The 56327-nt window shown below is 70.4% G+C and carries 55 protein-coding genes and 1 pseudogene (1 of these 56 cut by a window edge); 31 read left to right on the forward strand and 25 right to left on the reverse strand.

Going from position 1 to position 56327, the window contains the following annotated elements; all coding sequences use genetic code 11:
* Positions 1-115: 115 nt before the first annotated feature.
* Complete coding sequence (locus AB0C01_RS13520; RefSeq protein ID WP_357571233.1) at positions 116-982, reverse strand: alpha/beta hydrolase; 867 nt, start codon at positions 980-982, stop codon at positions 116-118.
* Between the two features lie 483 nt (positions 983-1465).
* Positions 1466-2077, reverse strand: a complete 612-nt coding sequence (locus AB0C01_RS13525; RefSeq protein ID WP_357571234.1) for a TetR family transcriptional regulator — start codon at positions 2075-2077, stop codon at positions 1466-1468.
* 87 nt (positions 2078-2164) lie between these two features.
* On the opposite strand from AB0C01_RS13525, the gene AB0C01_RS13530 reads away from it, so the two are divergent.
* The gene (locus AB0C01_RS13530; RefSeq protein WP_357571235.1) at positions 2165-3427 is read left to right on the forward strand and encodes an NAD(P)/FAD-dependent oxidoreductase; all 1263 of its coding nucleotides are present in this window, start codon (positions 2165-2167) and stop codon (positions 3425-3427) included.
* 14 nt (positions 3428-3441) lie between these two features.
* Here AB0C01_RS13530 and AB0C01_RS13535 read toward each other — a convergent pair whose 3' ends face one another.
* The 4 genes from AB0C01_RS13535 to AB0C01_RS13550 are packed head-to-tail and all read right to left on the reverse strand — an operon-like array spanning position 3442 to position 6892.
* Positions 3442-4281: a metal ABC transporter permease gene (locus AB0C01_RS13535; protein ID WP_357571236.1), complete on the reverse strand. Its 840-nt coding sequence runs from the start codon at positions 4279-4281 to the stop codon at positions 3442-3444.
* Positions 4265-5155, reverse strand: a complete 891-nt coding sequence (locus AB0C01_RS13540; protein ID WP_357571237.1) for a metal ABC transporter permease — start codon at positions 5153-5155, stop codon at positions 4265-4267. Before AB0C01_RS13540 ends, AB0C01_RS13535 begins: the two co-directional genes overlap by 17 nt.
* A complete protein-coding gene (locus AB0C01_RS13545) occupies positions 5152-5922 on the reverse strand; it encodes a metal ABC transporter ATP-binding protein (RefSeq protein WP_357571238.1) in 771 nt (256 codons plus the stop codon). The genes AB0C01_RS13540 and AB0C01_RS13545 overlap by 4 nt, the downstream gene beginning before the upstream one ends.
* A 1-nt stretch (position 5923) precedes the next feature.
* Positions 5924-6892 carry a metal ABC transporter substrate-binding protein gene (locus AB0C01_RS13550; protein ID WP_357252088.1) on the reverse strand — a complete coding sequence of 323 codons (969 nt, stop codon included), beginning with the start codon at positions 6890-6892 and terminating at the stop codon, positions 5924-5926.
* Positions 6893-7117: 225 nt separating this feature from the next.
* Between AB0C01_RS13550 and AB0C01_RS13555 the strand changes: the two genes are divergently transcribed.
* Positions 7118-7504: a DUF302 domain-containing protein gene (locus AB0C01_RS13555; RefSeq protein ID WP_357252090.1), complete on the forward strand. Its 387-nt coding sequence runs from the start codon at positions 7118-7120 to the stop codon at positions 7502-7504.
* Between the two features lie 105 nt (positions 7505-7609).
* Here AB0C01_RS13555 and AB0C01_RS13560 read toward each other — a convergent pair whose 3' ends face one another.
* A complete protein-coding gene (locus AB0C01_RS13560; protein WP_357571239.1) occupies positions 7610-8425 on the reverse strand; it encodes a class I SAM-dependent methyltransferase in 816 nt (271 codons plus the stop codon).
* A 244-nt stretch (positions 8426-8669) separates the two neighbouring features.
* Between AB0C01_RS13560 and AB0C01_RS13565 the strand changes: the two genes are divergently transcribed.
* Positions 8670-9662: an NAD-dependent epimerase/dehydratase family protein gene (locus tag AB0C01_RS13565; RefSeq protein WP_357252096.1), complete on the forward strand. Its 993-nt coding sequence runs from the start codon at positions 8670-8672 to the stop codon at positions 9660-9662.
* Between the two features lie 52 nt (positions 9663-9714).
* On the opposite strand, the gene AB0C01_RS13570 is transcribed toward AB0C01_RS13565, so the two are convergent.
* The 3 genes from AB0C01_RS13570 to AB0C01_RS13580 form a co-directional block, all read right to left on the reverse strand.
* Entirely contained in the window at positions 9715-10536 is an 822-nt protein-coding gene (locus AB0C01_RS13570; protein WP_357571240.1) for an alpha/beta hydrolase, read from the reverse strand.
* A 19-nt stretch (positions 10537-10555) separates the two neighbouring features.
* Positions 10556-11125, reverse strand: a complete 570-nt coding sequence (locus tag AB0C01_RS13575; protein WP_357252101.1) for a DJ-1/PfpI family protein — start codon at positions 11123-11125, stop codon at positions 10556-10558.
* Positions 11126-11217: 92 nt separating this feature from the next.
* Complete coding sequence (locus AB0C01_RS13580; protein WP_357571241.1) at positions 11218-11961, reverse strand: GntR family transcriptional regulator; 744 nt, start codon at positions 11959-11961, stop codon at positions 11218-11220.
* Between the two features lie 412 nt (positions 11962-12373).
* Here AB0C01_RS13580 and AB0C01_RS13585 point away from each other — a divergent pair, with 412 nt between their 5' ends.
* From AB0C01_RS13585 to AB0C01_RS13620, 8 genes are all read left to right on the forward strand, one after another.
* Positions 12374-13780: an extracellular solute-binding protein gene (locus AB0C01_RS13585; RefSeq protein WP_357571242.1), complete on the forward strand. Its 1407-nt coding sequence runs from the start codon at positions 12374-12376 to the stop codon at positions 13778-13780.
* Positions 13777-14727, forward strand: coding sequence for a sugar ABC transporter permease (locus tag AB0C01_RS13590; protein WP_357252106.1), 951 nt, complete (start codon positions 13777-13779; stop codon positions 14725-14727). The genes AB0C01_RS13585 and AB0C01_RS13590 overlap by 4 nt, the downstream gene beginning before the upstream one ends.
* A complete protein-coding gene (locus tag AB0C01_RS13595; RefSeq protein WP_357252109.1) occupies positions 14727-15638 on the forward strand; it encodes a carbohydrate ABC transporter permease in 912 nt (303 codons plus the stop codon). The genes AB0C01_RS13590 and AB0C01_RS13595 overlap by 1 nt, the downstream gene beginning before the upstream one ends.
* A complete protein-coding gene (locus AB0C01_RS13600; RefSeq protein WP_357571243.1) occupies positions 15638-16705 on the forward strand; it encodes an ATP-binding cassette domain-containing protein in 1068 nt (355 codons plus the stop codon). The genes AB0C01_RS13595 and AB0C01_RS13600 overlap by 1 nt, the downstream gene beginning before the upstream one ends.
* Positions 16705-17781, forward strand: coding sequence for an ABC transporter ATP-binding protein (locus tag AB0C01_RS13605; RefSeq protein WP_357252114.1), 1077 nt, complete (start codon positions 16705-16707; stop codon positions 17779-17781). Before AB0C01_RS13600 ends, AB0C01_RS13605 begins: the two co-directional genes overlap by 1 nt.
* Positions 17782-17929: 148 nt before the next feature.
* A complete protein-coding gene (locus AB0C01_RS13610; RefSeq protein WP_357252116.1) occupies positions 17930-19390 on the forward strand; it encodes an NAD-dependent succinate-semialdehyde dehydrogenase in 1461 nt (486 codons plus the stop codon).
* Positions 19387-19527 carry a hypothetical protein gene (locus AB0C01_RS13615; protein ID WP_357252119.1) on the forward strand — a complete coding sequence of 47 codons (141 nt, stop codon included), beginning with the start codon at positions 19387-19389 and terminating at the stop codon, positions 19525-19527. Before AB0C01_RS13610 ends, AB0C01_RS13615 begins: the two co-directional genes overlap by 4 nt.
* On the forward strand, positions 19520-20737 hold the full coding sequence (locus AB0C01_RS13620; protein ID WP_357252122.1) for an iron-containing alcohol dehydrogenase: 1218 nt from the start codon (positions 19520-19522) through the stop codon (positions 20735-20737). Before AB0C01_RS13615 ends, AB0C01_RS13620 begins: the two co-directional genes overlap by 8 nt.
* Positions 20738-20809: 72 nt before the next feature.
* Here AB0C01_RS13620 and AB0C01_RS13625 read toward each other — a convergent pair whose 3' ends face one another.
* Positions 20810-21736 (reverse strand): alpha/beta hydrolase, encoded by a 927-nt coding sequence (locus tag AB0C01_RS13625; RefSeq protein ID WP_357252125.1) that lies wholly within the window; start codon positions 21734-21736, stop codon positions 20810-20812.
* 80 nt (positions 21737-21816) lie between these two features.
* Here AB0C01_RS13625 and AB0C01_RS13630 point away from each other — a divergent pair, with 80 nt between their 5' ends.
* Entirely contained in the window at positions 21817-22383 is a 567-nt protein-coding gene (locus AB0C01_RS13630) for a TetR/AcrR family transcriptional regulator (RefSeq protein ID WP_357252128.1), read from the forward strand.
* 75 nt (positions 22384-22458) lie between these two features.
* On the forward strand, positions 22459-23019 hold the full coding sequence (locus AB0C01_RS13635; RefSeq protein WP_357571244.1) for a hypothetical protein: 561 nt from the start codon (positions 22459-22461) through the stop codon (positions 23017-23019).
* 36 nt (positions 23020-23055) lie between these two features.
* Here the strand turns inward: AB0C01_RS13635 and AB0C01_RS13640 are convergent, their stop codons facing one another.
* Complete coding sequence (locus AB0C01_RS13640; RefSeq protein WP_357571245.1) at positions 23056-23583, reverse strand: MarR family transcriptional regulator; 528 nt, start codon at positions 23581-23583, stop codon at positions 23056-23058.
* Between the two features lie 72 nt (positions 23584-23655).
* On the opposite strand from AB0C01_RS13640, the gene AB0C01_RS13645 reads away from it, so the two are divergent.
* Together AB0C01_RS13645 and AB0C01_RS13650 are read left to right on the forward strand one after the other, a co-directional pair.
* Entirely contained in the window at positions 23656-24294 is a 639-nt protein-coding gene (locus tag AB0C01_RS13645) for an NAD(P)H-binding protein (protein ID WP_357571246.1), read from the forward strand.
* A gap of 269 nt (positions 24295-24563) precedes the next feature.
* Positions 24564-24863, forward strand: coding sequence for a hypothetical protein (locus tag AB0C01_RS13650; protein WP_357252139.1), 300 nt, complete (start codon positions 24564-24566; stop codon positions 24861-24863).
* Between the two features lie 34 nt (positions 24864-24897).
* Here AB0C01_RS13650 and AB0C01_RS13655 read toward each other — a convergent pair whose 3' ends face one another.
* From AB0C01_RS13655 to AB0C01_RS13665, 3 genes are read right to left on the reverse strand one after another with little or no spacing between them, the layout of a single operon-like run.
* Entirely contained in the window at positions 24898-25740 is an 843-nt protein-coding gene (locus AB0C01_RS13655; protein WP_357571247.1) for an ABC transporter ATP-binding protein, read from the reverse strand.
* Positions 25737-26825, reverse strand: a complete 1089-nt coding sequence (locus AB0C01_RS13660; protein ID WP_357571248.1) for an iron chelate uptake ABC transporter family permease subunit — start codon at positions 26823-26825, stop codon at positions 25737-25739. Before AB0C01_RS13660 ends, AB0C01_RS13655 begins: the two co-directional genes overlap by 4 nt.
* Positions 26822-27892: an iron ABC transporter permease gene (locus AB0C01_RS13665; protein ID WP_357571249.1), complete on the reverse strand. Its 1071-nt coding sequence runs from the start codon at positions 27890-27892 to the stop codon at positions 26822-26824. The genes AB0C01_RS13660 and AB0C01_RS13665 overlap by 4 nt, the downstream gene beginning before the upstream one ends.
* A gap of 103 nt (positions 27893-27995) precedes the next feature.
* Between AB0C01_RS13665 and AB0C01_RS13670 the strand changes: the two genes are divergently transcribed.
* Positions 27996-29042, forward strand: a complete 1047-nt coding sequence (locus tag AB0C01_RS13670; protein WP_357571250.1) for an iron-siderophore ABC transporter substrate-binding protein — start codon at positions 27996-27998, stop codon at positions 29040-29042.
* A gap of 131 nt (positions 29043-29173) precedes the next feature.
* Here AB0C01_RS13670 and AB0C01_RS13675 read toward each other — a convergent pair whose 3' ends face one another.
* A complete protein-coding gene (locus AB0C01_RS13675; RefSeq protein ID WP_357252152.1) occupies positions 29174-29776 on the reverse strand; it encodes a response regulator transcription factor in 603 nt (200 codons plus the stop codon).
* Positions 29773-30927 (reverse strand): histidine kinase, encoded by a 1155-nt coding sequence (locus AB0C01_RS13680; protein WP_357571251.1) that lies wholly within the window; start codon positions 30925-30927, stop codon positions 29773-29775. The genes AB0C01_RS13675 and AB0C01_RS13680 overlap by 4 nt, the downstream gene beginning before the upstream one ends.
* A gap of 107 nt (positions 30928-31034) precedes the next feature.
* Between AB0C01_RS13680 and AB0C01_RS13685 the strand changes: the two genes are divergently transcribed.
* The 3 genes from AB0C01_RS13685 to AB0C01_RS13695 are packed head-to-tail and all read left to right on the forward strand — an operon-like array spanning position 31035 to position 33339.
* Positions 31035-31916: an ABC transporter ATP-binding protein gene (locus AB0C01_RS13685; RefSeq protein WP_357252157.1), complete on the forward strand. Its 882-nt coding sequence runs from the start codon at positions 31035-31037 to the stop codon at positions 31914-31916.
* Positions 31917-31942: 26 nt separating this feature from the next.
* The gene (locus AB0C01_RS13690) at positions 31943-32662 is read left to right on the forward strand and encodes an ABC transporter permease (protein WP_357252159.1); all 720 of its coding nucleotides are present in this window, start codon (positions 31943-31945) and stop codon (positions 32660-32662) included.
* On the forward strand, positions 32659-33339 hold the full coding sequence (locus AB0C01_RS13695) for a GPP34 family phosphoprotein (RefSeq protein WP_357571252.1): 681 nt from the start codon (positions 32659-32661) through the stop codon (positions 33337-33339). Before AB0C01_RS13690 ends, AB0C01_RS13695 begins: the two co-directional genes overlap by 4 nt.
* Before the next feature lie 111 nt (positions 33340-33450).
* Here AB0C01_RS13695 and AB0C01_RS13700 read toward each other — a convergent pair whose 3' ends face one another.
* On the reverse strand, positions 33451-34740 hold the full coding sequence (locus AB0C01_RS13700; RefSeq protein ID WP_357571253.1) for a low temperature requirement protein A: 1290 nt from the start codon (positions 34738-34740) through the stop codon (positions 33451-33453).
* Between the two features lie 138 nt (positions 34741-34878).
* On the opposite strand from AB0C01_RS13700, the gene AB0C01_RS13705 reads away from it, so the two are divergent.
* The gene (locus tag AB0C01_RS13705) at positions 34879-37101 is read left to right on the forward strand and encodes a hypothetical protein (RefSeq protein WP_357571254.1); all 2223 of its coding nucleotides are present in this window, start codon (positions 34879-34881) and stop codon (positions 37099-37101) included.
* A 302-nt stretch (positions 37102-37403) separates the two neighbouring features.
* On the opposite strand, the gene AB0C01_RS13710 is transcribed toward AB0C01_RS13705, so the two are convergent.
* Positions 37404-37568: a hypothetical protein gene (locus AB0C01_RS13710; protein WP_357571255.1), complete on the reverse strand. Its 165-nt coding sequence runs from the start codon at positions 37566-37568 to the stop codon at positions 37404-37406.
* Positions 37569-37741: 173 nt separating this feature from the next.
* Here AB0C01_RS13710 and AB0C01_RS13715 point away from each other — a divergent pair, with 173 nt between their 5' ends.
* The 5 genes from AB0C01_RS13715 (at position 37742) to AB0C01_RS13735 (ending at position 44679) form a co-directional block, all read left to right on the forward strand.
* Positions 37742-37996, forward strand: a complete 255-nt coding sequence (locus tag AB0C01_RS13715) for a three-helix bundle dimerization domain-containing protein (RefSeq protein ID WP_357252531.1) — start codon at positions 37742-37744, stop codon at positions 37994-37996.
* Positions 37997-38211: 215 nt separating this feature from the next.
* Positions 38212-42120 carry a Pls/PosA family non-ribosomal peptide synthetase gene (locus AB0C01_RS13720; protein ID WP_357571256.1) on the forward strand — a complete coding sequence of 1303 codons (3909 nt, stop codon included), beginning with the start codon at positions 38212-38214 and terminating at the stop codon, positions 42118-42120.
* Positions 42117-43454, forward strand: a complete 1338-nt coding sequence (locus tag AB0C01_RS13725; RefSeq protein ID WP_357252534.1) for a M1 family metallopeptidase — start codon at positions 42117-42119, stop codon at positions 43452-43454. Before AB0C01_RS13720 ends, AB0C01_RS13725 begins: the two co-directional genes overlap by 4 nt.
* A 227-nt stretch (positions 43455-43681) precedes the next feature.
* On the forward strand, positions 43682-44362 hold the full coding sequence (locus AB0C01_RS13730; RefSeq protein ID WP_357252201.1) for an AraC family ligand binding domain-containing protein: 681 nt from the start codon (positions 43682-43684) through the stop codon (positions 44360-44362).
* Positions 44363-44424: 62 nt separating this feature from the next.
* Positions 44425-44679, forward strand: a complete 255-nt coding sequence (locus tag AB0C01_RS13735) for a hypothetical protein (protein ID WP_357252537.1) — start codon at positions 44425-44427, stop codon at positions 44677-44679.
* Positions 44680-44687: 8 nt separating this feature from the next.
* Here AB0C01_RS13735 and AB0C01_RS13740 read toward each other — a convergent pair whose 3' ends face one another.
* The 4 genes and pseudogenes from AB0C01_RS13740 to AB0C01_RS13755 all read right to left on the reverse strand — a co-directional run bounded on the left by AB0C01_RS13740 (position 44688) and on the right by AB0C01_RS13755 (position 46361).
* Positions 44688-44831, reverse strand: coding sequence for a hypothetical protein (locus tag AB0C01_RS13740; RefSeq protein ID WP_357252204.1), 144 nt, complete (start codon positions 44829-44831; stop codon positions 44688-44690).
* Positions 44832-44846: 15 nt separating this feature from the next.
* The gene (locus AB0C01_RS13745; protein WP_357571257.1) at positions 44847-45062 is read right to left on the reverse strand and encodes a hypothetical protein; all 216 of its coding nucleotides are present in this window, start codon (positions 45060-45062) and stop codon (positions 44847-44849) included.
* A gap of 122 nt (positions 45063-45184) precedes the next feature.
* Positions 45185-45735: pseudogene (locus AB0C01_RS13750) on the reverse strand (sigma-70 family RNA polymerase sigma factor); the annotation flags it as partial.
* 209 nt (positions 45736-45944) lie between these two features.
* Positions 45945-46361, reverse strand: a complete 417-nt coding sequence (locus AB0C01_RS13755) for a transcriptional repressor (protein ID WP_357252209.1) — start codon at positions 46359-46361, stop codon at positions 45945-45947.
* Between the two features lie 434 nt (positions 46362-46795).
* On the opposite strand from AB0C01_RS13755, the gene AB0C01_RS13760 reads away from it, so the two are divergent.
* A complete protein-coding gene (locus tag AB0C01_RS13760) occupies positions 46796-50107 on the forward strand; it encodes a S8 family serine peptidase (protein WP_357571258.1) in 3312 nt (1103 codons plus the stop codon).
* A gap of 123 nt (positions 50108-50230) precedes the next feature.
* Positions 50231-51112, forward strand: coding sequence for a hypothetical protein (locus AB0C01_RS13765; RefSeq protein ID WP_357571259.1), 882 nt, complete (start codon positions 50231-50233; stop codon positions 51110-51112).
* A gap of 25 nt (positions 51113-51137) precedes the next feature.
* On the opposite strand, the gene AB0C01_RS13770 is transcribed toward AB0C01_RS13765, so the two are convergent.
* Together AB0C01_RS13770 and AB0C01_RS13775 are read right to left on the reverse strand one after the other, a co-directional pair.
* Positions 51138-51779, reverse strand: a complete 642-nt coding sequence (locus AB0C01_RS13770; RefSeq protein ID WP_357252217.1) for an SIMPL domain-containing protein — start codon at positions 51777-51779, stop codon at positions 51138-51140.
* 82 nt (positions 51780-51861) lie between these two features.
* Positions 51862-52092, reverse strand: coding sequence for a hypothetical protein (locus tag AB0C01_RS13775; RefSeq protein WP_357571260.1), 231 nt, complete (start codon positions 52090-52092; stop codon positions 51862-51864).
* A 168-nt stretch (positions 52093-52260) separates the two neighbouring features.
* On the opposite strand from AB0C01_RS13775, the gene AB0C01_RS13780 reads away from it, so the two are divergent.
* The 4 genes from AB0C01_RS13780 to AB0C01_RS13795 all read left to right on the forward strand — a co-directional run.
* Positions 52261-53487, forward strand: coding sequence for a sensor domain-containing protein (locus AB0C01_RS13780; protein ID WP_357571261.1), 1227 nt, complete (start codon positions 52261-52263; stop codon positions 53485-53487).
* Positions 53475-54131: a response regulator transcription factor gene (locus AB0C01_RS13785; RefSeq protein WP_357252226.1), complete on the forward strand. Its 657-nt coding sequence runs from the start codon at positions 53475-53477 to the stop codon at positions 54129-54131. The genes AB0C01_RS13780 and AB0C01_RS13785 overlap by 13 nt, the downstream gene beginning before the upstream one ends.
* A gap of 111 nt (positions 54132-54242) precedes the next feature.
* Positions 54243-55004: an ABC transporter ATP-binding protein gene (locus AB0C01_RS13790; RefSeq protein ID WP_357252229.1), complete on the forward strand. Its 762-nt coding sequence runs from the start codon at positions 54243-54245 to the stop codon at positions 55002-55004.
* A protein-coding gene (locus tag AB0C01_RS13795) for an FtsX-like permease family protein (protein ID WP_357571262.1) crosses the window boundary here: on the forward strand, positions 55001-56327 show its 5' portion. 1145 nt of this gene lie beyond the right edge of the window; 1327 of the gene's 2472 nt are visible here — the first part of the coding sequence; its start codon is at positions 55001-55003; its stop codon lies beyond the right edge, outside the window. The genes AB0C01_RS13790 and AB0C01_RS13795 overlap by 4 nt, the downstream gene beginning before the upstream one ends.

The following is a 56327-nucleotide window of genomic DNA, read 5'->3' on the forward strand; positions in this document are numbered from 1 at the left end:
TCCCCCCGGCCCCGGGGGACCCCCCGCGGGTGGGGGGCGCCCCCCCCCCCCGGCGGGGGGGGGGGGCCCCCCCCCCCCCCCCCACCACTGTTGCTGCCGATGGCAGGAGGTTCGGTCAGGCGGTCGTCCGGGCCGCCTCCAGGATGACCTCGGTAACCTCACCGGGATGCGAGATCAGGCCCAGGTGACCGGCGTCGATCCGGGTGATGTCGGCCCCCGCCCGCTTCATCATCGCCTCCTGGCTGGCCGGCGGGATGACCCGGTCCTCGGTGCCGATCACTGCCCATACCGGGATCGTCTTCCACGCCGGCTCGGTGGCCGGCACCGCCAGGGCGTTCGTGGCCAACGCGGCCTGGGTCACGGCGAGCACCTCCGCCTGGCGGCGGGGCAGACCGTTGGCGAAGCCGGGGATGAACACCTTCGGCAGGACGTACGCGTCGGCCGCACCTTCCGGGGCACCCGGGAACGGCACGAGCTTGAAGACGCTCGTGGGGTCGGTCAGGGCCGGCTCCAGCACCGAGCCGGAGCCGGCCGTGAGCTCCTCGACGGTCTCGCCCTTCTCCGGAGCGAAAGCGTCGACGAACACGAGCGCCTTGACGTTTTTGTTGCCGGTCGCAGCATCGCTTGTGACGAAACCGCCGTAGGAGTGGGCCGCGATGACGACGGGACCCTCGATGGTGGACAGGAAGTCCTTCAGGTAGCCGCTGTCGATCGTCGGCCCCCGGTTGGGTTGCGGCGCGACCTGCACCTCGAAGCCGCGTGCCTGGAGTCTGCGGACCTCCCCGCTCCAGCTCGAGCCGTCGGCCCAGGCGCCGTGCACCAGGACGATCGTCGGTCTGCCGTCACTCCCCCGGTCGGGGGTTGGTGGCACACCGCCGTCCGCGAACACGTGTGGGGCGGATGAGCCGAGCACCGTCACCAGCGTTGCGGCGACGAGCGTTGCGGCGATGGTCTTCGGCCGACGTAGTGAGATACCGAGCATGTCTCGTCTCCCTCGTTGGTAAGTGACTTACGAACGTGGGCAGGCTGCGATACCGCCAAGACGTGCTTCACCGCCCGATCCTCACCGTACTAACCTTCAGCGGATATCTCGGACAGAAGACGAAAGATGCTCAAATTTCAGTATGGTGAGGGACACACGGAGCCGCCACCGCCATACCCCTGGGCAGTGCTCAGGCGATGATCTCGGCCATCCGTCCGGGCTGCTCCAGCATGATGAAGTGGCCGGGTCGGGAACGCCCGTGCTGCCGGCGAACCGCCCTTCATGATCGTCGCGGTGCCGAACCGATTCTCGGCGGCACCCAGGAGCGGGCCGATCACCGGGAAGGCGGCGCCGCCGAGGATGACGTTGGCCGTGCGTCGTCCACGGCGTACACCGTCGGCGAAGCCTCGGCTGTCGAGTCGCCGACCGCGGCGGTCTGCCCGCTCGGACACTGACACGGGGCGCCCGGCAACGCTCTCGCCCCTAGACCGGTTCGGCGAGGCGGGCGATGACGCGACGTAGCTGCTCGGCGTAGGCGTGGAGGAATTCCGGTGAGTCGGCGGCGAGGCCGGTCATCCGACGGGCGACCTGGGGCAGCACCGTCGGCGCCAGTGTCGCCGCGAAGAGCAGCACCTGGACGTACGCGGGGTCCAGATCGTCGGCGAGCTCACCGGCCTGCTGCCGGCGACGCATGTCGTCGACCATCGCGGCGAAGTAGTCGTCGGTCACCGGGTCGGCATCCGACTCGGCCCGGGTGAGCCCCTCCCAGGCGAGCAGCCGCGCCCACGACCGCTGCGGGTCACCGGGGGCGAGGAACCCGCTCACGATCTCAGCCAACGGCAGGTCCGGTCGGGCGGCGCCGTTGGTCGTCTCCCAGGTGCGCTGAAGGGCCCGGTAGAGACCGTCCTTGCCGTCGAAGTAGTACGAGATCAACTGCTGGTTGACCCCGGCGCGGGCGGCGATCGCGCCAGTCCGGGCACCGGCGAAACCATGTTCGCTGAACTCGATGAACGCCGCGTCGAGGATGCGCTCACGGGTGCGCTCGGGATCGCGTTTGCGCTGTTCACCACTCGGGGACCGGCGAGGCTTGCCCATGAAGATCACCGTAACACGGTCATCCGGGCAACTATCTCAATCAACTGTTTGATTGACAGTGACATGCAGTTGGGTGATAGTCGTTGCATGGTCACACCCAGCGTCATGATCATCGGTGCCGGTATCGGCGGCCTGTGCCTGGCCCAGGGCCTACGCCGCGCCGGAGTGTCGGTGACCGTCCACGAACGCACCAAGGCCCGCACCGACTGGCTTCAGGGCTACCGCATCCACATCAACCCGAACGGCAGCCGAGCGCTGCACGCGTGCCTACCGCCCGCCACCTGGCAGGCTTTCCTCGACACCGTCTCGATCGACACCGGCGGCTTCGGTTTCACCACCGAGCGGCTCGACGATCTACTCCGCTTCACCCCCGAGGAGATCACGCCGGCCGGCGCTCCCGAAGGACGGCACTACGGTGTCAGCAGGATCAGCCTGCGCGAGGTGCTGCTGTCCGGCATGGATGACGTGGTGCGGCTGGACCACGAATTCACGCACTATGAGGCGACGACCGACGGGCGGGTGACCGCCTACTTCACCGACGGCGGCACGGCCACCGCCGACGTGCTCATCGGTGCCGACGGCGCCAACTCACGAGTACGCCGCCAACTACTCCCCCACGCGCGGCGCGTCGACACCGGCGTCGTGGCGGTCGCCGGCAAACATCGCCTCGCCGACGCGGCCCTACCCAGGGTGCTGACCCAGGACGTCAACCTCGTGATCCCGAAAAGCCGTGGATCCTTCTTCACCGCGGTGTGGCACCCCGGCCCGCAGGTGATCGCCCCGCCGGACCAGTTCCTGCTCGACAACACCACTGCCTACCTCCTCTGGGGCTACACGGACGCGGCGACGGCTTTCCCGGCCGAGGGCGTCGAGTCCCTCCCCGGAACGGACCTCCAACGCCTGGTGCTGAACCGCACCGACGGATGGGCACCGGCGCTACGGGAAGTGATCGCCGGCTCCGACCCACAGACGATCAACGCCATCCGGGTGCGCAGTGCCACTCCCGTCAAGGCGTGGGAGACCGGACGGGTCACCCTCCTGGGCGACGCGATCCACAACATGACCCCGATGGCGGGGATCGGCGCCAATACCGCGCTGCGCGACGCCGCCCTGCTGTGCGTCAAGCTCACCGAGGTCCACGCCGGCACGACCGCGATGGTGCCCGCTCTGCACGACTACGAACGTCAGATGCTCGACTACGGCTTCGCTGCGGTGCGACAGTCGCTGCGCAACGCCCGCCAGGCGAGCACCACCAACCGCCTGGCCAGGACCGCATTCCGCGCGGCACTGCGTACCGCCAGTGCCGTACCGCCGCTGCGCCGCCGGATGGCCACCCAACTCGGCCAGTGACCGGTGCGCGGTGCTCATGCCGGGAACGTCCGCAGGCGGGTGGTCGCCGTGGGCCGGGATCTGAGCAGCCGGGACAGCACTGTCGACAGGGCCAGGATCGCGGTGGCGGTCAGGGTGATGCTCGCGCCGGCGGCGACGTCCCAGTGGCTCGACGCGTACAGGCCGCCGAGCCCGCTGAGGGCGCCGAGCGTGACGGCCAGGGCGGTGATGGTGCTCAGCCGGTGCGACCACTGACGCGCCGCGGCCGCCGGCGCGACGATGAGGGCGAGGGCGAGGATCGTGCCGATGGCCGGGACGATCGTCACGACCGCCGCCTGGATGGCGAGCAGCAGCACGACGTCCCAGACACCGGTGGCGAAGCCGGCCGCCTGCGCGCCGGTCCGGTCGAAGCCGCTGTAGCGCAGCGGACGGGCGCAGGCCAGCAGGACGGCCACGACGACGACGAGCACGACGGCGGTGGTCCCGAGGTCCTGCGGGCTGACGGTGAGGATCGACCCGACCAGAAACGAGGTCAGGTCTCGGCTGAAGCCGTTCTGGGTGGCGACGAGCCCGGCGCCGAGGGCGAAGCCGCCGGAGAGCAGGACGCCTGTCGCCGCGGCCGTGTTCTGGCTCCTGTGGCGGCTGAGCACGCCGACACCCAGCGCGACGATCGCGCCGGCGACCACACCGCCGACGACGATGTTGACGCCGATGATGGACGCCGCCACCACCCCGGGGAACGTGGCGTGGGTCAGTGCCATGGTGAAGAAGGACAGCCGACGGAGTACGACGTGGACGCCGACGAGTCCGGCGAGCGCGCCGGCGAGCAGCACCTCGGCCGTGGCCCGGTGCAGCGCGTCATCCCACCAGTTCATGGGGGGACCTCCGTGCCTCGGTGGAGATGCTCTGCCCGTGGTTGCGTCTCGACCGCAGCGCGCCCAGTGGGAGCAGCAGCAGGTAGGCGAGCACGAGCAGCAGGACGACCGCGGAGGCCGAGGTCAGGGAGATGCCGTAGTCGACCGATGCGGTCCAGCTCGTCAGCAGGCCACCGTATGCGGCGACGAGGATGAGCCCGGTGCCGATCACCGCCATCAGCGGCAGGCGTGTGGTGAGCAGGCGGGCGGTCGCGGCCGGCACGATGAGCAACGCCACCACGAGGATGGTGCCGACGGCGCGTACCGCGGCGACGACGACGAGCGCGACGATGATGTTGAGCAACAGGTCGAGCCCGGCGATCCGGAAGCCTGCGGCGGCCGCTCCGGCCGGGTCGAAGGTCCGGAAGACCAGAGCGCGGGCGCTGATCAGCAGCAGCCCGAGGATGACGACCGCCAGCACGGCGGTCTCCGCGATCTGGCGCGGCGTCACCGTCAGGATGCGCCCGAACAGGAACGACGTCAGATCCGAGGTGTACGAGGAGCGCCGCGACACGAGCACCACGCCGATCGAGAACATGGCGGTGAGCACCACGGCGGTGGCGGCATCGTCGGACAGCGCACCTCCACGGCTGAGCAGGGTCAGCGCCACCGCGGTCACGACGCCGGCGACCAGCGCCCCGACCACGATGCCCTCGATGCCACCGGCCAGGAACCCGATGACGACGCCGGGAAACACGGTGTGCGTCAGCGCGTCGGAGACGAACGACAGGCGGCGGGCGAAGACGAAGACACTTACCGGTCCGCAGACGAGGGCGAGCAGCGCGAGCTCGGCCAGGGCACGCCCCATGAACGGTACGGTGAACGGCTCGATCACGGCTCCACCAGCACTGTCCGGCCGTCTCTCAACTCGATGGCGTGTCCGCCGTACGCGCGGCGCAGCGTCTCGGCGGTCAACGTCTCGTCGGGCGGGCCGACCGCCCACTGCCGGCCGTTGAGCACGCAGACCGTGTCGGCGAGTTCGTGCGCGACCGTCAGGTCGTGGGTGCTCAGCACCAGGGTCGTCCCGGCCGCGCTGAGGTCGCGCAGGACGGACAGGATGGCGTCCTGGCTCACCGCGTCGACGCCGTTGAACGGCTCGTCCAGGAGCAGCAGTCGTGGCTCGGCGGCGATGGCGCGGGCCAGCAGCACCCGCTGGCGTTGACCGCCGGAGAGCACGCCGAAGTGGGTCTTCGCGTGCTCGACGAGGCCGAGCCGGTCGAGCGCCTCGTGGACCGCTCGACGGTCGGCGGCGCGGGTGGGGCGCCACCAGCCGATGCGTCGGTAGCGGCCCATCATGACGACCTGGCCCGCGGTCACCGGGAAATCGGCGTCGAGGGAGTCGGTCTGCGGGACGTATCCGGTGCGGGTCCGAGCCTGGGCCGGCGCGCCCCCGAGGACGGTGGACGTGCCGGCGAGGACCGGCACCAGGCCGAGGATCGACGTGATCAGCGTGGACTTGCCGGCGCCGTTCGGCCCGACCAGCGCCAGGCGCTGCCCGGGGACCAGGTCGAGGTTGACGTCGGTGAGCACCGGCGTGCCGTGGTAGCCGACGCTCACCTCGGTGTAGCGAACGGCGGCGCCGGCCACCGCGACATCGCCCATCTCAGCCGCCCAGAGCCGTGACGATGACCTGGGTGTTGTGCCGCTCCGCGCCGAGGTACGTGCCCTGGGGCGTGCCCTCGGCGCCGATGCTGTCGCCGTAGAGGGCGTCCGCACCGCCGATGACCTTGACGCCGGCCTGGGTGGCGATCGCCTCCGCGCTCTTGGGCGGCAGCGACGTCTCCGCGAAGATGGCCTTCGTACCCGTGGCCTTGATCTTGGCAACGAGGTCGTTGAGCTGCTTCGCACTCAGCTCGGCGGAGGTGTCGAGGCTGGGGATGACCGAGCCGACGAACTGCAATTTGTACCGGTCGACGTAGTAGCCGAAGGCATCGTGGTTGGTCACGAGCTTGCGTTGCTCGGCAGGGATCCGGGCGAAGGCCGCCTCGTTGTCCGCGTCGAGCTTGTCGAGTTCGGCCCTGTAGCTCTTCAGATTGCCGGCGAAGGCGGCCGCGTGCGCGGGGTCGGCCGCGGCGAGGCTTTTCTCGATGTTGGCGACCATCGTCTTGGCGTTCAACGGGTTGTGCCAGATGTGTGGGTCGTGCGCCTCGGCCTCGTGCGCGCCCTCGCCCTCCTCGTGGCCGCCCTCGCGCAGGGTGACGCCCTGACTGGAGTCGACGAGGGCGCCCTTGAAGCCGGCCGACTCGATGGTCTGGTCGAGCCACCCCTCGAGGCCGACACCGTTCTTGACGACGATGGCGGCCTTGCCGATCGCCTGGATGTCGGCCGGCGTGGGCTCGTAGTCGTGCGGGTCGACGTTGGGCTTGATGATCTGGGTCACGGTGACGTCGCTGCCGCCGATGGTGCGGACGAAGTCGGCCACCTCGGGGGTGGTGGCGACCACCGCGAGCCTCGTGCCGGACGAGGTGTTGCCGCTGCCCTCGGCCGCGTCCTCCCCCGAGCCACAACCGCCGAGGAGAACGAGCGCGGCGGCTGCCGCCGCTGCGATGATCGTGCGTTGTCCATGCTTCACGAAACGCTCCATTCCTGAGGCACGGAACGGTAATCGTTTTCATTAAGTATCGTCTAATGGCGAGATGACCACACGTGCATGTGTCCCCGCCCCCGGCGCTCAGGGAGGCGGCGACGGTTGGCACCCAACCCGGGTGTCGTTTCGCGGCGAACCTCCCCGGACCAGCCTCGCTTGTGGGGAGGATGAGAGGTATTCGCCCAGGGACGCGGTGAGCGGAGGTCGGTCGTGCACGACGGATTGGTGACCAGGCGCAGCGCCCGGGGTGTCGGAGAGACGATCTCCGCGCTGAGGGCTGAGGCGGAACGCGTAGGCGCCGCGGTGGTGGCGGTCGTCGACCACGCGGCGGCCGCCGGCAAGGCCGGGCTGAGCATGCCCGACACCCAGGTGATCATTTTCGGGAACCCGCAGGCGGGCACTCCGCTCATGCAGGCCCGGCCCGAGATCGCGATCGACCTGCCGATGCGAGTCATGGTGCGAGACGACGGCCAGCCTGGCTCGCTGATCACCTGGCAGGATCCGGCGTACCTCGCCCAGCGCTACGGACTGGGCGAGGACCAGCTGGCACCCCTACGCGCCCCGGCCACGATCGCCTCCGCGATCGACGGCGGCTGAGCGCGGCCCTCGGCGTCCCGGCGACGCGGCTCGGTCCGGATCCTCCAGGTCGCGAGGAGCGGCACGCCGATCTGGACGTTGCTGGCACCCACGGCGGCGCGCCCGTCAACGCTGGTTCGGCGGAGCCGTCGTCGGTGCGGTACCGCGGATCGCCCAGGCCCGAGCCGTCAGCCGGATCGACCCGTCGGGTTCGGTCGGCAGTCGGGCGGCGAGCAGATCCCGCAGGGCGGCCCGCTGCGCTTCGCCCAGCGAGGCCAGGTAGGCCGGGGCGGAGCCCTGCCCACCGAGGAACGGTGTCCAGTAGTCGTTGAAGTCGGTGAAGACCGTTGGCACGTCGAGCGCCTGCACCGAAACATCCGTCAGTCCGGCGTCGCGCCACAGCGTCCGCAACGGCTCCGGGTGGCACACCGCGAAGCGGTGCCGGTCGTCGCGGGCAGCCGCTGCGGGATCGAGCGCGCTGGCGGCGTCCCAGAAATGGCGCATCATCGCCATCCCCTCGGCGTAATCCCAGACGTACGCGGCCACCACCCCGCCCGGGGCGACCACCCGAGCGAACTCCGCCACCGCCCGTGCCGGCTCGGGGACGAAGTTCAGTACCAACCCGCTGACGACCACGTCGACGGCACCATCCTCCAGGGGCAGCACCTGGGCGTCACCGACCGCGAAGCCCGCGCGCGCGTCGGTGACCCCGGAGCGGGCCTGCCGCACGAAGCCGTCAGAGGGATCCACACCGGTGATCCGACGCGGCTGAGCTGTGCGCAGCACCGTCGAGGTCAACACGCCGGTGCCGCTGCCCACGTCGAGCCACCGCAGTTCGGCCGGCAGATCAAGCCAGCGCAGGAACGTCACCGCGACGAGTCGGCTCCACCGACCCACGTACGCCTCGTAGGCCGCACCGTCCTGCCAGACCGGAGATGACATTCCCGCACCATACGGCGAACCCGCCGTCCGGGAGCCCATCTCCCCGCGTAGCTGCCGCCGACGGTCCCGCGTTTTCCACACTTGCCGCCGGGAGGACGCCTCAACCAGGTCGCCGCCGCCTACGCCGAAAAACTGTCGGCACACTCGGCATCATCGGTCCACAGCCGGCTGACACGTCCACCGCGATTCTGCCATCAGCGAGCAGTCCTATCCCCCGGCGGGAATCACCTGGCACAGTTCCGGCATGAAACTGCTCGTACTCGGCGGCACGGGCTTCGTCGGACGCGCCATCGTCGACGACGCCCGAGCTCGTCGGGACCACGTCACTGTCTTCAACCGCGGCCGCCGTCGCACCCCGGACGGGATCACCGCCCTCATCGGTGATCGCACCACACCGGACGGCCTCGCAGCCCTGCGCACCGGCACCTGGGACCTCGTCGTCGACACCTGGTCCGGTGCACCCGCCGCCGTGCGTGACGTCGGCACCGTGCTCGCCGGACGCATCGGGCACTACACCTACATCTCCAGCCGCTCGGTCTACACCTACCCGCCCGCCGCGCACCTCGCCGAAGACGGACCTGTGGTCGCTGGCTCACCCGACAGTGACGGGGTCGACGTCGACTACGCAGCCCTCAAGCGTGGTGCGGAAATCGCCGCCGAACAGGCATTCGACGGAGAAGCCCTGCTCGCCCGCGCCGGCCTCATCCTCGGACCGTACGAGGACATCGGCCGTCTGCCGTACTGGCTGCTCCGCATCGCCCGCGGCGGCACCGTGGCCGCGCCCGGCCCACGCGACCTCGACCTGCAATACGTCGACGCGCGCGATCTCGCCGCTTTCGTCCTCGACGGCGGCGCCGCTGGGCTCGCCGGCCCCTACAACGTGGTCAGCCCTCCCGGCCACACCACCACGGGTGATCTGCTCGACACCTGCGTGCGGGCCACCGGCTCGGACGCCACGCTGCGCTGGATCGACCCCCCCACCATCGCCGCTGCCGGCGTCACTCCCTGGACGCAGTTGCCATGCTGGCTACCGCCCGGACCCGAGCACGCCGGCATGCATCGCGGCGACGTCAGCAAGGCCCTCGCGGCCGGTCTGCGATGCCGACCCGTCCGCGACACCGTCATCGACACCTGGGCCTGGCTGCAGACCCTCGATGGCCCTCCCTACCAACGCCCCGACCGGCCGCAAGCCGGACTCACCGCGGAGGCGGAGGCCGCGCTGCTCGCCGCCGCCTGACGCGCCGCACCCACAGATCTGCTGAACGCGGGCCGCGGAGCTGCCGCAGCGGTCACTGACCTCGGTTCGGGTGGAGGAAGCAGGACAGCAGTTGCCTGAACTCGTGCGGGTGCTCGATCGCCGGCACGTGCCCGCATCGGCCGAACACGTGCAGGCGGACGTCGGCCAGGTGTTCGAGCAGGGGCTGGGCTGCCGTTTCGAGCGGGGTGACCCGGTCCTCCGCCCCGTGCACGAGCAGCACGGGCACGCGCACGGCTGCCAGCGTCTGCGCCGAGAGGGTGAGGTCGTCGACCCATCGCGCCCTGGGTGGAGGGAACAACGACGCGAATGCCGCCGCCCCCGCTCGCATCGCAGCCGCACGGGCATCGACGGCCGAGTCGGTCACGAGCGCCTGGTCGAGGACGAGACGGCTCAGCATGTCTCGTGCCCCGTCCGGGCCGGCGGGGGCGGCCCAGATCGCGTCGAGCTCGGCGGACAGCGGCGCCCCGGGAGCGCCCATCGTCGAGACCGCCACGACATGGGTGACCTGCTGGGGGCGCGCGGCCGCCAACGCCAGCGCCACGGCACCACCCATGGAGTGACCCACCACGGCGTAGTGCTCGATACCGAGAGCATCCATCAGGCCCGCGGCCTGCTCCGTCCACAGTCGGAGCCCACCCCGGGAGCCCGCCGGGACAGGCGTACCGCCGAACCCCGCCTGGTCAGGAGCCACCACGTGCCGGGACGTGCCCAGCGCCTGTGCCGTCGCTGCCCAGGCGCCGGACCCGGTCGTGCCGGGTCCGGAGCCGTGCAGCATCAGCACCGCGGGCCCGGTGCCGCTCTCCAGGAGGTGGACCGGGGAGCCGTCGACTGCGACAGTCCGAAGTGCCGTCACCGGGGCAGGCCAGGTGCGCTCATGCCGACGCGGAGTTGACCGACTTCGAGAAGAGCTCCATCATCGCCCTGCCGAACTGCGGCATGTCGGGCCACCCCCGGCAGGAGACGAGGTTGCCGTCTACGACGTCGGGAGCGTCGATGACCGTCGCGCCCGCGTTCTCCATGTCACCGGTGATCGGGGGGAAGCACGCCGTCTTCCGACCCTTCAGCAGCCCGTACACCGCTGGCACCTGCGCGCCGTGGCACACCAGCGCGATGGGGAGGTTGCGCGCGAAGAAGTGCTCGGTGATGCGCCGGACGTCGGCGTCGACCCGGATCCACTCGGGGGCACGTCCCCCGGGGATGATGAGGGCGTCATAGCGTTCGACGTCGACGTCGGCCCAGGGCACGTCGACCGCCAGCTTGCGGCCGTTCTTCTCCACGTACGCGTCGGAGTTGGGGTCGAACTCGTGGATGACCAGTTGCACGTCACGCGTCGTACGGGACGAGACGTCGACGTCCCAGCCACCCTCCTGGACGCGATAGTAGGGATACATCGTGTCGAGTTCCTCGGCGGCGTCGCCGGTCAGGAGCAGCGCTCGGGGCACCTGCTTCTCCTCACAACTGGGGGGACGGGTGAGGTGGATCCAATCCGATCCGATTCGATCGATTGTTAGCATTCCCCGGCCCAGCCCGCCCGTCAAGCCTCTACCGCGACTCCGTCCGCGTCCTTGACCTCGTCGAACAATCGGCGGAAACGCTCGCCGGATCGGAGGATGTGCCGGCGCATCGCATAGGCGGCGGCGTCGGGGTCACGCGCGGCGATCGCGGCCACGACGTCCTCGTGCTCGGCCATGGCCAGGTGGGTGACCTGGGTGTCGAAGTGGAGTCGGAAGAGGTGCACGTGGCTGTGCAGGCGAGCGAGCGCCTCACGGATGACCTGGTTCTCCGCGCTCAGGGCGACGAGATCGTGAAAAGCGGCATCGCGTAGCCCGAAGGCGCCGTAGGCCATGGGTCCGCTGCCCCCCTCCAGCTCTGCCATCTCCTCCAGCATTCGTCGCAGACCGGCCACCTGCTGCAAGGATGCGCGTTCGGCGGATCTACGGGCCGCCGCCGGCTCGAGGAGCAGGCGGACCTCGAGCATGTCCTCGAAACGGTGACGGGTGATCTGGGGCGGAATGCGGTAGCCGGCATGGGGCACACGCACGACCAGACCCTCGGCCTCCATGCGGTTCAGAGCGTCTCGGATCGGCGTCTGCGAGACCCCCAGCTCCCGCGCCAGGACGTCGATCGTGACGCGGGAGCCGGGCTCGATCCGTAGCGACATCAGCTGTCCGAGCAGGGTGTCGTACACCTCGTCGGCAAGCCGGCCGCCAGATCTTCCCGGCGGCGTTCCGCCTGCCACGGCCCTACGGCCCGGCGCGATCATCGCTTCCTCGTCCATCGTGACGTGAGGTCCTTTCTTGCGTCTTCGGGAACCTGTTGACATCAGTCACAACGCTGCGGGATGCTGACGCCCCACCAAATCGTATAGGAAACGCGCCGGATGCTTGCCATCCTGCACCATCGCGGAACCGCCCGTCCATCGCTCCACTTCGATCCCTGGAGCGCCCGCGGGCATGCTCGACGTCCCGCTCGGTGCGTCACTGGGCCGCAGGTGGCCGACGGACGTCTCGACGGCATGAAGATCCAGTACATCGCGGCGTACCCGTGCCGCCGGTCCGCGGGTCGGCTCCCGCGACAGCCCGGCGACACGCCTGAACAACCAGCAACTGCACGGCGAAGCGCATAGCGAGGCCTTAGAAGTCCCCACCCAGAAGGCAGGCGAGAAGATGCGGAATCCGAAGCGAACACGAATGTCCGGTCCCCGGCGAAAGGTACAGCTGGCGACGGCGGCCATGCTGCTGGTGGCCACGACCATGACGGCTTGCGGCGATGACAAGGGTGACGACACGAAGGCGAGCGCCCCCAAGGCGCCGGCGACCATCCCGGAACTCACCAAGGACCCGCTGACCCTCAGCTTCATCTGGTTCGACTGGCCGCCCGCCAAGGCACTGGAGGACTTCGCGAACGCGGAGTACAAGAAGGAGCGGCCGAACGCGACCATCAAGGTCAACACCGTGCCGAACGCGAACTGGCACGATGCGATGTTCACCCAGTTCGCGGCACGCAAGACCGACTTCGACGTCGCGATCCTGGACTCGCAACACATCGGCGAGGCCGTGACGAACGGCAACATCCTCGACCTCACCGACTTCGTCAAGAAGAACATCGACGTCACGGCCTACAACCCGTACCTCCTGGCCGCCTACGGCCAGTACCCCCAGGCGGAGACCGGCAAGCGCGACGAGAACGCCAGCCTGTACGGACTGCCGCTGCTCGGCGACACCTGGACGATGATCTACCGCAAGGACCTGATCGGCGACAAGCCGCCGCAGACCTGGGACCAGATGATCTCAGCCGCCGAGAAGTGCCAGTCGGAGAACCCCGGCGTCAGCGGGCTGGCCTTCCACCAGGCCAACGGCTCCGACGCCGCGGCCGTCACCTACAACACGGTGAACGGCGTCTACGGCGGCAACCTCTGGGACCCCAAGGCGCGCAAGATCGACGGCGTCCTCAACGACACCGCGGGCCAGGAGGCGATGGACGTCCTGGTCAACAAGATGAAGCCGCTGACGGCCAAGGGCTCCGGCAACTGGTTCATCGACGAGGTGAACGCCGCCGTCGCCCAGGGCAAGGCCTGCATCGCGTTCAACTGGATCGCCGCGAGCGGTGGCCTGCTCGATCCGAAGGAGTCGACGCTCGGCACCACGCGGGAGCAGATTCTCGACAAGCTGGGCTTCGCCACCCTGCCGACCCAGAAGACGAACCTGGTCCCGCTCGGCGGCATGGGGATGCACGTGTCGGCCTACTCCGCCGCGGCAAACCAGGCCGAGGCGCTGAACTTCATGGAGTGGTTCGAGCGGGCCGACGTCCAGAAGAAGTGGGCCGCGGCCGGTGGCGTGCCCTCGCGTACGGACGCCCTGCAGTCGCCCGAGTTCCTCAATGCCGGGCCGTTCAACCAGGTGTACACCGACTCGGTTCCGCGCATGCGGGACATGTGGAACGTGCCCGAGTACGCGCGCCTCGTCAACATCGAGAACACCAACGTGAACGCGGCTCTGAACGGTGCGAAGAAGCCGAAGGACGCGCTCGACGACATCGCCAAGGAGCAGCAGGGCGTGCTCGACTCCGGCAACCGCAAGGGTGGCGGCGGACTGTGAGTGACTCCGTCCCTCTGACGACCGACCGTCCCGGGCAGGTGGCGTCGGCGACGCCGCCTGCACCGGGGCGGTCCCGCCGGCTGAGCGACCGCGGGCTCGCCGTGGCCTTCATCTCCCCCGCGCTGCTGCTGTTGCTCGCCATGTCGGTGTTCCCGTTGCTGTGGGCGTTGTACCTGTCCTTCACCGACTACTCGGCCACCCGCGGGGGACCCGCCAACTTCATCGGGTTCGGGAACTACACCGCCATCCTGACGTCGGCGCAGGTCCACACGAGGGCCCTGACGACGTTGATCTACGTGGTCGGCGCGGTCGGCCTGCAGACCGTCCTCGGGTTCGGCATCGCCTACCTGATCTCCCGGCGCACGCACGGGCGAGGAGTGCTGACCACCCTGTTCCTGGTCCCGATGATGCTGTCGCCGGTCGTGGTCGGGCTGTTCTGGCGGTTCATGCTCGACGCGCAGTTCGGCGTGGTCAACAGCATGCTCGGCTCGCTCGGCCTGGGGCAGGTGGAGTGGCTCACCCGACAGCGAACGGCGTTGATCTCCCTGGTCGTGGTCGACACCTGGCAGTGGACGCCGTTCATCATGCTCATCGCACTCGCGGGCCTTACCGCGGTGCCCAAGTACCTGTACGAGGCCGCCTCGATCGACCGGGCGTCCGAGTGGTTCAAGTTCCGCACCATCACCCTTCCGCTGGTGTGGCCGCTGCTCCTCATTGCCGTGATGTTCCGGGCCATCGAGGCGTTCCGGCTGTTCGACCTCGTCTACATCCTCACCAACGGTGGCCCGGGTGTCTCCACCGAGACGTTGTCGTTCCACATCTACAAGGTCGCGTTCCTGGGCTTCAACACCGGGACCGCCTCGGCGTACGGAATCCTCATGGTCCTCGTCGTCATCGTCCTCACGCAGCTCTACCTGCGCTATCTGAACAAGCTCAAGGAGGGCTGATGGCCGTCTCCGTCGACGAGGCCGTGTCCACAGGTCCTGCCCGGGATCACACGCCCCCCGCGCGTCGCCTCGGCAGCCGAGGCCGCTCCGTGCTGGAGGTGACGCTGCTGACCGTGCTGGCCGTCGTCATGCTCTTTCCGGTGCTGTGGATGATCGAGACGTCCATCAAGGAGAACCGGGACGTCTACGCGATCCCGGCCAAGTTCTTCGACTTCAAAGTCACTCTGGCCCACTACAAGGACGTGTTCGTCGACCCCGACGGCGGTCGCTCGGCCCTGTCCGTGTCGTTCCTCAACTCCGTCGTGGTCGCCGGAGTCTCCACGGTGCTGGCCACCGTGCTGGGGGTCCCGGCGGCCTGGGCCTACTCACGCTTCGCCGTGAAGGCCAAGAAGGACCAACTGTTCTTCATCCTGTCCACCCGCTTCATGCCGCCCGTGGTGGTCGTGATCCCGATCTTCCTCATGTACCGCCAGGTCGGACTCATCGACAACAAGCTCGGCCTGATCCTCATCTACGCCGCGTTCAACGTCCCGTTCACGATCTGGATGATGAAGGGGTTCGTCGACGAGGTGCCCGCCGAGTACGAGGATGCCGCCATGCTCGACGGCTACACCCGACTGCAGGCGTTCCGGCGATTCACCCTTCCCCTGCTCGTGCCCGGCATCGCCGCGACGGCGGTCTTCGCCCTCATCTTCTCCTGGAACGAGTTCGTGTTCGCCACCTTCCTCACCTCCAGCGACAGCGTCCGGACGGCCCCACCCGCCATCGCCGGACTCATCGGCGGCACCACCACGGACTGGGGTCTCGTGGCCGCCGCCTCCGTGGTGTTCGCCCTACCGGTGCTCGTCTTCGCCTACCTGGTGCGCAAGCACCTCATCGCCGGTGTGACGCTCGGGGCGGTGCGACGCTGATGGCGGGCATCGAGGTGACCGCGCTGCACAAGCGCTACCCGGACGGAACGGTCGCGGTCGAGCACGTGGACCTGTCCATCGGCGACGGCGAGCTGTTCGTGATGCTCGGCCCGTCGGGTTGCGGCAAGACGACCACGCTGCGGGCCATCGCCGGCCTGGAGAGGCAGACGACGGGCGACATCCGCATCGGCGACACGCTGGTCAACGACCTGCCGCCCGCCGAGCGCGACATCGCCATGGTGTTCCAGTTCTACGCTCTCTACCCGCATCTGAAGACCCGCGACAACCTGGCGTTCCCACTGCGGGCCGAGGGACTGCCCAAGCCGGAGGTGCACGAGCGGGTCGAGGAGGCCGCCCGGCTGATGCGGCTTGGTCCACTCCTGGACCGGCGACCGCGTCAGCTGTCCGGCGGGGAGCAGCAGCGCGTCGCGCTCGCCCGCGCCCTGGTGCGACGACCGCGCGCCTTCCTCATGGACGAACCCCTCACCAATCTGGACGCGGAGCTGAGGGCGGACATGCGCACCGAGATCAAGCACCTGCAGGGGGAACTGGGGGCGACGATGGTCTACGTCACCCACGACCAGGTCGAGGCGATGTCACTCGGTCACCGGATCGCCATCCTCAACAAGGGCCGCGTCGAGCAGATCGGTACGCCGCTGGAGGTCTACGACCGTCCGGCGAGTCTCTTCTGCGCCGCGTTCATCGGCTCGCCGCCGATGAACCTCATCGAGGTGGAGGTGGCCGACGGGAAGCTGCGCGGTCAGGGCGGACTGGTCCTCACGCCACCGCAGGGCCTGCCGCGCGACCGTCGCCTGGTCGCGGGCGTACGGCCGGAGGCGCTGGAAGTCACCGCACCGGGGGCGGAACGGTCGGTGCCGGCCCGCGTGGTCTCGGCGGAGTGGCTGGGCGACGAGATCATCTACGTGGTCGACCACAGCGGCGAGCGCGACGTACGGGTTCGGATGCCACCGACTGTCCGGTTCGCCGCTGACGCAACGGTCGGGCTGCGGCACACCGGCGGGACCCCGGCGGTCTACGACGTGAGCACGGAAGAGCTGGTGGCCTGATGGGAACCGTGGCAGTACAGGGGCTGTGCAAGTCCTTCGGTAAGGTCCAGGCCCTGGACGGCGTGACGCTGGACGTGCCGGACGGCTCGTTCTTCGTCGTACTCGGGCCGTCGGGGGCGGGCAAGACGACGACCCTGCGGGCGATCGCCGGCCTGGACAAGCTCGACGCCGGGTCGGTGCATCTGGACGGCAGGGACGCGACCGGCGACGCCCCGGCCGCACGCGACCTGGCCATGGTCTTCCAGAGCTACGCCCTCTACCCGCGACACACGGTGTACGAGAACATCGCCTCGCCGCTGCGGGCACGCCGCCGCTCGTCGAGTGAGATCGCCGCCGCCGTCGAGCAGATGTCGAACCTGCTGCACATCGAACGTCTGCTGCAACGCCGTCCCGCGCAGTTGTCGGGCGGTGAGATGCAGCGGGTCGCCCTGGCCCGGGCGCTGGTGCGTAGCCCGCGCGCGTTCCTCATGGACGAGCCGCTGACGAACCTCGACCTCAAGCTCCGCGTCGAGATGCGCACCGAGCTCACCCGCATCCACCGGAGCCTCGGCGCGACCTTCGTCTACGTGACCAACGACCAGGTCGAGGCCCTGTCCATGGCCGACCAGGTCGCGGTCCTCAAGGAGGGCAAGGTGCAGCAGGTCGGAACGCCGACCGAGGTGTACGAGCGTCCCGCCAACACGTGGGTGGCCGGATTCGTCGGGAGCCCGCCGATCAGTCTGCTCGCCTGCCACGCCGAGGGAGATCGTCTGGTCGGCGCGGAGGGATGGACGCTGCCGCGGCCTCGCTGGACCACGGCTGAGGACGGTCGTGCCCTGCTGCTGGGTCTGCGCGCGGAGGACCTGTCCGTCGAGCAGCGCGGCGACGCGTCGTTGTCGGGTGAGCTCTACGGGCTCGAGCCGCTCGGTGACCGAACGGTGGTCGACGTCCTGGTGGGGGCGGAGATCCTCAAGGTCAAGGCACGACCCACCGTCACCGGTACGCCGGGCGAGCGGCTGCACGTCACGGTCGACCTGGACCGAGCGCACCTGTTCGATGCGGGCACCGGGCTGTCGCTGTCCGAGGCCGGGCGCTGACCGACGAGCGGCGCCGGCACCGTGCGCCACCTTCCACCCGCTCGACAACCTCGCCCCCGACGAGGGTGTGTGACCCGTCCGACTACGCGTACCGCCCGATCGCTGCGGCACGCCGGACAGCACCAAGAAGATCACAGGAGGCGACGCAATGAGTGACCCGATGAACGTCCTGGCCCCCGAGCACCGGCGGCTCCGGATCGGCGACGCCTGGCGCGACGCCGCGAGCGGAGCCACCTTTGCCGTCGAGGACCCCGCCACCGGCAAGACCATCGCCGAGGTGGCCGACGCCGACGTCGTGGACGGGCTCGCCGCTCTGGACGCGGCGAGCTCGGCGATGGCGGCGTGGGCGGCGACCCCGCCACGGAAACGGTCGGAGTTGTTGACCGCGACGTACCGGGCACTGACCGAGCGGTCCGAGGAGGTCGCCCGGCTGATCACGCTCGAGATGGGCAAGCCGCTCGCCGAGGCTCGGGGGGAGGTGGCGTACGGCGCCGAGTTCTTCCGTTGGTTCGCCGAGGAGGCGGTACGCGTCGAGGGGCGCTACAGCATCGCCCCCGCGGGTGGATACCGCATCCTCACCGTGCCGAAGCCGGTCGGACCGTGCGTCTTCGTGACGCCCTGGAACTTCCCGTTGGCCATGGGCGCCCGCAAGATCGCTCCCGCGTTGGCCGCGGGCTGTACGACGATCACCAAGCCGGCAGGCCAGACGCCACTCACCATGCTGTTGCTGGCCCGCATCATGGAGGAGGTCGGCGTACCCCCGGGTGTCGTCAACGTGGTGACCACCAAGCGTTCCGGCGCGGTGGTCTCCGCTCTGCTGGCCGACAGTCGGACCCGCAAGCTCTCGTTCACCGGGTCGACCGAGGTCGGGCGCGTGCTGCTGCGACAGGCCGCGGACAACGTGCTGCGTACCTCCATGGAACTGGGCGGCAACGCGGCCCTGATCGTGTGTGCCGACGCCGACCTGGACGTCGCGGTCAACGGCGCCATGGTGGCCAAGATGCGCAACATCGGGGAGTCCTGCATCGCGGCCAACCGGATCTACGTCGAGGAGCCGGTGCGCGAGGAGTTCACGGCACGCTTCGCCGAGCGGATGGGCGCGCTGTCGGTGGGACATGGCCTCGACGACGGCGTGGACGTCGGGGCGTTGATCGACGAGGCCTCGGTCAGCACGATCGACGAGCTCGTCGCGGACGCGGTCGATCGTGGCGCCCGGGTCCTGGTGGGCGGCGAGCGTCCGGACGGGCCAGGCTACTTCTACCCGCCCACGGTCCTCGTCGACGTACCGGAGGATGCGCGGATGCTCCGGGCGGAGATCTTCGGCCCGGTGGCGCCGATCATCTCGTTCACGACCGACGACGAGGTGCTGGCGAAGGCCAACGACACCGAGCACGGCCTGGTCGGGTACGTCTTCACCCGTGACCTCCAGCGAGCGCTCCGGTTCGCCGAGGGGCTGGAGACGGGGATGGTCGGCATCAACCGTGGGCTGATCTCGGACCCGTCAGCTCCGTTCGGGGGCGTGAAGCAGTCCGGGATCGGCAAGGAGGGGTCGCACGAGGGCATCCTCGAGTACCTCGACCTCACCTACGCGGCGATCGACCTACCGTGACCGGCCCGCTGCGCCGGGCGCTCGCCTGCGCGACCCGGGCCGCCAACCTCGCCGTCGTCGTCCCGGTCTCACAGGTGACCCGGACGTCCACCCAGCACATCGCCGCCGACGTTCCGGAGAGGCACCGACATGCTTGAGACCGTCCGCGGACCACGCCAACTGATCGTGGGCGAAGGGGTCGCGCAGAACATCCCACGAGTGGTGGCCGAGAGTGGCTCGCGCGTCCTCATCGTGACCGACCGGGTTCTGCTGCGGCAGCCGGGCGTGGCCGAGATCGTGGCCGCGGTGCGGGAGAAGGTCCAGGCCGTCGAGGTGTTCTCCGACGCGACTTCAGACGTGCCCCTCACCGATGTCGCCCTGGCCGTCGCGGCCGCCGCCGAGGTGGACGCCGACGTGATCCTCGCCATCGGGGGTGGCACGGTTATCGACCTCGCCAAAATCGTCGGCGTCATCCGGCGCCACGGTGGGTCACCGCGCGACTTCTACGGCGAGTCGAAGGTGCCGGGGCCGACGGTTCCTCTCGTCGCGGTACCGACGACGTCAGGTACCGGCTCCGAGCTCACCCCCGTCTCGGTGTTGACCGACCCGGACCGCGAGCTGAAAGTGGGTGTCTCCAGCGTCCACATCGTGCCCGACTTCGCCATCGTCGACCCCGAACTCACCTACACCTGCCCCGCGACCGTCACCGCCCACTCCGGCATCGACGCGTTCTGTCACGCGGTGGAGAGCTACACCGCCCGACCCCGCGCCCACGGACCGCGTGACCCGGTGGAACAGGTGTTCCTCGGCCGTAACCAGATCACCGACCACTACGCGCTCCAGGCCGCGGAACGGATCGCCCGTAGCCTGCGTCGTGCTGTCCGGGACGGCGGCGACACGGACGCGCGCGCGGACATGTCCTATGGGTCCATGCTCGCCGGGCTCGCGTTCTCCCACGCGGGCAACGCGGCCCCGCACGCTCTCCAGTACCCCATCGGCGCGGCCACGCACACGCCACACGGCCTGGGCGTCGGGCTGCTCCTGCCCTACGCGCTGGACGCGGCCGGGGATGCCATCGCCGACCGGTTGGCCATCCTCGCCGGGGTGTGCGGGCTCGACGTGACCGGCGCCTCGGATGCCGAGGCCGCAGACACGTTCCTCACCTGGCTCGACGGGCTCCTTGCCGACATCGGGATCCCTCCCACCCTGGCGGACATCGGCGTGGCACGCGCCGACCTTCCCCGCTTCGCGGAGATGGCCAGTGGCGTCACCCGGTTGATCCAGAACCATCCAGGCCCGACCGACACCGCCAGCCTGACCGCGATCCTCGAAGCGGCCTGGACCGGGGACCGGACTCGAAAGTCCTGACTTCGAGCAGGACTGCCCGGCCCGGCCGCAGTGGGTGCCCGCTCACCGCGGCCCGGCCCAGGGCTCGATCGACTATTTGAAGGCCGTGGTGTCGGCTGCTACCGGGTTGCCACCGAGGAAGTCCCTTAGGATCTCGGTGAACCGCGCCGGCTGCTCCTCCGCCGCGTAGTGGCCGCAGCCGTCGATGACCATCCCGGTGACGTCGTCGGCCGCCAGCCGCATCGTCTCGGCGACCGCCGCGCCGGTGTACCGCGCACCGCCGACAGCGAGCACCGGCAGCGTCAGCCGGCTCTTCTTGCGCTGCTCGTTCTGCGCGATCGTCTCGTCCAGCGCCCGGTAGTACGCGAAGCTCGCCCGCAGCCCGCGAGGATCCGCGACGATCGCATCGACGTAGACGTCGACGGCGTACGTGGGGATCGCGTCCGGGCTGGCGGCCTTATTGGCGAACTGGTAGCCGAAGAAGAGCCGCTCTCTCCCGCGGACCAGATCCTCGTTGAGGTCGGTGAGGCGGTTGAAGCCGAAGTGCCAGAGCCGCTGGTTGACCGCGGCCGGGCTGAAGACCGACGGGATAGGTGTGAGACCGGGGATGATGGCGTCGACGACGGCGAGCCGGCCCACCCGCTCGGGGTGATCGGCAGCGAGGGCGTATCCGGTCCACATGCCGATGTCGTGGCCGACCACGTCGAACCGGTCGTGCCCGAGCGCAGCCATCAGCGCGACCAGATCGGCGGCGAGGGTGCCGGCGTCGTAACCGTTGTCGGGCTTGTCGGAGAGCCCGGCCCCGCGCGAGTCGACGGCGACGACGGTGTGCTCGCGGGCGAGGGCGGGCATCACTTCCCGCCAGGCGTACCAGGTCTGCGGCCACCCTCCGACCAGCAGCAGCGGCGGGCCGTCCCCGCCGGTGACGGCGTGCAGCCGCAGCCCGTTTGCCTCCACGAGGCGGCTGGTGAAGACGTCGGTGAAGCCGTCGGGCAGCCGTAGCGAACTCAGGTTTGTCATGCCGGTGACCATACGCATCTTGGAACGATCAGTACAAGACCTTTGGAACGATCGGTACAAGATGTGTAGACTCACGAACCATGGCGGGCCGCAAGCAGTTCGACGTGGACGAGGCGCTACGACGCGCGATGCACGTCTTCTGGCGCTGGGGATACTCGGAAGCGTCGATCGATCGCCTGACCGAGGGCACGGGTCTGGGCCGGGGCTCGCTCTACGGCACCTTCGGCGACAAGAGCACCCTCTTCCGCAAGAGCCTGCAACGGTACGCGCAGACCTACCACCCGCTGTACGAACAGGCGCTGTCCGGCCCCCACCCGAGCCCGAGCGCCGTTGTGGCCGCCTACCTGCAGGTCACCCTGAACCGCATCGCCGACCCAACGGTCCCGGACGGCTGCCTGCTCACGGTGTCGGCAACGCAGTTCCCGGCCCTCGACGCGGAGAGCCAGGTGGCGGTCCGCGCCATGATCGACGGTGTGCGGGCGATGCTGCAGCAGGCGTTGCTGGCGGCCGGGGCCGGTGAGCAGGAGGCGACCGAGTTGGCGTTGTGCACCCTGGCAACGAACAAATCCCTGGCGGTGCTGAGCCGCACCGGCTTCTCGGGCGAAGAGCTGGCAACCGTCGCCGCAGCCGCCGCCCGTAACCCCTAGGGTCCGTCGCGGACATGCCGCGCCGAGGCCTCATCCGGAAGGAGTGCCTCCAGGGCCGACGGCAGGTGTACGGCGATGTCCAGACCGCCGGTCGGCCGTGCGGCGCTGGAGATCTCTCCGTCGTGCATGCGCAAGGACTGGCACTACTGGATCGGTACGTTCACCGGGGTGGTCCACACCACGGTGGCCGCACTGCCCTTGGCCGCGCTGGTGGTGTCGGTTGTGGCCCGCCGTCGCATCGCCACCGGCGCCACGCCGGCGTGGGCGTGGCGGATGTCGCTGGCCGAGGTCGGCATCGTCTACGGGACGGTCCCGTGGGTGTGGATGATCATGTTGCCGGGCGCGTGGGCCGGGACGAGTCTGGTACCACTGCGCGATCTGCTCACGATCCTCGCCGACCGGGGGCCGGTGACGCTGGCGGGCCAGGTCGCCGGCGACCTGATGGTCTTCGCGGCACTCGGATTCTTCGCCCCGCTGCGGTTCGCGGCGCTGGCGTCGGTGCCGCGGGTCGTGGCGCTCGCGGCGGGCGCCGTCGACCCGCGTCCGACACCGGGACCTTGGGACCTCAGTTCGGCTTTCAAGCGGGTGTACGGCATCAGCCCGCAGGAGCATCGCGGCGGCGCGCTGGCCCGATGAACACGGACGGCGCCTCTTTGCCACCCGATCGAGGCCCTACCGAGCACCCGACGAGTCGCCCGGATGGCGAGAGCGGGCGGCTGACTGGTGCAGGCCCGGGTGGACGCCGGCCGGGCTCCCCGTGTGCTCGGCGAGCCGTTGCAGGACGGTGATGAGCCGGGCGCGTTCGCTGGCGTCGAGCGGGGCGAGGATCTCGCCCTCGTGCTGGTCGGCGACCCGGCGAGCGCGAGGCAGCAGCTCGCGCGCGGCTTCGGTCAGGTGGATGGCGTGGGCGCGACGGTCGCTGGGATGCCGCCGACGTTCGACCAGGTCGCGCTGTTCGAGGTCGTCGAGCAGGCCGACCATGACCTTGCGGTGGATGCCCAGCGCGTCGGCGAGCTGTTGCTGGGTGTTGCCTTCGCTTCGCTCCAGGTGCATGAGCAGTCCGAAGTGGTTCGGCGCGATGCCCAGCGGTGCCAGCCGCGCGGTGAACGTCTGCGCGACGTGGAACCCGAGCTGTGACAACAGAAAGTTGGCCCGACTGGCCAGCGGCCGGTCCGTGCCTGGTGTGGAGTCGTCGAACACGTCAACATTGTACGCCCACGTTATTGTCCGCTACGGTAACAGTCACCCTCAATCCACAGTTAGGAGATGCTAATGAAGGTGACCGTCTTCGGTGCGACCGGCGGCATCGGCAACCAGGTCGTACGCCAGGCACTCGACCGCGGGTTGACCGTGACCGCGGTCGTGCGCGACCCGGTCCGCCTCGACGTACGTCATCCGGCGCTGGAGGTCACGACGGTGGCGACGCTCGACGACGCCGATGCGTTGGGGCCCGTGGTGCGCGGCAGTGACGCGGTCCTGTCCGGCGTGGGTCCGCGCGGACGCCGCGACGGGCCGGTCGCCTCCACCGCCACGCGAGCGATCCTGAGAGCGATGCACACCGAAGGTGTCCACCGACTCGTCACGGTCAGCGCCGCCCCTGTCGGCCCGACACCCGACGGGGACAGTTTCCTCAACCGCCGCATCGTTCTGCCGGTCATCAGTGCCCTGCTCAGAGATCTGTACGCGGACCTGCGCGCCATGGAGCACGCGATGGCGGACAGCTCGGCGCAGTGGACGGTGGTGCGGCCGCCGAAGCTCGTGAACAAGACGATGACCGGCCGGTACCGAACCGCCATCGACGGCAACGTCGCCCGCGGCTACACGATCTCGCGGGCCGACGTGGCCCACGCCATGCTCGCCGCCGCAGGCGACCCCGCGACGATCCGCCGGGCGATCGGCATCGCGTACTGACCGACCGCCGCCCACCGTCTGTCCCGATGGACGCGCGTAACGCTCGATCAACGGAGACCGTCGTGCGCTTCCACTCGCCCTGCTCGGCCTCGCCGGTTGGCTCCTCTGGCTGGTCTGGATCGCGGCGTACGGCGTCCTCCTGATCCGACGCGCACCCGAGCTGGCGGACGGACACCCGGGTGGCCCGGCCAGTGGTGGATAGGCTCGTCCTGTCCTGCCGCGCACGGGGGATGCGCGACCCTTCCCGGATCGACCACGGAGGGACTTAGATGACGGACCGAGAACTCCCCGCACTGACCCGCGCCGAGCAGGAACTCGTGGACCGCTACCTGCGCATCATCGACCTGGTGGCCCGGCTCAACCCGGCTCGGGACAGCGGCCACTTCGACGCACGGGGTTGCGTCCTTGCCGCGCAGGCGCTGGCGGCGGAGGCCAGGGCGATCGGCGTGGCGGCGGAGACCATGCTCGAACGCGGCGAGGACGAGCTGCACGCCGCGACGCTGGCCCGGGCGATGCGCGCCCTGGACGGCGAGCGCCGTATCGCACGGCTGGGCCTGCCCAAGAACTGACGTCGCGTACCCGGGGAGGAGCAGAGCGCGCCGGTCACGCGGAAACGCGGTCGACCGGCGCTGCGACGATGCCGGCGCGGGCCAGTCGACGCCGTTGCCGCCCGGCCGGGACCACCATCGGGGTGTCCGTCTCCGGATCGGTCATCACCCGGCAGGGCATCGCGAAGACCGTCTCCACCAGCTCCGCCGTCATCACCTCGGCCGGTGGACCCTGAGCGAGGACCTGACCCTCCCGCATCACGATCAGCTCGGTGGCGTACCGGCAGGCGTGGTTGAGGTCGTGCAGGACGGCAACGACCGTGCGGCCCTGCTCGTGCAGGTCGGCGCAGAGGTCCAACACCTCGAACTGATGCGACAGGTCGAGGAACGTGGTCGGTTCGTCGAGCAGCAGGATCGGCGTCTGTTGGGCCAGTGCCATCGCCAGCCAGACCCGCTGCCGCTGACCGCCGGAGAGTTCGTCGACGAACCGGTCGGCCAGGTCGGTCACCTCGGTCTGGCGCATCGCGTCGGCGACCGCCGCCTCATCCTCCGGCGACCACTGCCGCAGCAGGCGCTGGTGGGCGAAGCGACCCCGGGCGACCAACTCCTCCACCACGATCCCGCCGGGCGCCACCGACGACTGCGGCAGCATGCCGAGCTGCCGCGCCACCTGCTTCGACGGCTGTGACGCGATGGTCTGACCATCCAGGTAGACGGCACCGGCCTGGGGCTTCAGCACCCGGGCCAGTGACCGCAGCAACGTCGACTTGCCGCAGGCGTTGGGGCCGACGATGGCGGTGAACGACCCGTCGGTGATCTGGACGTCGAGGTCCCGGACGACCACCCTCTTGTCGTACGCCAGGGTCAGCGCGTCGGCCCGCAGCCGCGACTCGGTCATCGCTGTGCTCCTTGTCCGCGGTTACGTCGCTCGTGGAAGAGCAACCAGGTCAGGTAGATGCCGCCAAGGGCGGCGGTGACGAGCCCGACCGGGACGTCGTCGTCGGGCAGCAGGCGCTGGGCGACCCAGTCACTTGCCGCCAACAGGGCGGCGCCCATCAACGCGGCCGGCAGGATCCCGGCATTCGGCGACCGGGTCAGCCGAGCGGCCAACGGTGGCGCGGCGAGAGCGACGAACGCGATCGGCCCGGCCGCGGCGGTGGCACCGGCCGCGAGCCCGACGCCGGCCAGCGCGAGCACCATCCGGCTGCGTTCGACAGGAACCCCGTGCAGCATCGCGGTCTCGTCGCCCAGGGCCAGCATGTCGAGGTGCCGGCCGTGGTAGAGCGCGACCGGCAGCAGCACCGCGACGGCCACGGCGACGAGCGTCACCTCGGTCCACCCGGGACCGTTGACGCTGCCGATCAACCAGACCTGGGCGGCGATCGCCTCGTCCAGTCGACTGCGGTAGATCAGGAACGAGTTGAACGAGTCGAGCAGCGCGGCCACTCCGACACCCATCAGCACCAGCCGGAACGGCTGCACCCCACGGCGGAACGCGAGCAGGTAGATGGCGACCGAGGTGGCCAGGCAGCCGACTATCGCACCGGCCGCGACCTGGAAGCCCGTGCCGTTGAACAGCAGCAGGACGATCAGCGCGCCGGTCGCCGCGCCCACCGTCAGGCCGACGAAGTCGGGGCTTCCCAGGGGGTTGCGGGTCAACCCCTGGAAGATCGTGCCGCTCGCGCCCAGGGCCGTACCGACCAGCAGGGTGATCAGCACGCGAGGTAGCCGCAGCTCGTGCACGATGAAGTCGGTGCCCGGGTCGCCCTGCCCGACGAGGCTGCGCAGCACGTCGGGCACGGGGATCGGGAAGTCGCCGCTGGAGAGGTTGACGAGCGCGACACCCAGGGCCGTGAGCAGCAGCGCGGTGCCGGCGACCAGCGCTCGCAGGTGCACCCGCAGCGAGAGCCGGCCGCCCCGGCTACGGACCACCAGCCGGGTCGTCCGTCCGGACGGGCGTAGCTGCAGCAGCGGCCCGCTCACAGGGTGCTCAGCCGGCGTCGGCGGCACAGCGCGATGAACAGGGGCGCGCCGAGGAACGCGGTGACCACCCCGACCGGCAGTTCGGCCGGGGCCACCAGGACCCGGCCGAGCACGTCCGAGACGAGCAGCAGGGTGGGTCCGAGGACCAGCGAGTAGGCCAGGATCCAGCGGTGGTCCGAGCCGGTGAACATCCGGGCCGCGTACGGGACGGCCAGGCCGACGAACCAGATCGGCCCGCAGGCGGCTGTCGCGGCGCCGCACAACAGCGTGATCGTGATCATGCCGAGCGCCCGGACCCGCCCCGGGTGGGCGCCGACCGAGGTCGCCGCGTCGTCGCCCATGCTCAGCGCGTTGAGTTGGCGGCCCAGCAGCAGCGCGAGCAGGATGCCGACGGTCAGGAACGGCGCCAACTGGGTGATCGTGCTGGTCTCCCTGTCGGCGAGCGATCCGACGTCCCAGTGCCGGTACCTGTCGAACGCCTCCCGATGGGTCACCAGGATCGCCCAGATTCCGGCCCCGAGCACCGAGGTGAGGGAGATCCCGGCAAGCACCTGCCGTTCCGGTGTGGGTGCCCGGCCGGCGCCGCCGAGCGCGAAGACGGCCGCCGAGGTGAGCCCGGCACCGGCGATGGCGAACCAGACGTACCCGTTCGCGCTTGTCACTCCGAGCAGCGCGATGGCCAGCACCACGCCGGTGGACGCGCCCAGGCTCACCCCGAGCAACCCCGGTTCGGCAAGCGGGTTGCGGGTGAGCGCCTGCATCACCGTGCCGGCCAGGCCCAGCGCCGCGCCCACGGCGAAGCCGAGGATCGTCCGGGGCACCCGTAGCCGATGCACGATCTCCGCGGCGGCGGAGCCGTCGTCGTGCCAGAGCACCTGCCAGACCGTGCCGAGGCCGAGCGAACGGCTGCCGACGGCGATGCTCAGCGCCAGGGCGGCGGCGAGGGCGACGACGCCGACGGCGAGCCCCGTCCAGCGGCGAGCGGTGCGCGACAACCGCTCGCGCGGCGCCTTGGTGGGTGAGACGGTCCGGGGCTCCGGGCGGATGCCGGTGCCTGAGGTCAACACGTGCTCCACCGTCCACCCGTTCGCGTTACTAAGTTAGGTGAGGCTAACCTACACTCCCGTTCGAGGTCATCACCCTGGGGCCTCGCTGCAGAAAGGAACAGCCGTGCGGCTTACCTCAATCCGCCGGAGCGCCACGGTCGTCGCGGCGACCGCGCTCCTGCTTCTCCCCGCGGCCTGCGGCGGTGGGTCGGAGCCGTCGGCCCCCTCGTCCGGTGCCGCCACCTCCACCGCCTTCCCGGTCTCGATCGAGCACAAGTTCGGCACCACCACCATCTCGGCCGAGCCCAAGCGGATCGCCGTGGTCGGCCTGGTCGAGCAGGACGCCCTGCTGTCGCTGGGCGTCGTGCCGGTGGCGACCACCGAGTGGTTCGGCGAGAAGCCGGGTGCCATCTGGCCCTGGGCCGAGGCCGCGCTGGGCACGGGCGCCAAGCCGCAGGTGCTCACCAACACCGATGGCGTCCAGTTCGAGAAGGTGGCGGCGCTACGGCCCGACCTCATCCTCGGCGTCTATTCGGGATTGACGAGCGAGGACTACGCGAAGCTTGCCAAGATCGCGCCGACCGTGGCGCAGCCGAAGGGCTCCGTCGACTATGGCGTGTCCTGGCAGGACGTCACCCGTACGGTCGGCACCGCCGTCGGGCGCAAGGCTCAGGCGGACACGGTCATCACCGGTGTCGAGGCCAAGTTCGCGGCGGTACGCACGGCGAACCCGGCCTTCGCCGGCGCGACCGGCCTGATGGCCACCACCTACGAGGGCTACTACGTGTACGGCCCGCAGGACTCGCGCGGCCGCTTTCTCACCGACCTGGGCTTCACGCTGCCGTCCGGGCTGGCCGAGGTGACCGGCAAGGAGTTCGGCGCGAACCTGAGCCGGGAGCGCAGCGACATGCTCGATACCGGCGTACTGATCTGGCTGGTCGACAGCTACGACACCGACAGGGCGAAGGTGCAGGCCGACCCGCTCTACAGCAAGCTCAAGGTCAAGACCGAGGGTCGCGACATCTACCTGGAGAACGAGGAACTCGTCGGCGCCGCGACCTCGTTCATCACCCCGTTGAGCCTGCCGTTCCTGCTGGAGAAGATCGTTCCGCAGTTGACCGCGGCGGTGGACGGCAACCCGGCCACGGCGGTGCAGCGGACCGCTGCCTGACGATCCGGCGGGGGAACTGCACAGGGCAGTTCCCCCGCCGGGCGGGCCGCAGCGGCACAGTTCGGGCACCGTAGCCGCCGGCGCCGGTCTGCTCCCCCACGACCCAGCCGTCGGGGCACACCGGCGCGCCGCTACAGCCAGTCGTGTTCGCGGGCGTAGCGGGCCGCTTCGTGGCGCGTCCGGGTCTGGGTCTTGCGCATGGCGTTGGAGAGGTAGTTGCGGACGGTGCCGGGGGCGAGGTGGAGCCGCGCGGCGATGTCGGCGACCGAGTAGCCCTCCCCGGTGACCCGCAGGACGTCGGCTTCGCGGTCGGTCAGGGGGTTGTCCTCGGTGACGGCGAGAGCGGACACGTCCGGGTCGATCCAGCGTTTCCCCGCATGCAGGGTGGCGATGACCGAGGTGATGTGCGCTGGCTCGGCGGACTTGCTGACGAAGCCCTGGACGCCGAGCTTCAACGCCTTGCGCAGCACGCCGGGGCGGGCGTGTCGGGTCAGCATGAGGATCACCTGCTCCGGCCGCTCGCGGCGGATCTCGGCGACCGCGCCCAGGCCGTCCACGCCCGGCATCTCCAGGTCGATGACCAGCACGTCGGGCCGGTGCCGCAGCGTGGCGGCGATCGCCGTCTGCCCGTCCTGCGCCTCGGCGAGCACCGTGATGTCGCCCTCCATCGGCAGCAGCGCGGCCAGGGCCGTGCGCAGCAGCGCCTCGTCGTCGGCGAGCACGATGGTGGTCATCGGCGGTCCTTCCCCCTGACTGTCGGGGCCGCGTCGGCCCGCACGGGTGGGAAGACCGCTGCGGTCAGGAACCGCTGGTCCTTCTGTTCCACGGTCAGCTCACCTCCGTCGCCGGCCACGCGTTGCCGCAGTGCCGCCAGTCCCCTGAGTTCGGGGGCCGTGTTGGCGGTCACGCCGTCGTTGACGATGGTGATGCCCGACGCGGCGAGGGTGATCTGCACGTGGGTGGCCTGGGTGTGTCGCAGGATGTTGGTGGTCGTCTCGCGCAGCACCTGCCCGAGCAGTTCGCTGGCGCGGGTATCGACCTCGGCCTCCCTGGTGACCCGGACCCGGATGCCGGCGGCCTCGAACAGGTTCTTCGCGTTCTCGATCTCCGCGGTGAGGTTGAGCCGCCGTTGCGCGTAGGCGAGTTCCTTGGTCTGCGCGATGGTGTCGCTGACCAGCGCGTACGTCTCCCGCAGCTCCTTCTCCGCCCGCTTGGTGTCGTTGAGCAGCAGTCGTTGGGCCAGGGCGATCTTCAGCTTGACCACGTGCAGGGTGTGGCCCTGGATGTCGTGCAGGTCGCTGGCGAACCGCACGCGCTCCCGGACCACGGCCAACTCCGCCTCCCGTTCCCGGGTCTGTTCGAGCTCCCGGATGAGGTCGAAGAACCGCTCCCCCACCACGGTGAAGATCGTCACGATGACGGTGAGGACGGTCGGGATGAGGACGTAGGTGAGCAGGACGTGACCGATGTCGTCCCGCTGCACCAGCAACCGCGCCGTACCGACGGCGGCGACGTAGGTGAACAGCCCGGTCATCAGCAGCTTCCGACGCCGTCGCACCTCGCGCATTCCGAGGGAGCCTACGGCGCAGAACCCCCAGTAGGCGTTGGGGCTGCCGGTCACCAGTACCCCGAGCGGCCAGACCGCCGCCGCCACGACCAGGCAGGGCAGCGCGACCCGGGCGAGGTCGTTGGCCGTCCAGCGTTCGAAGGCCACCACGGCCGCCACGGCCCCCGGTGCCAGGACGACGATGTGCCACCAGGTACGCGCGTCGGTGTAGAGCAGGACCACCGCGGCGAACGCCACCGGCGGCAATGACGTCACGAGGTTGAGCCGGCGCAGCCTTCCCTGCGTCGACTCGGTGAAGCGCGGCGATCTCGCGGTCACCAGGCCAGTATCCGGCAGCCAGGGACCACGACCAGTGACACCACGTCACATGCGGCGATGACGTGGTGCCACTGACGGGTCAGCCGCGCCCGCGCTGTCATGGGTGCATGTCCACCACACCCGTCATCGAAGTCGAACAGCTGAACCTCACCTACGGCGACTTCCACGCCGTGCAGAACCTCACCTTCGAGGTACGACCCGGAGAGCTCTACGCGCTGCTGGGCACCAACGGGGCCGGGAAGACCTCGACCCTGGAGGTTGTCGAGGGACACCGGCGGCCAACCTCGGGCACCGTACGCGTCTTCGGGCACCGCCCCGAAGACCGTCGGGCGGTACGTCCCCGAATGGGTGTCATGCTCCAGGAGAGTGGATTCTCCCCGGACCTCACCGTCCGTGAGTCCGTCGGCCTGGTCGGCCGGCTCACCCGACGTACCGACAACGTCGACCGGGTGCTCGACCTGGTCGACCTCACCGGCCGAGCCCGCCGCAAGGTCTCGCAGCTGTCCGGCGGGGAGAAACGGCGGCTGGACTTCGCCACCGCGGTCTACGGCAGCCCGGAGCTGATCTTCCTGGACGAGCCGACCACCGGCCTCGACATCCAGTCCCGCGACGCCGTCTGGGCGACGGTGGACCGGCTGCGGGAGGACGGTACGACCATCGTGCTCACCACGCACTACCTGGAGGAAGCACAACAACGCGCGGACCGGATCGGGCTGATGCACGAGGGCGCCCTCCACCGGGAGGGCACCGTCTCCGAGCTGACCCGCACCCTGCCCGCGGTCATCCGCTTCTCCCTTGCCGCACCGACGCCGACGCTGCCGGTGCGGGCCGCCGTCGACCTGGGCGGGAAGGTCACGGTCGAGACCTTCGAGCTCCAGAAGGACCTGCACCTCCTGCTCGGCTGGGCGCAGGACCACGCCGTGGAGCTGCGGGACCTGACGGCGGGGCCGACCCGGCTCGACGACGTCTTCCGCGCCATCAACAGTTGATTCGATCTTCCGACAGGAGTGTCACCGTGTTGTCCATCGCGTCCAGCGAACTGATCCAACTCTTCCGCAACCGTCTGGTACTGATCACCAGCCTCATCATCCCGGTAGTGGTCAGCGCGTTCTTCGTCCGCCAACACGAGACCTACGCCGCCCTCGGCAGCCTCGGCTACATCGCCGCGATCGTCATGTTCACGATCGCCGCGTTCGGGCTCTACGCCACCGCCGTCACCACCTTGGCGTCCCGACGGCAGAACCTCTTCCTCAAGCGGCTGCGCTCCACCGCCGAGGGCGACGCCGGCATCCTCGCCGGCCTGCTACTGCCCGTGGTTATCCTCGCCCTGATCCAGGTGACCGCGATCCTGACCGCCCTGGCCGTGGTCGCCGGCGGACCGGCGAACATCGCCCTGCTGGTCGTGGCGACCATCGCGGCCCTGGCTATGATGATCGGCCTGGCCCTGGCCACGGCCGGGCTGACGAACTCCCCCGAACACGCCCAGGTCACCACCCTGCCCGTTACCCTCGGGGTGATCGCCGTCGCCAGCTGGGTGGGCATTTCCGGCACCGAGAACCTCGCCTGGCTCAAGCGGCTGCTGCCCGGCGGCGCCGCCACCGAACTGACCATGAACGCCTGGAACGGCGGCGTCGCCGTGACCGACTCACTGCTTCTGCTCGCGCCCACGCTCGGCTGGGTCGTCGTCGCCGTCGCTCTGGCCACCCGACTCTTCCGCTGGGAGCCCCGCCGATGACCACCGAGCCGCGGTCGAACGCCCCGACAATTGTGGAAGATCTCCTGCTGCTTCTGTTCCAACCCAGCTCCGGGACGATCGCGGGAGAGAACACCCTCTTCTACGTCCTCGGCGGAGCCGTCCTCGCGGACCTCGCCCTCGGCGAGAACCTGAGCACGGCGGACCGGGGGCGGCTCCGGGGCGTGCCCGACCACCCACCATCGGATGGTCTCCTGCGCCCGGCGTGGGACTACCTCGCCGAGAAACCGAGGGGGGTGCAGACGGCCCTGGCCGCGATCGGTCCCGCCCTGCGCCAGCCGGTGTTGGAGCGGCTCATCGCACGAGGCGACATCGACGAGGAGTCCCGTAAGGTGCTCGGTTTGTTTCGGACGACGGCACTGCGGGAGGGCAGGACCGAACGACGGTCCCGCCTGCTCGCCGACGTCCGGCAGGTCCTCGTGGACGGTGCGGAGCCGCAAGCCCGTGTCGCCGCGCTCGCGGCGCTGCTCTCGGCGAGCGGGACGCTCCCGCAGTTCCACCGCGAGATCCCGTGGACGTCATCGGTGATCAGCCGGGCCAAGGAACTCGAGCGGGGCGACTGGGGTGCCGACGCCGCAGCGGAAGCCGTGACCCGCACCGTGACGGCAACCGTCGTCAACAGCGCCGTCGCGGCCATCATCGTGCTCCCTCGAGGCTAGGACGCGCTCCGACCGTGACGGCCTCGCACCCGCCGCGAGTCGTCACGGCCGGTTCCACCTCGCGGGAGGTCTCTCCGTGGACCCCTTGCGGGGGCCGCATCGTGTCTGCGTTCACTGTTGCACATTGGGCGGGTGCGGCCGTTCGGGCGGTCTTCCCCGGGCGTGGGCGGCGTCGGTGGCGGCGATGCCGGCGAGGACGGCGACGGCGGTGACGGCCACGGCCAACGGCGGCAAGAAGATCATGATTGGCGAGGCGGCGGCGAGCACGAGTGCGCCGATGATCCGAGAATGGGACACCCGGTCGAACACCGCGTGTTCCACCAGGGCTCGCCCGATCAGGAACAGCATCGGTCCGCCGAGGACAACGAGAATCCACGCCGCGTCGGTGTGCCCGAACGGATGTTCGATCACGATTTCGTATCCGACGGCGACGGCGACGATCCCGGCCACCATGAGGACGTGCGCGACGAATGCCTGCCGCATGAGGTGCGCGGGCTCAGCGGCAGCTCTGATGGCTTCGGGTAACAGTTGACCCGCCCGGAAGAGGTAGACGCGAAACAGCAGCACCGTGGTGACGAATGCGACCGCGAAGGCGGTCGCGGGGCCGACGTGTCGGAAGGAGGTGTCGCTGTAGGCCGAGCCGGTCGTCAAGATCAGTTCACCGAGGGCGATGATGAAGAATTGTCGGTAACGCTCGGACAGATATTCGGCCAGGACGGGCCACTGTCGTTGGGTGGGGCGGGACCACGGCGCGGGATAGAGCAGCAGCAGCGCCGTGCAGTCGATGGCGATCGCGAGCGTCCACAACAGCCCGCGGGCCAGATCCGCCACGATCGCTCCAGCGATCCACGGCACGGCCGACAACGTGAACCAGAAGAACACCGCAGCCGCCCGGCGCTGAGCTTCGTGGCCACGCAGCATCGGCACGATGATCAGCCCACGGATGATGTGGACGGCGACGTACGCGCCAGCGAAGGCCAGACTTCGGTCCCCGAACGCGTGCGGCACCGCGACCGCCATCACCAGCGCGCCGAGCATGGCGGTGTAGACCAACACCTGAAGCTGCGGCCGCTGCGGATCGTAGAGGTCGGTGACCCACGCCGTGACGAACCACAGCACCATGAAGGCCAGTAGCAGCAGCAGCGTCTCGCCGGCCTCGACGAGGACGATCCGCGGTTCGGTGAGTTCCTCGACCAGACGGTTCGAGAGCCGGTTGAGAGCGAAGACGAACACCAGGTCGAAGAAGAGTTCGAGAAGGCTGGGTCGCTGCGGTTGCCCCGGCTTTCGAAGCAGCGCTGCTGCCCTTGTCGACATGGGCCGCCCATTTCTGCCGACTTCGCCTGTTCGAGTATTGGTATCACGCCGGGCAGGTCGTCGAGTCGATACCCGAAGAATGCCCACGGACCGGGCGGACGCCACCACCCACAGCGCGCGGTTGTTTCTCCGGTCACGGGGTACGCCCGCTGCGCCATGCGGGCGCCGTCGGATCAGCCGAGCGGGTCGGCGTGAGCCGCGTACACGCCGGGGGGCCGGTGCCGGATGGATCAGCGAGACGCGGGCGGACGCGCCAGAGCTGACGGCGTCGTGGAACTGCGGGTGCACGGGGTGTCCGCCATCGGCGCGGAGGACCTGCTGAATCGACCGCACGTGCAACAGGTGGCAGGTGACCAGCGGGGCGGCTTCTACCGGCCCGACCACGAGAGCGGCGCGGCAGACGGAGTGACGGGCGCGGCAGACGGAGTGACGCTGGAGGCCTACCGCTGGAACAACCTGCCCGCTGGCAACGCGGTGCGAACGCTGTCGATGGTGATCCTGTTGCCCTTCATGCTGATCAACCTCGCCATCTGGATGCGTCCGGCCGGAGCGCGCTCCGACCCGGTGATCAAGGCGCTGTGCCGGCTGTTGGCACTCAGCCTGACCGGGATGTACGTGCAGAGCATGGTGGGGATCGCACTCGACGTGATCGCGTGGAAGTGCATGTCCTCCCCCGAGTGCCTGGCCGGACGCAGCTGGCTCTCCTGGCTCGGAGGCCGTCCCGCCGGACTGCGCCTGGCGGTGCTCGCGCTGGTACCGGCTGCGGCCATCGGCCTGCTGTGGGGGCTCAGCGCCCGCCCGGCACTCCCGTCGCACGTCTTCCGCGCGACTGTCCAACCCCTTCCGGCGCACCGGCTCACCGCCGTCGGTCGGTGGGACAACGAGCCGCTGGTCGGCCGGCTGCGCTCGATTCACGTCGCGGCGGGCTTCGCCACGCTGAACCTCAGCCTGCTCGGCGCCCGGGCCGCACAGGGCTTGTCGATCGGCACCGTCGCGCTCACGGCGGGTGCCGGGCTTCTGCTGATCACGTGCGCGGTCCTGCTCTGCACCCCGCCCCTGACCGCACCCACGGAAGGGCGGCTCGACCGCCTGGTCAGCGCGCTGCCCACGATCACCCTCGGCCTGACCGTGCTGGTCTGGATCCACGTTCTGACCAGTTCCGCCTCCTGGCCGGAGCGCAACGGGCTACCCGGCTACAACCTGACGGTCGTCGGGCTGTCCATCGGTCAGGCGGTACTGCTGGCTGCCCTGGGGGCGGTGCTGCTCTGGCACCGGTATCGACAGCCGGATGCGGCGCCCTCGCTCGGGTTCGGCGCCCTGGCGGCCGCCGTCGCCGCGATCAGTCTGGCGCTGACGTACTCCGCCGAACTGGTCTACCGGGTGTCCGACGTCCTGAACCGGGGAGCACCGACCGCGGAGGGGCTGATCACCAGCCCCCCGCGTGCCTGCATCTGGGCGATCCTCGGCTTCTCACTGGCGGTGCTGGTGACGCTGGCCGTCGCCGGCGTGGCATCGCTGGCGTCCCGACCGGGACGGACACGCGCCGCGGCGTCGATAGTTGCTCGTGACTTCCCGGACGCGCCGAACGATGCCGGGCCACGGTTGCGGCAGGTGCGCAAGGCCATCGCCCGCGCCCAGTTCACCGAGCGGCTGGTGCCGCTCGCGGTGCTCTACGCCTGCCTGGCCGGAATCGGCATGACGATGGTCGCGCTCGGCCTGCTGCCGACGCCACCGGGCGAACTGATCCAGCGGTACGTGGGGCTGCCGGCCAGCCTCGTCGACTTCGGCATCGGAGTCGGCAGCTACCTGATCGCCGCGATCATCCTCGGCCTGGTCATCGGTGGGATCTTCGCCTACCGCACCCCTGGATTTCGCCGGTACGTGGGCGTGCTGTGGGACCTGGGCACCTTCTGGCCCCGAGCCGCACACCCGTTCGCGCCACCCTGCTACGCCGAACGGGCCGTACCCGAACTGACCTGCCGGATCACCCACCTCGTCGACTCCGGCAACACGGTGCTGCTCAGCGGACACAGCCACGGCTCCGTCCTGCTCGCCGCGACCGTGCTCCAACTGCCGCCACGGGTCACCGATCGGATCGCCCTGCTGACCCACGGCTCGCCCCTTCGCCGGCTGTACGCCCGGCTCTTTCCCGCGTACGTCAGCGACGAGGTGATCCACGAGATCGCCGACCGGGTCGACTGGCGGTGGATCAATCTGTGGCGGGACACCGACCCCATCGGAGGGCGGGTCTTTCCGCCGCCCCGACCCGACGCGGCACCCGCCGCAGCCGACCGGGGTACGCCGGTGGACCGACGGCTCCGCGATCCGGCAGGGGTGACCGCCCCGGCCGGCGACATCTTTCCACCGCCGATCAAGGGACACAGCCCCTGCGAGTCCGACGTGGCGTTCGACGAGGCGGCGCAGAGCCTCACCGACCGCATCCGTTGATGGGTACGCTCGTCGCGGCGTGGTGCTCGATGTGCAGGTTGTCGCCGTTGGTGTACCGCGTACCGATCAGCTTGCCGGATCATCCGGCGGTCGGCGTCTCCGCGTGGAGCGCGGCCTGCCGCCCTCGCGGAGCCGGGCGGCTTCGCGTAGCGCCATTTCGCGGCCGCTGCGGGCAAGGTCGGTCAGCAGGCGCTCGGCCGGCCGATCGACGACCACCCGGCCGCCCACGACCGGTGACGCGGTGTGTCGCCCACTCGTACTCGAGGAGGGACATGAGGGCGGCGCTGCGGATGTTCGCCACGTCACGGATGGGCCACGAGCACGGTAGTGATCAGCGCGGCGGCCACCGTCAGGCTCAGGGCCAGTAGCGCTCCGGTAAGGCGGTGGTGGAAGGCCGGGCGACGGGCGAGCGGTTGCTGCAGCGCCGACCATGTCGTCGCGCCGAACAGCGTCAACGTGAGGACCACACTAATGATCATGGGCTGACCAAACGTCAGGGGAACGAGCCTCCTGCGAACGTCCCACCGACGGAGCGGTAGGACCGGCTCCCGAAGGTGAACTTTGCGCGAACGAATGAATGTCGAGTCGATGCTCGGGGCACCACCTGTGGAGACACTGACGACGACGTGCGAGGTGTGTGATGACCGAACCCGCAGCCAGTGGCGGTCTCGTCGACCCGGAGATCGCCTTGCAACGCCAGGTCGAGACGCTGAAACAACGATTTCCGGAGGCTGACGACGCGGACCTTTCCGCCCGCGTTCACGAGACGCACGCACGCCTCAAGGACGAGGCGACTGTCGACTCGCACCTTGTCGCCCTGACCGAGAAGCAGGTGACAGAGGATCTGCGCAGCGGCGGCGAAACCGTGCACATCCGCAGCGACGACCCGGCCTGAGTAGAGACAGGAGTGTGATCGGTCGTCGACGGCAGGTCGCGGCCGCTCGGTGTTCGCGGAGGGGGATCGCTGTGGTGGTGGACACGAAGCCGTTACGTGGCCCTCTCGTCCGGCCCCGTGCGACGTAGCGTTGAGGGCTGCCCAGGGCGGGTCCGCATGCCGCATGCCTGGTTGACGCCGATCCCTGAGACGAAGATGGTGAACGCCAGGTGCCCGTGACGAGTGATCCCCAGGTGGTCGCGCTACCACCGACAGTCGCCGCACCGGCGGTCCCCGCGGTGTTCCGATCGGCCCCGGCGGCGGCGGGCCGCACGCTTGTCGACATTCTCGACGACTCCGTGCGCGCGCACGCCGAGGCTCTCGCACTCGACGACGGCGCCACGGCACTGACGTACCGCGACCTGGCCGACGAGGTCGAGGCCGTCCGGAGGTCGCTGGCCGGACACGGCATCGGTGTCGGCGACCGCGTGGGCGTCCGGCTCACCTCCGGTACGGCCGAGCTGTACCTGGCGATCCTCGGCGTTCTCGCGGCGGGCGCGGCCTACGTGCCGGTGGACGCGGACGATCCCGAGGAACGCGCCGAGCTCGTCTTCGCCGAGGCGGGAGTCGCGGCGGTGCTCGGTGACGGGCTGGCGGTGTCGGTGCGTCGTACTCCCGTGGGTCGGATCGGCCGACCCGGCCCGGACGACGACGCCTGGATCATCTTTACCTCCGGCTCGACGGGCACCCCGAAGGGTGTGGCGGTCCACCACGGCGCGGCTGCGGCTTTCGTCGACGCCGAGGCGCTGTTGTTCCTCGCCGACGAGGCCAGCGAGGCGATCGGCCCGCAGGACCGGGTCCTGGCCGGGCTGTCGGTGGCGTTCGACGCGTCCTGCGAGGAGATGTGGCTGGCGTGGCGGCACGGCGCCTGCCTGGTGCCGGCCGCGCGGTCGCTGGTCCGCAGCGGCGTCGACCTCGGTCCGTGGCTGGCCGAGCAGCGCATCTCGGTGGTGTCGACGGTCCCGACGCTCGCCGCGCTGTGGCCGGTCGAGGCGCTGGAGGAGGTCCGGCTGCTGATCTTCGGTGGCGAGGCCTGCCCACCGGAGCTGGCGCAGCGCCTGGCCGTCGAGGGCCGCGAGGTCTGGAACACCTACGGACCGACCGAGGCGACAGTGGTCGCCTGCGCCGCCCGGATGACCGGCGAGGGACCGGTCCGCATCGGGTTGCCGCTGGCCGGCTGGCAGCTCGCCGTGGTGGACGCCTCCGGCGCTCCGGTCGCCATGGGTGAGACCGGCGAGCTGGTCATCGGCGGGGTGGGGCTCGCCCGCTACCTGGACCCGGGCAAGGACGCCGAGAAGTTCGCGGCGCTGCCCGCGCTCGGCTGGCAGCGGGCGTACCGCAGCGGTGACATCGTCCGGGCGGAGCCCGAGGGGCTCCTGTTCGTCGGCCGCGGTGACGAACAGGTGAAGCTCGGCGGACGCCGGATCGAGCTGGGTGAGATCGACGCCGCACTGCAGGCGCTGCCCGACGTCGCCGGGGCCGCCGCGGCGGTGCGGCGCACCGCCGCGGGCAACCAACTACTGGTGGGGTACGTCGTTCCGCACGACGGCGTCACCTTCGATGCCGCGTCGGCGGCGCTGCGGATCCGGGAGCAGTTGCCGACCGCTCTCGTGCCGCTGCTGGCCGTGGTGGACGCGTTGCCGACCCGGACGTCCGGCAAGGTGGATCGGGCCGCGCTGCCCTGGCCGCTGGCCACCGGGCAGGACACCGCGGGCGAGCTGACCGCGACGGAGGAGTGGCTCGCCGGCGGTTGGGCGGAGATCCTGGGTGTACGCCCCACCGAGGCGGACGCCGACTTCTTCACCCATGGCGGCGGCAGCCTGAACGCGGCGCAACTGGTGGCCTGGATCCGACGCCGGCACCCGCGGGTCTCGGTGGCCGACATCTACCTCCACCCGAAACTGTCGCGGCTCGCGGGTGTGCTCGACGCGCTCGACACCACGGCGGCGACGCGCCGGGAGGTCCGGCCGACGCCGAGGCGCGCCGGGCTGATCCAGGCGGCGATGTTGGTGCCGATGCTCGCGCTGGTCGGGCTGCGCTGGCTGACCGTCCTGGCCGCCCTCGGCAACGTCCTCGCCCTGTTCGCGCCGGCACCCTGGGCACCTGTCGTGTCCTGGTGGTGGGTGGCGTTGGGTTGGCTCCTGCTGTTCAGCCCGGTGGGCCGGATCGCCGTGGCCGCCGCGGGAGCGCGACTGCTGCTGCGTGGGGTTCGCCCCGGCAGCTACCCGCGCGGTGGCGGCGTGCACCTGCGGTTGTGGGCCGCCGAACGTCTCGCCGAGCTGACCGGCGCCACAAGCGTCGCCGGGGCATCCTGGATGATCACTTATGCCCGGGCGCTCGGCGCGTCCATCGCTCCCGACGTCGACCTGCACTCCGCACCGCCGGTCACCGGCCTGCTGAAACTGGGCCGAGGCGCGGCGATCGAGCCAGAGGTCGATCTCGCCGGCCACTGGGTCGACGGCGATGTCGTCCATGTCGGTCGGGTCCGCGTCGGCGCGGGCGCCCGGGTCGGTTCCCGCAGCACCCTGATGCCCGGCGCCCGCATCGGCAAGGGCGCGCGCATCGCCGCCGGGTCGACCGTGACCGGCGCCGTACCGGCGAATCAGCGCTGGGCCGGCTCACCCGCGACACCCGCTGCCAAGGATCCCGCCGAGTGGCCCGGTCAGCGGCCCCCGCGAACGCGACTTCGGTCCCGCGGCTGGCCGATCGTGTACGCGCTGACCGCCCAGCTGCTGGGGCTGGTGCCGGTCGTGGCCGCCCTGCCGGCGATCGCCCTGCTCGGCTGGACGCTCGCCGTCCGGCCAACTGTCGGCGCGGTGTTGACCGCCGTCGCGGTGGCGACCGTCGCCTACCTGGTGGGCTACGCGCTGCTGGTGCTCGGGGCCGTCCGGGCGCTCAGCATCGGCCTGCGCGCCGGATACCACCGGGTGCAGGGGCGGGTGGCGTGGCAGGTCTGGACGACCGAGCGGCTGATGGGGATGGCGCGGGTCGGGCTGTTCCCGCTCTACGCCAGCCTCTTCACGCCGGTGTGGCTTCGGCTGCTGGGCGCCAAGGTGGGACGCGGGGTGGAGGCTTCCACAGTGCTCGCACTGCCGGCGATGACCACTGTCGCCGACGGGGCCTTCCTGGCCGACGACACCATGGTCGCGACCTACGAGCTGAGCCACGGGTGGCTGCGCGTCGCCCCGGCCCGCATCGGTAAGCAGGCGTTCCTCGGCAACTCAGGAATGGCGGCCCCCGGGCGTTCGGTGCCCAAGCGCGGGCTCGTCGGCGTGTTGTCGTCGGCGCCGTTCAAGGCGAAGAAGGGCTCGTCGTGGCTCGGCGCGCCGCCGATGCCGCTGCGCCGGACCGTGGAAGCCGCCGACACCAGCCGCACCTTCGACCCGCCACTCCGGCTGAAGCTGGCCCGGGCCGCGATCGAGCTGTGCCGGATCGTCCCGGTGATGTGCGCCGGCGCCCTGGCGGTCGGCGTCCTGGCCGTACTCGCGATCGTCTGGCGGGCCGGCGGGGGGTGGGCGGCCGCGCTCGCCGCCGGGCCGGTGCTGCTCGGCGCGGCGATCACCGCCGCCGCCATCGCGACGGCCGCGAAGTGGCTGCTGGTCGGACGCTTCCGGGTCGCCGAGCGCGCGCTGTGGACGTCCTTCGTCTGGCGCAACGAACTCGCCGACACGTTCGTCGAGGCCCTCGCCGCGCCGTGGCTGGTCCGCTTCGCGACCGGCACGCCACTGCTCACGGCCTGGCTGCGCACGCTCGGTGCGAAGATCGGCCGGGGCGTCTGGCTGGAGACCTACTGGCTGCCCGAGTACGACCTGGTGCGCCTCGGCGACGGTGCCACGGTGAACCGCGGTTGTGTGGTGCAGACCCACCTGTTCCATGATCGTGTGATGAGCATGGACGAGGTGACACTGGGCGCGGGAGCCGCGCTGGGTCCGCACGGCATCGTCCTGCCCGGCGCGAGCATCGGCGCGCGGACCACCGTCGGACCCGGTTCACTGGTGACCCGCGGCGACGCCGTGCCGAGCGACAGCCGGTGGCTGGGCAACCCGATCACCACCTGGCCGGCGCCAGCGGCACGGTCGGCATGAATCCGAAGACGGCGTCGAGCGGCGCAACGCCCGGCGCCGGTCGTTCCGGCGACTCCTACCTGCCCGAGCACGGCAACGGCGGCTACCGGGTGCGGCACTACGACCTCGACCTCGACTACCGGGTCATGTCGAACCGGCTCGGCGGCCGGGCCGACATCACCGCGGTGGCCACACAGTCGCTCTCCCGGTTCACCCTCGACCTCGGTCGGCTCCGCGTCCAGGACGTCCGAGTGGACGGGCGCCCGGCGAAGTACCTGCACCGCCCGGACAAACTACAGATCAAACCCGAGCGGCCGATCAACGCCGGGGACACCTTCCGGGTGGACATCCGGTACGCGGGAAAGCCGGTGCCCATCTCCGGCCGCTGGGGCACCCTCGGGTGGGAGGAGCTCACCGACGGGGTGCTCGTGGCCAGCCAGCCGAACGGGTCGCCGTCGTGGTTCCCGTGCGATGACCAGCCCGGCGCCAAGGCGACCTTCCGGGTGGCGGTCACGGCTCCCTCCCCGTACACGGTGTTGGTGACCGGTGATCCCGTGCACCATCGCCGGGGCGCGGGCGGCACGACGTGGGTGTACGAGCGGCGCGAGCCCACCTCGCCGTACCTGATGAGCGTCCAGATCGGGCGCTACGAGATGGTGGACCTCGCGGTCGGTGCGGTGGTGCAGCGCGCCGCGATCCCGCCCGCGCTGCGCCGGGACGTCGCCCACGACTTCGGCCGGCACGGCCAGATCATGTCGGCGCTGCAGCGACTCTTCGGGCCGTACCCCTTCCGGGAGTATGTCGTCGTGGTCGCCGACGACGACCTCGACGATCCGGTCGAAGCGCAGGGCATGGCGGTCTTCGGGCGCAACCACGTCGACGGGCGGCGCACGCACGAGCGGCTCGTGGTGCACGAGCTGGCCCACCAGTGGTTCGGCAACAGCCTCACGGTGGCGGACTGGCGGCACATCTGGCTCAACGAGGGCTTCGCCACGTACGCCGAGTGGCTGTGGTCCGGCGTCTGCGGCGACCTGCCCACCGACGCCCTGGCCGCGCGGTGGTACGCGTGGGTCGCGGATCGCCCGCGCACCGTCGTCGTCGCGGATCCCGGCGTCGACCGGATGTTCGACCCGCTTGTCTACAAGCGGGGCGCGCTCACGGTGCACGCCCTGCGCAAGAGGGTCGGCGACGAGTCGTTCTTCGCGCTCCTGCGAGGCTGGGTCGCCGAGCACCGACACGCGACGGTGACGACCGAGCAGTTCCGTCTGCACGCCCAGCGCTTCGCCCGCGAGCCCCTGGACGATCTGTTCGCCGCCTGGCTCGACAGCCCGGCGCTGCCTCCACCGCCTCGCTGACCAGGCCGGACGCGAAAAGTTGGAGACGGGTGCCCTTGCCCGACTGCTTGACCAAGGACACCCGCCGAATCGCCTTGGCAACAGCCGGACGAGGCGATCTACCTGCTGCATATCCGCAGCACGGGTGGTACCACCAGACAGCGGGCGGCGATCTACGCCTGGCGCGAAGGTGATGCGTATCGTGGCTGGGGACCGTCGCCGAGAGTATGGACGGGAGAGGGCTGGACATGACAGATGGCACGGTCTACTCCGGCTCACACTGGCAGCGCTACGCCACCAACGACACCGATGAGGCGCACGCCTACATCCGGCGGGCATTCCTCGACATCAAGGTGCGGTCGTCCGGTGTGGGCCGCGACGGAGCCGGCCTGCGCACCGTCACCACCGCGCTCGCCGACCTCGGCGTGACCCGGCTGCACTACTCGGCGCACACCCAGGCCCGGACGGCCCCGGACGGCGATCTGAACATCACCCACCTGGTGGGCGGGCGCTTCACCATCGCCAGGGACAAGGACGAATACCGGTTACGGCCCGGGGACGTGATGCTGATCCTGCCGGACCAATCCGCGGACCTCGCCTACGACGACGTCGACACGTTGGTCGCCCGCCTCCCCCGCGCCCTGCTCGAAGAGGTCGCCCACGCGCAGACCGGCATCAGCAGCGCCGACCTGCGCTTCGACAGCTCCCGGCCGATCTCGGCGGCGCTCGGTCGGCACTGGACCCAGACCGTCTCCCACCTGACCCGCAGCGTGCTGTCCGACCCTGCCCTGATGGCCAACCCGCTGGTCGCCGGGACCACCCGCCACCTGCTCGCGGCGACGGCCCTTACCGTGTTCCCAACACCGCCCACGCCGCGACCCTGCGCCCCGCCGGCGGGGTCACCCCGCAGGCGTTACGCCGAGCCGTGAGCTACATCGACGACCATGCGGACCGGCCGATCACGGTCGACCAGGTCGCCGCCGCGGCCGGTGTGCGTCCCCGGGCTCTGCAACTCGCGTTCCGCCGCCACCACGACACGACACCGATGCGGTACGTCCGCGAGGTCCGCCTCGAACGCGCGCACCGCGCCCTGCGGGCCGCCGACCCGACCACCGGTGCCACCGTCGCCATTGATCGCCAGACGCTGGGGCTTCACCCACCTCGGACGCTTCAGCACCGACTACCGCGCCGCCTACGGGTGCAGCCCCAGCCACACCCTGCGCACCTGACGCCCGCCTCGAGGTGATCGATGGTTCAGGTCGTGAGGGCGACCTTCAGCCAGCCCGGGTCGCGGTCCTGGAACTGGCGGTACGCCTGCAGCACGTCGGTCATCGGTTCGTGTCTGTTCAGCAGCTGTGCCGGGTCGACGGTGCCGTTGGTTAGTGGGTGGCGGGCCACCGCGAACCCATCGGGTCACGGCCGAGCGTGCAACTCGCCCTGGTGCCCGACGCCGCCGTGCCCCTGGACACCGCCGCACCGGAACTCGCCCGCCGCTGACTCCTCCTCCCCCAACCCGCCGTCCCGGCGCGCCTGCCCGACCTGCTGCTGCCCTTTCGCGAAATCCGCGACCGGCAGTTGACTCGCCCCGAAATCGAAGCCGCCCGCCGTCAGCGTCCGACTGATGGGCACTCCCCGGTTCCGCGGCGACGCCCGTGATGCACCGGCACCACCCGTGCGGCGCCGGTACGGCGAGGGCGCCATTGGTCCCTGCGGCGGCCGGATCCACCGACCGCCGCAGGAAACCTGCTCCCTCAGGGGGTGGCAGTGAGCTGCACCCTCAGCTTGGCCAGCGCGCGGGTCAGCAGGCGGGAGACGTGCATCTGTGACACCCCGACCTCCTCGCGATGCCCTGCTGGGTCAGGTTGCCGTGAAAGCGCAGTGCGACGACCTTCCGCTCCCGGTCGTCAAGGCGCGCGAGGGCCGAGGTGAGAGCCACCTTCAGCTCGGCGAGGGCGAGTTCGTTGTCGTCGCCGCCGAGGGTGTCGCCCAACTCCCTGGACGAGGTGCCATCGCCGATCGGGGTGGACAGTGAGACCGCGTTGTAGGCGCGGGCGCCTTCCAGTCCTTCGAGGACTTCCTCCTCCGTGAGGTCGAGATGTCGGGCGATGTCGGCGACGGTCGGCGAGCGGCCCAGCAGCTGGGTGAGGCTGTTGTTGGCCTCGGCGATGGCCATGCGCCGCTCCTGCAGCCGTCGGGGAACCCGGACGTCCCAGGTGCGGTCACGGAAGTGGCGCTTGATCTCTCCCACGATGGTGGGGATCGCGTAGCTGGCGAACTCGATCCCCCGCGTCGGGTCGAACCTCACGCGTACTCAGGCCGGGCCGAATTCGCCGCCCAACTCTTGGTCAGCAGGTCCAGGGCGGCTTTGCTCGCCATAGAACGGCAGGCCCGGGAGCGCGACAGCGCACCTACCACGACCCGTTCGCCGGCTGCGTCCCCCTCACGGGTCGAGAAGTTCCGCCAGCAGTACGCCCGCCGCAGGCCCAGGGCACGTGACCATCGGACTTACGTTCAGCGGACGCACTCGGCGCAGGTGCCGAAGATCTCCAGGGTGTGACCGACGTCCACGAACCCGTGCTGGGCGGCAACCTGGTCGGCCCACCGCTCCACGGCCGGACCGGCCACCTCGACGGTGCGCCCACAGTCTCGGCAGACCAGGTGGTGGTGGTGTTTGCTCTGGCTGCACCGGCGGAAGAGTTGTTCGCCGCCCGGCAGCCGAGTCGAGTCGATCTCGCCGGCGTCCACCAGCAGTTGCAGGGTTCGATAGACGGTGGTCAGGCCGACCCCCGCCTTACGCGCCAGCAGCATCTGGTGCAGTTGCTGCGCCGAGTGGAAGCCCTCCACCTCGCGCAACAGCGCCAGTACCTCTGCCCGCTGTCGGGTGTTCCGGGTCACACTCGGCATCGCCTGGTTCACCGTGGCCGCCATCCTCCCGTGATGTCGGGCCGCCGGCCTGCCGCTTGCGACACGTCGCCTCGCTACCCGTCGGACCATTATGCGTGCGCGTGAGCGTCGCCGCGCCATCTCGCGACCCCGCCTTCTGTGCCACCGCGGGCCAGCGCAGATCGATCCGCCGCAGATCGAACGCCGGACGCACGGTAACGGAAACCGAAACGAGTGCCGATAGGGCGGCGGGTGTGACAGCGCGACAGCACCGCAGCGTAGCGATGGCCGATTTTGGTCAGGGGACATCCTTCGAGGTCATGGCGGTCGATCTCATCCCTGCCGCAAAGGGGCACGCTGGCGACGTCACGGAGAGATCACAACGTCGAACCATCTATCGACATCGACTACCAACACCACGAAGGATCGCTCACGCGTGCCCTGTCATCTCAGGGCCCTGTTCTCTGGAGGAAGAGAACGTGAGTAGACCCCGCAACCTGAGCAGGCGTACCTCCGCCGCGCTCTTCGCATCGGTCCTGGCGGCCGGTGCCATGACCGTGCCGGGTGGTGCCGCCACCGCGAGCGCCGCTCCCTCCACCCCCGACACTCCGGCGGCGACCCCCGCGGAGGCGTTAGGCTCGCACGACGCCAAGCTGCTCGCGCAGGCCGAGGCGAAGCACGCGCCGACGGTCACCCTGATCGTCGCGGCCGAGAAGGGCCAGAGCAAGGCAGTCGTCGACGGCGTCGAGGCCCTCGGCGGCGCGGTCAACCGGCGTTTCGACCAGATCGGCTACGTCCTGGCCACCGTGCCCACCAGCAAGGTGCTCAAGGCCGCCGGGCTGCCGGGCGTCGCCGCCATCGACCTGGACGAGGTCATCCAGCTACCGGACCCGACCGCCGGTGCCGCGGTCTCCGGTGCGAAGGCCGCCGCGCAGGGTGCGACCCTCAGCGGTCCGGGCGCGGGCACCGGCGCGGTGAACCCGTACATGCCGACGAACGAGACCGGCGCGGAGTCCTTCAAAGCGGCTCATCCGCAGTGGGACGGCCGGGGGGTGACCATCGGCATCATGGACTCCGGCATCGACCTGGATCAACCGGCGCTGCAGAGGACCACGACCGGTGAGCGGAAGATCGTCGACTGGGTCACCGCCACCGACCCCGTGACCGAGAACGACGGCACCTGGCGGCGCATGGTCACCGAGGTCACCGGACCCTCGTTCAGCGCGGGCGGCGCGACGTGGACCGCGCCAGCGGGCACCTACACGTTCAACCTGTTCCGCGAGTCGATCACCGTCGCCAGCGACCCGGCGGGTGACGTCAACCGCGACGGGGACACCACCGACGCGTGGGGCGTGCTGTACAACCCGCAGACCCACGACATCTGGGTCGACGTCGACCAGGACAACAGCTTCACCGACGAGACGCTGATGCGCCCGTACCGGGAGCGCTTCGACGTCGGGCACTTCGGCACCGACAACCCCGCCACCGCCGTACGGGACCAGATGCCCTTCGTGGTCGAGTACCGCGAGGACGTCGACATCGCCCCGGGCGACGGAAAGCCCGGCCCGTACGCCGACTACGTCAACATCGGCATCATCGAGGCCACCCACGGCACCCACGTCGCCGGCATCACCGCCGCCAACGACATGCTCGGCAACACCGCCTTCGACGGCGCCGCCCCCGGCGCCAAGCTCGTCTCCGCCCGGGCCTGCTCCTGGGGTGGCGGCTGCACCACCGCGGCACTGACCACCGGCATGGCCGACCTGGTCATCAACCGGCACGTCGACGTGGTCAACATGTCAATCGGCGGCCTGCCGACGCTCAACGACGGTGCGAACGCCCGCGCGCAGCTCTACAACGACCTGATCACCACCTACGGCGTGCAGATGTTCATCTCCGCCGGAAACTCCGGACCGGGCCTGAACACCGTCGGCGACCCCTCGGTCGCCGAGAATGTCGTCAGCGTCGCCGCGAACATCAGCAAGGACACCTGGCTGGCCAACTACGGCTCGGTGGTCACGAAGAAGAACGCGCTGTTCAACTTCTCCTCCCGCGGCCCGCGCGAGGATGGTGGCTTCAAGCCGAACATCACCGCTCCCGGGTCGGCGATCTCCACCGCGCCGACCTGGCAGCCGGGCATCCCCGTTGCCGAGGCCGGCTACGCGCTGCCACCGGGCTACCAGATGCTCAACGGCACGTCGATGGCCTCCCCCCAGGCCGCCGGTGCCGCCGCTCTGCTGCTCTCCGCCGCCAAGGCCACCGACAAGGGTGTCACCCCGGCCGCGCTGCGCCGGGCCATCTACACCTCCGCCAAGCCCATCGCGGGCGTGGCGACGTACGCGCAGGGCTACGGCATGTTCAACGTCGCCGGCGCGTGGAAGCTGCTCGCCAAGACCGTCGAGACCCGCTCGTACGTCTCCGACGCCCCGGTCTGCACCGAACTGTCGGAGAACCTCACCCGCTACGACCGCGACCTGAGCCGGTTCGTCCCCAACCCGAACCGCGGCGCCGGCGTCTACAACCGCTGCACCGCGGCCGAGGGCGGGCACAAGGTCGGCCAGAGCCGCACCTACCCGGTCAAGGTCACCCGGACCAGCGGACCGGCCGGAACCATCAGCCACAAGCTGGCCCTGCGCGGCAACGACGGCACCTTCACCGCACCCAGGACGGTCGCGCTACCGCTGAACAAGACCGTCACGATCCCGGTCACCGCCAAGCCGTCGACCACCGGCGCGCACGGCGCGATCCTGACCGTGGACGACCCGAAGACCTCGGTGCTCGACTTCGAGGTCTCCGCCGTCGTGGTGGCCGCCACCACCGTCACCAAGCCCAGCTACTCGTTCTCCGCCGAGGGCTCGGTGGCGCGCAACAGCTTCACCTCGTACTTCATCACCGTGCCGGCCGGCGCGGGGGCGCTGCAGGTGAACCTGTCCGGCATCGCCACCGGGTCGCAGACCCGGTTCATCGCCATCAACCCCTACGGCGTACCGGTGGAGAGCACGGCCAGCACCGCCTGCTACACCAACTACTCCGACGCCGCCGCCTGCAAGCCGCAGGAGCGCGACTACCAGAACCCGATCGCCGGGGTCTGGGAGATCGAGGTGGAGGCACGGCGGACCTCCCCGGCGTTGAACAACCCGTTCCAGTTGCAGGCGCGGGTGCAGGGCGTGCAGGTCGAGCCGGCCGTGATCGAACTGCCGACGCTCACCGCCGGCCAGCCGACCCCGGCGACCTGGACGCTGACCAACACCTTCGGCCCGGTCGCGGTGACCGGTCAGGGTGGTCCACTGTCCAGCGTGCACGCCGAGCGGCCGACCATCGCCGAGGGCGCCCAGCAGGAGTACCTGGTGGACGTTCCGGGCGGTGCCAGCAGGTTCACGGCTCGGATCGGAAACACCGCCAACCTGGGCGCCGACCTGGACCTGACGGTGTTCCGCGGCGACGCGCAGGTCGGCCAGGCCGCCGACGGTGACTCCGAGGAAGCGGTCACCATCGCCAACCCGCCGGCGGGAACCTACCGGGTCGTCGTCGACGGGTACGCCGTCGACGGACCGAACACCAGCACCGCCTACGACTACCGGGACTCGTTCTCGGCATCATCGCTGGGCACGCTGGACACCCCGCCGACCCCGCTCGCCCTGCCCAACGGCGCCACCGCCACCCTCACCGGGACGGTGACCGCGCAGTCCGCCCCGAGCGCCGGGCGTGAGCTGTACGGCGAACTGGCCGTCGTCACCAACGACGGCGCGGTCGTCGGACGCGGCGCCGTCTCCATCGGCACCGTCAACTGATCCATCCGCACCGCGTGGGAGCCCATCCCCGATCTCCTGGGCTGGGCTCCCACGCACCGCGACCCGGGGCCGACGCGACAGCGACATGTCCCGAGGTGGATCGCCGCGGTTAGGGTGTCCAACGTGGACCTCGCGGACCTGTTGATCGATCCGGTGAACAAGGGCTTCGCCAGCCTGGACGCGTCTCTGCTGCCGGAGCTACGGGCGATCCGCCGCGATGGTCCAGCTCGGGCCCGGCGTCCCGCGCTGCTTGCCTTGCTGCACCTCGGCGGCGAAGGGGCGCTCGACCCCGCTGACCTGGCCGTGCTGCGGCGGCTCATCACGATCAAGCTTCCCCACGACCGGCCGTACTCGATTGATGGCTGCTTCAACTCGTGGCTGACCGTGCGTGGCGGTGATCAGCAGGAGATCATGCAGGTGCTTGGTTTGACCAGGTCCGCGCCCGCCACCTACGGCCTCGGCGAGACGCTCGTCGCTCACCTCGGTCACGGCGGACCCGACGGTTCCCGTACGTGGCGACACGTATTCATCTCGCCGTTGCTCAACGGGTGGACAGTGGTCTCCGGCCCGAGTTGCGATCCCGACGGCGAACCTCAGGTTGAAGAGTGGGTCCAGGAGCTGAGTTCCCGGTACGGCGACACGCAGGCCTACTTCTACGGCAACCAGGGCGACGGCGACGCGTGGCTGGTCGGCTCGCGCGGGCAGATCATCCGCCGTTTCAGCAGTGCGAAGCCGGAAACGGCGACCGGTGAGCCGCTGCCGATCGAGCAGCGCACCGTGGCGCGTCTCGGTCTCACCGGGCCGCCGGAACGGCTTGAGGCCGAAGAGCTGTGGGACTTCGTCGGTGAGTGCGGGGCGCCGCAGGTCGCGGCCGAGGTGAGCATCGACCCGGTGTCCACCGGCTGGCCCGATGACCTCGACGTGCGCGGTCGGCCGCTGATCGCCTGGCCCGAGTCGGACGACGACGTCAGCATCCTCCGCGACTGCTACGTCTTCCGCATCTGAGGTGATCAGCAAAGCTCCGAACACGTCAGTCACGGGCTACGGCGTAGCCAAGAACCACGGCGGCGGACACCACGACGTGGCCTGGGGCGAGGTCTTGAGCGCTCGTCGCGGCGGCTTCGGCGTGGCTGCGGTAGCGGGAAGCGCCCGGCTGCTCCGGGTCCACGTCCTCAATGTGCAGGACCGCACCGATGCGTACGCCGGCGGCCTCGGCGTACAACTCGGCCTTCGCGCGGGCCGCGGCCACCGCCTCGCGCCGAGCCTCGGCCCGTAGTTCGCGCTTGCCGGTGACGTCGAACTCGACGCTCTCGATCTCGTTGGCGCCCGCCGCGACGATGTCGATCAGCAGTTGCTCGACGTCGTCCAGGACGCCGGACTGGATCGCAAAGGCCGCCTGGCACTGGTAGCCGATGAACTTGCGTGACCCGTCCGTGTACTCGGTCGCGGTCTTCAGGTCCAGGCGCGAACCCTCGACCGCCGCGTCGGCTATCCCGTGCTCCCGCAGCGCGCCGCGCACGGCCCGCACGGCTATGCGAGCCGCCTCGAACGCGGCGGCCGGGACCTGCTCTACCCGGACGATTTTGAACCTGACGCGCACAAGATCCGGTAGGGCTTTCACGCTCGCCGCACCGAACGCGGTGATGCCCCAGGGATGTTCCACCATCTGCATGAACGCCGATCCAACCAGACTGTCCCCCGCCCCACACTCCCGGTACGCGTTCTTGAGCGCGACGAGAGGTGAGGTTTCGTCGTTACGACTCTCGCGCCCGGTTACGGCGGTGGTGGACGATCAGCGCGACCGCGCAGAGCAACGCCACCAGGCCGAACGCCGAGCTGATCCATGGTTTGTCCGCCGCGGTCGACAGCACCACGTTGGCCGCCGCGCTGACGAAGAGCACCAGCCACAGCAGTGGGCGGAGCAGACCGCCCGGCTTCTTCGGCGCGGCGACCGGGGCCTCGGTGATGCGGTACGGATCGGTCATGACTGCCTCCTCGGGCGTTCGTTCCTCGACGCCGTCAACGCTAGGCAGGCGGCGCGGCGGGGACGATCCCGCCAGCTCGACGACAGTGGTACAGCAGGCTGTACCTTCCACGCCGAGCGTTGCCGGGCCGGGCCCCCGGTGGCCTATGTTGGCGGAGGAGGTGGGTCGATGGCGTACGTGCGGGGCCGGGTTCGCGCCTCGGTCGACGCCCTGGAGCACCTCGTCGGAGGGCTGGGCACCGCCACCCTGGCGTTGGGCGCGCTGCTCTGGGCGGCGATCGTGGCGGTGACCTGCCTGGTCGGGGTGGGGCTGCTGGCGGCGCCCGGTGCGTTGCGGGCGGTGCGCTCGGTGGCCGACCGGGAGCGTGCCCGGCTGTCCCGCTGGGGCGAGCCCATCCCCACGCCGGGACCGGTGCCGGTCGGGTTGCGGACGGCGACGCGTGATCCCTTCGTGCGCCGGGAGCTGGGCTGGGTCGGGCTGCACTCGCTCATCGGCCTGGTGACCGGGCTGGTCGGCCTCGTGCTGCCCCTCTCCGCCGTCCAGTACGTCACGTTCCCGCTGTATTACCGGCTGCTCCCGGCTGATGCCGGCGAGCCGGGGATCGTCTGGTGGCGCGTCGACGGATTGTCCGAGGCACTCGTGGTCGGGTTGCTCGGGGTGGGCTGGCTGGCCGCCGCGATCTGGTGCAGCCCGGCCCTGGCCCGCCTCCAGGCGTGGCCGGGCCGGTTGCTGCTGCCGCCGCCGCCGGGTGTCGACCTGTCGCTGCGGGTGGCCGAGCTGACCGCCACCCGCGCCGCGGCGCTGGACGCCCACGCTGTCGAACTGCGCCGGATCGAGCGGTCGTTGCACGACGGCACCCAGAACCGGTTGGTCGCGGTCAACGTGTTGCTGGGTGCCGCGCGGCGGGCCGCGCGCCGCAATCCGGACCGCGTCGACGAGATCCTCGGGCAGGCGCAGGACGCTGCGGAGCAGGCGCTCGGCGAGCTGCGTACGGTGGTGCGCGGAATCCTGCCACCGGTGCTGGACGACCGGGGTCTCGCCGGCGCGTTGGCGGGCCTGGCCGGCAGTTGCGTGGTGCCCTGCCGACTCGAGGTGGACGTGACGGTGCGGTGCGCGGCCTCGGTCGAGGCCACCGCGTACTTCGTGGTGGCCGAGGCGCTGACCAACGTCGTCCGGCACAGCGGTGCGAGCCGGGTGGACGTGGCGGTGCGCCGCGAGCGCGGCCGGCTGCTGGTGCTCGTCGAGGACGACGGGCACGGCGACGCGGACGAGGCGCGCGGCTCGGGGCTCACCGGTATCCGCCGGCGGGTCGAGGCGTACGACGGCCGAATGACACTGACGAGCCCGCCGGGCGGGCCGACGAGAATGGACGTGGAGCTGCCATGCGGATCGTGATCGCCGAGGACGACCCGCTGCTGCGTGAGGGGTTGGCTCTGCTGCTGCGGGCAGAGGATCTGGACGTGGTCGCCACGGCCGGTACTCCGGGCGAGTTCCTGGTCGCCGTCGACGAACACGCACCGGACGTCGCGATCGTGGACGTACGGATGCCGCCGACCCACACCGACGAGGGCATCGTGGCCGCGGTGGAGGCCCGGCGGCGCCGCCCCGGCCTCGCGGTGCTGGTCCTGTCGGCGTACGTGGAGCAGGCGTTCGCCACCGACCTGTTCTCGGTCGGCGCCGTCGGGCTCGGTTATCTGTTGAAGGAGCGGGTGGGCCGGGTCGAGGAGTTCCTCGCCGCGCTGCACCGCGTCGCGGACGGCGGCAGCGTGATCGACCCGGAGGTGGTGGCGCAGCTGCTCGCCCGCAACCGCCGGACGGACACGGCGCTGAGCGAGCTGTCGCCGCGTGAGCGTGAGGTGCTGGGGCTGATGGCCGAAGGGCTCGGCAACGGCGCGATCGCCGAGCGGCTGTTCGTCACCGACGGCGCGGTGCACAAGCACATCCGCAGCATCTTCGCGAAGCTTCAGCTTCCACCGGACGACCAGGCCGACCGCCGGGTCACCGCGGTGCTGCGTTTCCTGGACGGCGGTCGGCGGTAGCGCCTGCTGTACCCGGACCTGGCAGCCCGCGGGATGGTCGCCGTTCTCCCACGTCAATAGCGTTTCTGGTGCGCGCAGTTCTTGCCGATGACACGGAGAGAGGCCACCAGAATGCCGGATTATCCGGGACAGACAATCGAACCGGCGGTACGCGTCGAGCACCTCACTCGCGTGTACGGCGCCGGCCGCAACCAGGTGACCGCGCTTGCGGGCATCGATGTCGGCTTCGACCGGGGCACCTTCACCGCGGTGATGGGGCCCTCGGGCTCCGGCAAGAGCACGCTGCTGCAGACCGCCGCCGGGCTCGACCGGCCCAGCTCCGGTCGGGTGGTCATCGGCGGCACCGACCTGTCCGGGCTGTCCGAGACCCGCCTGACCGAGCTGCGTCGTACCCGGATCGGGTTTGTCTTCCAGGCGTTCAACCTGATCGGTGCGCTCACCGTCGAGGAGAACATCGTGCTGCCCCTGCGCCTGGCCGGCGTCCGACCGGACCGGGCCTGGCTGACCCGGGTGGTCGAGCGGGTCGGCCTCACCGACCGACTGCACGACCGGCCGGCCGCGCTCTCCGGTGGCCAGCAGCAGCGGGTGGCGATCGCCCGGGCGCTGGCCACCCGCCCCGAGGTGATCTTCTCGGACGAGCCCACCGGCGCCCTCGACTCGCGGACCGCGGCGGAGGTGTTGACGCTGCTTCGCGCGGTCGTGGACGAACACGGGCTGACCGTGGTGATGGTGACCCACGATCCGATCGCCGCGTCGTACGCGGACCGGGTGCTCGTGTTGGCCGACGGTGCGATCGTCGCCGACCTCCCGCAGCTCGGAGCCGCCGGTATCGCCGAGCACCTGGCCTCGCTGGATCGGCGGGTCCTGCGATGACCGGGCTCGCCGCCCGCCTGCTGCGGCACCGTGCCGGCCCCGCCGCCGCGACCCTGCTGGCCCTGATCGCCGGCGTGCTGATCCTGGTGGCGATGGGCACGCTCGTCGAGTCCGGGCTGCGGTTCCGCGCGGAGCCACGCCTGTGGGCCACGGCCGACGTGGTCGTCGCCAACCGCACGGTCAGCCACACGTTCAAAGAGTTCGGCGGCGACACCACCACGAGCACCGTCACGCTGCCCGAGGGCGGCACGGTGGACGCGGCCCTGGTGGACCGGATCCGCCAGGTGCCGGGCGTCGCGGCCGTCACCGGCGACGAACGGGTGCTGATCGGCTCACCCGCGGCCGTGGGACACGGCTGGGACACGTACGCCTTCACCGGTCGTCCCATCGCCGCGGGTGCCGCGCCACGGGCCGACGACGAGGTGCTCGTCGACACCCGTCTCGGCGCGGCGCCCGGCGACCGCATCGACCTGGTCGTCGCCGGGGCCAGTCGGTCGTACCGGGTGAGCGGAACCGCCGAGACCGGTTCGGCGGCGGTGTTCTTCACCGACGCGCAGGCCGCCCGGATGTCCGCCCACCCGGGCCGGGTGGATGCGATCGGCGTGCGGATGGCGCCCGCCGCCGACCTCGGCGCGGTACGCGAGATCGCGTCGGCGGCGGGCGCCACGACCTACGCCGGAAAAGACCGTGCGAACGTCGAGCAGTCGGAGAACCAGACCGCCCAGACGTTGCTGATCGAGGCCGGTTCGGCTTTCGGGGGGTACGTCGTCCTGCTGATCGTCTTCGTGGTGGCCGGCACCATCGGTCTGTCCGTCCGGCACCGTCGGCGTGACCTGGCGTTACTACGCGCGGTCGCGGCCACGCCGGGGCAGGTGCGCCGCATGCTGATCGCCGAGGCCGCGCTGCTCGCCCTGATCGGCTCGGCGGTCGGCGGCCCGGCCGGCCTACTGGCGGCCCGCTGGGTGCACGGCGAGTTGGTCGGGCGAGGGTTCGTGCCGGAAAGCTTCCCGATGGTCGGCGGCCTGTTCGCGGTGCCGGCCGCGGTCGGTACGGCGGTCCTCGTGGCGGTGCTCGCCGCGTTGGTCGCCGCCCGCCGGGTCACCGGGATCAAGCCGATCGAGGCGCTCGGCGAGATCGCTGTCGAGCCCCGGCGCAGCGGCCGGGTGCGGCTGATCGCCGGCGTGCTGACGCTGGCGGCGGCCGGCACCTCCGGGGCGTTCACGCTCGGTGCCGTCGGATCGACCGGGGCACTGGCCGGCGCGGTCGGCATGCTGTACCTGTTCCTCATCGCGGTGGCGCTGCTCGCACCGAGGATCAACGCGT

Origin of the sequence: Micromonospora sp. NPDC048905, from assembly GCF_040649655.1 — a bacterium.
Lineage (GTDB): Bacteria > Actinomycetota > Actinomycetes > Mycobacteriales > Micromonosporaceae > Micromonospora.

Coding starts and splice junctions, on each gene's coding strand:
- AB0C01_RS13520 (WP_357571233.1), bottom strand. CDS start 982: ATGCTCGGTATCTCACTACGTCGGCCGAAGACCATCGCCGCAACGCTC.
- AB0C01_RS13525 (WP_357571234.1), bottom strand. CDS start 2,077: ATGGGCAAGCCTCGCCGGTCCCCGAGTGGTGAACAGCGCAAACGCGAT.
- AB0C01_RS13530 (WP_357571235.1), top strand. CDS start 2,165: ATGGTCACACCCAGCGTCATGATCATCGGTGCCGGTATCGGCGGCCTG.
- AB0C01_RS13535 (WP_357571236.1), bottom strand. CDS start 4,281: ATGAACTGGTGGGATGACGCGCTGCACCGGGCCACGGCCGAGGTGCTG.
- AB0C01_RS13545 (WP_357571238.1), bottom strand. CDS start 5,922: ATGGGCGATGTCGCGGTGGCCGGCGCCGCCGTTCGCTACACCGAGGTG.
- AB0C01_RS13560 (WP_357571239.1), bottom strand. CDS start 8,425: ATGTCATCTCCGGTCTGGCAGGACGGTGCGGCCTACGAGGCGTACGTG.
- AB0C01_RS13565 (WP_357252096.1), top strand. CDS start 8,670: ATGAAACTGCTCGTACTCGGCGGCACGGGCTTCGTCGGACGCGCCATC.
- AB0C01_RS13580 (WP_357571241.1), bottom strand. CDS start 11,961: ATGGACGAGGAAGCGATGATCGCGCCGGGCCGTAGGGCCGTGGCAGGC.
- AB0C01_RS13585 (WP_357571242.1), top strand. CDS start 12,374: ATGTCCGGTCCCCGGCGAAAGGTACAGCTGGCGACGGCGGCCATGCTG.
- AB0C01_RS13595 (WP_357252109.1), top strand. CDS start 14,727: ATGGCCGTCTCCGTCGACGAGGCCGTGTCCACAGGTCCTGCCCGGGAT.
- AB0C01_RS13600 (WP_357571243.1), top strand. CDS start 15,638: ATGGCGGGCATCGAGGTGACCGCGCTGCACAAGCGCTACCCGGACGGA.
- AB0C01_RS13605 (WP_357252114.1), top strand. CDS start 16,705: ATGGGAACCGTGGCAGTACAGGGGCTGTGCAAGTCCTTCGGTAAGGTC.
- AB0C01_RS13610 (WP_357252116.1), top strand. CDS start 17,930: ATGAGTGACCCGATGAACGTCCTGGCCCCCGAGCACCGGCGGCTCCGG.
- AB0C01_RS13620 (WP_357252122.1), top strand. CDS start 19,520: ATGCTTGAGACCGTCCGCGGACCACGCCAACTGATCGTGGGCGAAGGG.
- AB0C01_RS13625 (WP_357252125.1), bottom strand. CDS start 21,736: ATGACAAACCTGAGTTCGCTACGGCTGCCCGACGGCTTCACCGACGTC.
- AB0C01_RS13630 (WP_357252128.1), top strand. CDS start 21,817: ATGGCGGGCCGCAAGCAGTTCGACGTGGACGAGGCGCTACGACGCGCG.
- AB0C01_RS13635 (WP_357571244.1), top strand. CDS start 22,459: ATGTCCAGACCGCCGGTCGGCCGTGCGGCGCTGGAGATCTCTCCGTCG.
- AB0C01_RS13645 (WP_357571246.1), top strand. CDS start 23,656: ATGAAGGTGACCGTCTTCGGTGCGACCGGCGGCATCGGCAACCAGGTC.
- AB0C01_RS13650 (WP_357252139.1), top strand. CDS start 24,564: ATGACGGACCGAGAACTCCCCGCACTGACCCGCGCCGAGCAGGAACTC.
- AB0C01_RS13655 (WP_357571247.1), bottom strand. CDS start 25,740: ATGACCGAGTCGCGGCTGCGGGCCGACGCGCTGACCCTGGCGTACGAC.
- AB0C01_RS13675 (WP_357252152.1), bottom strand. CDS start 29,776: ATGACCACCATCGTGCTCGCCGACGACGAGGCGCTGCTGCGCACGGCC.
- AB0C01_RS13685 (WP_357252157.1), top strand. CDS start 31,035: ATGTCCACCACACCCGTCATCGAAGTCGAACAGCTGAACCTCACCTAC.
- AB0C01_RS13695 (WP_357571252.1), top strand. CDS start 32,659: ATGACCACCGAGCCGCGGTCGAACGCCCCGACAATTGTGGAAGATCTC.
- AB0C01_RS13705 (WP_357571254.1), top strand. CDS start 34,879: ATGGATCAGCGAGACGCGGGCGGACGCGCCAGAGCTGACGGCGTCGTG.
- AB0C01_RS13715 (WP_357252531.1), top strand. CDS start 37,742: ATGACCGAACCCGCAGCCAGTGGCGGTCTCGTCGACCCGGAGATCGCC.
- AB0C01_RS13725 (WP_357252534.1), top strand. CDS start 42,117: ATGAATCCGAAGACGGCGTCGAGCGGCGCAACGCCCGGCGCCGGTCGT.
- AB0C01_RS13730 (WP_357252201.1), top strand. CDS start 43,682: ATGACAGATGGCACGGTCTACTCCGGCTCACACTGGCAGCGCTACGCC.
- AB0C01_RS13755 (WP_357252209.1), bottom strand. CDS start 46,361: ATGGCGGCCACGGTGAACCAGGCGATGCCGAGTGTGACCCGGAACACC.
- AB0C01_RS13770 (WP_357252217.1), bottom strand. CDS start 51,779: ATGCAGATGGTGGAACATCCCTGGGGCATCACCGCGTTCGGTGCGGCG.
- AB0C01_RS13775 (WP_357571260.1), bottom strand. CDS start 52,092: ATGACCGATCCGTACCGCATCACCGAGGCCCCGGTCGCCGCGCCGAAG.
- AB0C01_RS13780 (WP_357571261.1), top strand. CDS start 52,261: ATGGCGTACGTGCGGGGCCGGGTTCGCGCCTCGGTCGACGCCCTGGAG.
- AB0C01_RS13785 (WP_357252226.1), top strand. CDS start 53,475: ATGCGGATCGTGATCGCCGAGGACGACCCGCTGCTGCGTGAGGGGTTG.
- AB0C01_RS13790 (WP_357252229.1), top strand. CDS start 54,243: ATGCCGGATTATCCGGGACAGACAATCGAACCGGCGGTACGCGTCGAG.